General features: G+C 44.8%; 72 protein-coding genes (1 of these 72 only partly in view). 19 read left to right on the plus strand and 53 right to left on the minus strand.

What is annotated here, in order from left to right; all coding sequences use genetic code 11:
* Positions 1–9: 9 nt before the first annotated feature.
* On the plus strand, positions 10–96 hold the full coding sequence (locus OA79_RS18620) for a hypothetical protein (RefSeq protein ID WP_442919194.1): 87 nt from the start codon (positions 10–12) through the stop codon (positions 94–96).
* A 79-nt stretch (positions 97–175) separates the two neighbouring features.
* On the opposite strand, the gene OA79_RS14970 is transcribed toward OA79_RS18620, so the two are convergent.
* From OA79_RS14970 to OA79_RS15015, 10 genes are all read right to left on the minus strand, one after another.
* Positions 176–586, minus strand: a complete 411-nt coding sequence (locus OA79_RS14970; RefSeq protein ID WP_063334046.1) for a putative adhesin — start codon at positions 584–586, stop codon at positions 176–178.
* Positions 587–985: 399 nt separating this feature from the next.
* Positions 986–1816 (minus strand): contractile injection system protein, VgrG/Pvc8 family, encoded by an 831-nt coding sequence (locus tag OA79_RS14975; protein ID WP_231908885.1) that lies wholly within the window; start codon positions 1814–1816, stop codon positions 986–988.
* Positions 1817–1848: 32 nt separating this feature from the next.
* Entirely contained in the window at positions 1849–2058 is a 210-nt protein-coding gene (locus OA79_RS14980) for a tail protein X (protein WP_063334047.1), read from the minus strand.
* Positions 2042–2434: a phage tail protein gene (locus tag OA79_RS14985; RefSeq protein ID WP_024022801.1), complete on the minus strand. Its 393-nt coding sequence runs from the start codon at positions 2432–2434 to the stop codon at positions 2042–2044. The genes OA79_RS14980 and OA79_RS14985 overlap by 17 nt, the downstream gene beginning before the upstream one ends.
* A gap of 197 nt (positions 2435–2631) precedes the next feature.
* Positions 2632–3534 carry a hypothetical protein gene (locus tag OA79_RS14990; protein ID WP_063334048.1) on the minus strand — a complete coding sequence of 301 codons (903 nt, stop codon included), beginning with the start codon at positions 3532–3534 and terminating at the stop codon, positions 2632–2634.
* Between the two features lie 494 nt (positions 3535–4028).
* Entirely contained in the window at positions 4029–4199 is a 171-nt protein-coding gene (locus OA79_RS18575; protein WP_331709330.1) for a hypothetical protein, read from the minus strand.
* A gap of 342 nt (positions 4200–4541) precedes the next feature.
* Positions 4542–4991, minus strand: a complete 450-nt coding sequence (locus tag OA79_RS15000) for a pyridoxamine 5'-phosphate oxidase family protein (RefSeq protein ID WP_063334050.1) — start codon at positions 4989–4991, stop codon at positions 4542–4544.
* Between the two features lie 95 nt (positions 4992–5086).
* A complete protein-coding gene (locus OA79_RS15005) occupies positions 5087–5380 on the minus strand; it encodes a hypothetical protein (protein ID WP_063334051.1) in 294 nt (97 codons plus the stop codon).
* Positions 5381–5610: 230 nt separating this feature from the next.
* Positions 5611–5979 carry a hypothetical protein gene (locus tag OA79_RS15010; protein ID WP_063334052.1) on the minus strand — a complete coding sequence of 123 codons (369 nt, stop codon included), beginning with the start codon at positions 5977–5979 and terminating at the stop codon, positions 5611–5613.
* Between the two features lie 109 nt (positions 5980–6088).
* Positions 6089–6691: a Rha family transcriptional regulator gene (locus OA79_RS15015; RefSeq protein ID WP_063334053.1), complete on the minus strand. Its 603-nt coding sequence runs from the start codon at positions 6689–6691 to the stop codon at positions 6089–6091.
* Positions 6692–7018: 327 nt separating this feature from the next.
* Here OA79_RS15015 and OA79_RS15020 point away from each other — a divergent pair, with 327 nt between their 5' ends.
* Positions 7019–9262 (plus strand): restriction endonuclease, encoded by a 2244-nt coding sequence (locus tag OA79_RS15020; RefSeq protein WP_063334054.1) that lies wholly within the window; start codon positions 7019–7021, stop codon positions 9260–9262.
* A gap of 168 nt (positions 9263–9430) precedes the next feature.
* Here the strand turns inward: OA79_RS15020 and OA79_RS15025 are convergent, their stop codons facing one another.
* The 4 genes from OA79_RS15025 to OA79_RS18270 all read right to left on the minus strand — a co-directional run bounded on the left by OA79_RS15025 (position 9431) and on the right by OA79_RS18270 (position 13817).
* The gene (locus tag OA79_RS15025) at positions 9431–9979 is read right to left on the minus strand and encodes a hypothetical protein (protein WP_063334055.1); all 549 of its coding nucleotides are present in this window, start codon (positions 9977–9979) and stop codon (positions 9431–9433) included.
* On the minus strand, positions 9976–10185 hold the full coding sequence (locus tag OA79_RS15030) for a hypothetical protein (RefSeq protein ID WP_063334056.1): 210 nt from the start codon (positions 10183–10185) through the stop codon (positions 9976–9978). Before OA79_RS15030 ends, OA79_RS15025 begins: the two co-directional genes overlap by 4 nt.
* 222 nt (positions 10186–10407) lie before the next feature.
* Positions 10408–13374, minus strand: coding sequence for a phage tail tape measure protein (locus tag OA79_RS15035; protein WP_063334057.1), 2967 nt, complete (start codon positions 13372–13374; stop codon positions 10408–10410).
* Positions 13375–13505: 131 nt separating this feature from the next.
* On the minus strand, positions 13506–13817 hold the full coding sequence (locus OA79_RS18270; protein ID WP_156486282.1) for a phage tail assembly protein: 312 nt from the start codon (positions 13815–13817) through the stop codon (positions 13506–13508).
* 18 nt (positions 13818–13835) lie between these two features.
* On the opposite strand from OA79_RS18270, the gene OA79_RS18275 reads away from it, so the two are divergent.
* Complete coding sequence (locus OA79_RS18275; RefSeq protein WP_156486283.1) at positions 13836–14108, plus strand: hypothetical protein; 273 nt, start codon at positions 13836–13838, stop codon at positions 14106–14108.
* A gap of 42 nt (positions 14109–14150) precedes the next feature.
* Here the strand turns inward: OA79_RS18275 and OA79_RS15045 are convergent, their stop codons facing one another.
* Both OA79_RS15045 and OA79_RS15050 read right to left on the minus strand, forming a co-directional pair.
* Positions 14151–14657 (minus strand): phage major tail tube protein, encoded by a 507-nt coding sequence (locus tag OA79_RS15045; protein ID WP_063334059.1) that lies wholly within the window; start codon positions 14655–14657, stop codon positions 14151–14153.
* Between the two features lies 1 nt (position 14658).
* On the minus strand, positions 14659–15828 hold the full coding sequence (locus OA79_RS15050) for a hypothetical protein (protein WP_063334060.1): 1170 nt from the start codon (positions 15826–15828) through the stop codon (positions 14659–14661).
* Between OA79_RS15050 and OA79_RS18280 the strand changes: the two genes are divergently transcribed.
* Positions 15813–16049, plus strand: a complete 237-nt coding sequence (locus OA79_RS18280) for a hypothetical protein (protein WP_156486284.1) — start codon at positions 15813–15815, stop codon at positions 16047–16049. The genes OA79_RS15050 and OA79_RS18280 overlap by 16 nt on opposite strands.
* A 50-nt stretch (positions 16050–16099) precedes the next feature.
* Here the strand turns inward: OA79_RS18280 and OA79_RS15060 are convergent, their stop codons facing one another.
* The 20 genes from OA79_RS15060 to OA79_RS15155 all read right to left on the minus strand — a co-directional run bounded on the left by OA79_RS15060 (position 16100) and on the right by OA79_RS15155 (position 29626).
* Positions 16100–16387 carry a hypothetical protein gene (locus OA79_RS15060; protein WP_063334062.1) on the minus strand — a complete coding sequence of 96 codons (288 nt, stop codon included), beginning with the start codon at positions 16385–16387 and terminating at the stop codon, positions 16100–16102.
* Between the two features lie 10 nt (positions 16388–16397).
* Complete coding sequence (locus OA79_RS15065) at positions 16398–16976, minus strand: hypothetical protein (protein ID WP_063334063.1); 579 nt, start codon at positions 16974–16976, stop codon at positions 16398–16400.
* Positions 16969–17520 (minus strand): hypothetical protein, encoded by a 552-nt coding sequence (locus OA79_RS15070; protein WP_063334064.1) that lies wholly within the window; start codon positions 17518–17520, stop codon positions 16969–16971. The genes OA79_RS15065 and OA79_RS15070 overlap by 8 nt, the downstream gene beginning before the upstream one ends.
* 10 nt (positions 17521–17530) lie before the next feature.
* On the minus strand, positions 17531–18295 hold the full coding sequence (locus OA79_RS15075; RefSeq protein ID WP_063334065.1) for a phage tail protein I: 765 nt from the start codon (positions 18293–18295) through the stop codon (positions 17531–17533).
* Complete coding sequence (locus tag OA79_RS15080) at positions 18255–19256, minus strand: baseplate J/gp47 family protein (protein ID WP_063334066.1); 1002 nt, start codon at positions 19254–19256, stop codon at positions 18255–18257. The genes OA79_RS15075 and OA79_RS15080 overlap by 41 nt, the downstream gene beginning before the upstream one ends.
* Positions 19228–19587, minus strand: coding sequence for a hypothetical protein (locus OA79_RS15085; RefSeq protein WP_063334067.1), 360 nt, complete (start codon positions 19585–19587; stop codon positions 19228–19230). The genes OA79_RS15080 and OA79_RS15085 overlap by 29 nt, the downstream gene beginning before the upstream one ends.
* Positions 19588–19606: 19 nt before the next feature.
* Positions 19607–19804 (minus strand): hypothetical protein, encoded by a 198-nt coding sequence (locus OA79_RS15090; RefSeq protein ID WP_063334068.1) that lies wholly within the window; start codon positions 19802–19804, stop codon positions 19607–19609.
* Between the two features lie 15 nt (positions 19805–19819).
* On the minus strand, positions 19820–20485 hold the full coding sequence (locus OA79_RS15095) for a phage baseplate assembly protein V (RefSeq protein WP_197465404.1): 666 nt from the start codon (positions 20483–20485) through the stop codon (positions 19820–19822).
* Positions 20485–21006, minus strand: a complete 522-nt coding sequence (locus OA79_RS15100) for a hypothetical protein (protein ID WP_082825496.1) — start codon at positions 21004–21006, stop codon at positions 20485–20487. The genes OA79_RS15095 and OA79_RS15100 overlap by 1 nt, the downstream gene beginning before the upstream one ends.
* On the minus strand, positions 21007–21576 hold the full coding sequence (locus OA79_RS15105) for a hypothetical protein (RefSeq protein ID WP_063334070.1): 570 nt from the start codon (positions 21574–21576) through the stop codon (positions 21007–21009).
* A 1-nt stretch (position 21577) separates the two neighbouring features.
* The gene (locus OA79_RS15110) at positions 21578–21931 is read right to left on the minus strand and encodes a hypothetical protein (RefSeq protein WP_063334071.1); all 354 of its coding nucleotides are present in this window, start codon (positions 21929–21931) and stop codon (positions 21578–21580) included.
* Positions 21932–21975: 44 nt separating this feature from the next.
* Positions 21976–22965, minus strand: a complete 990-nt coding sequence (locus tag OA79_RS15115; protein ID WP_063334072.1) for a major capsid protein — start codon at positions 22963–22965, stop codon at positions 21976–21978.
* Complete coding sequence (locus OA79_RS15120) at positions 22965–23300, minus strand: hypothetical protein (RefSeq protein WP_063334073.1); 336 nt, start codon at positions 23298–23300, stop codon at positions 22965–22967. Before OA79_RS15120 ends, OA79_RS15115 begins: the two co-directional genes overlap by 1 nt.
* Positions 23300–24409 (minus strand): S49 family peptidase, encoded by a 1110-nt coding sequence (locus tag OA79_RS15125; protein WP_063334074.1) that lies wholly within the window; start codon positions 24407–24409, stop codon positions 23300–23302. The genes OA79_RS15120 and OA79_RS15125 overlap by 1 nt, the downstream gene beginning before the upstream one ends.
* Positions 24357–25712 (minus strand): phage portal protein, encoded by a 1356-nt coding sequence (locus tag OA79_RS15130; protein WP_063334075.1) that lies wholly within the window; start codon positions 25710–25712, stop codon positions 24357–24359. The genes OA79_RS15125 and OA79_RS15130 overlap by 53 nt, the downstream gene beginning before the upstream one ends.
* On the minus strand, positions 25709–25942 hold the full coding sequence (gene gpW / locus OA79_RS15135) for a gpW family head-tail joining protein (protein WP_063334076.1): 234 nt from the start codon (positions 25940–25942) through the stop codon (positions 25709–25711). Before gpW ends, OA79_RS15130 begins: the two co-directional genes overlap by 4 nt.
* Complete coding sequence (locus OA79_RS15140) at positions 25942–27702, minus strand: terminase gpA endonuclease subunit (protein WP_063334077.1); 1761 nt, start codon at positions 27700–27702, stop codon at positions 25942–25944. The genes gpW and OA79_RS15140 overlap by 1 nt, the downstream gene beginning before the upstream one ends.
* A 55-nt stretch (positions 27703–27757) precedes the next feature.
* Positions 27758–28345, minus strand: a complete 588-nt coding sequence (locus OA79_RS18285) for a hypothetical protein (protein WP_063334078.1) — start codon at positions 28343–28345, stop codon at positions 27758–27760.
* Between the two features lie 487 nt (positions 28346–28832).
* Entirely contained in the window at positions 28833–29336 is a 504-nt protein-coding gene (locus OA79_RS15150; protein ID WP_063334079.1) for a hypothetical protein, read from the minus strand.
* The gene (locus tag OA79_RS15155) at positions 29333–29626 is read right to left on the minus strand and encodes a phage holin family protein (protein WP_113874580.1); all 294 of its coding nucleotides are present in this window, start codon (positions 29624–29626) and stop codon (positions 29333–29335) included. Before OA79_RS15155 ends, OA79_RS15150 begins: the two co-directional genes overlap by 4 nt.
* A 469-nt stretch (positions 29627–30095) precedes the next feature.
* Here OA79_RS15155 and OA79_RS15160 point away from each other — a divergent pair, with 469 nt between their 5' ends.
* Positions 30096–30767 (plus strand): hypothetical protein, encoded by a 672-nt coding sequence (locus tag OA79_RS15160; protein WP_063334081.1) that lies wholly within the window; start codon positions 30096–30098, stop codon positions 30765–30767.
* Between the two features lie 105 nt (positions 30768–30872).
* Here OA79_RS15160 and OA79_RS15165 read toward each other — a convergent pair whose 3' ends face one another.
* The gene (locus tag OA79_RS15165) at positions 30873–31436 is read right to left on the minus strand and encodes a KilA-N domain-containing protein (protein ID WP_063334082.1); all 564 of its coding nucleotides are present in this window, start codon (positions 31434–31436) and stop codon (positions 30873–30875) included.
* Between the two features lie 470 nt (positions 31437–31906).
* Between OA79_RS15165 and OA79_RS15170 the strand changes: the two genes are divergently transcribed.
* The 3 genes from OA79_RS15170 to OA79_RS15180 are packed head-to-tail and all read left to right on the plus strand — an operon-like array spanning position 31907 to position 34253.
* A complete protein-coding gene (locus tag OA79_RS15170; protein ID WP_063334083.1) occupies positions 31907–32467 on the plus strand; it encodes a hypothetical protein in 561 nt (186 codons plus the stop codon).
* A gap of 11 nt (positions 32468–32478) precedes the next feature.
* A complete protein-coding gene (locus OA79_RS15175) occupies positions 32479–33309 on the plus strand; it encodes an ATP-binding protein (RefSeq protein WP_063334084.1) in 831 nt (276 codons plus the stop codon).
* Entirely contained in the window at positions 33309–34253 is a 945-nt protein-coding gene (locus OA79_RS15180) for a hypothetical protein (protein ID WP_063334085.1), read from the plus strand. The genes OA79_RS15175 and OA79_RS15180 overlap by 1 nt, the downstream gene beginning before the upstream one ends.
* Here the strand turns inward: OA79_RS15180 and OA79_RS15185 are convergent.
* Positions 34246–35220, minus strand: a complete 975-nt coding sequence (locus tag OA79_RS15185) for a site-specific integrase (RefSeq protein ID WP_063334086.1) — start codon at positions 35218–35220, stop codon at positions 34246–34248. The two genes, OA79_RS15180 and OA79_RS15185, sit on opposite strands and share 8 nt — an antisense overlap.
* Positions 35221–35395: 175 nt before the next feature.
* A complete protein-coding gene (locus OA79_RS15190) occupies positions 35396–35926 on the minus strand; it encodes a hypothetical protein (RefSeq protein ID WP_063334087.1) in 531 nt (176 codons plus the stop codon).
* A 100-nt stretch (positions 35927–36026) separates the two neighbouring features.
* On the opposite strand from OA79_RS15190, the gene OA79_RS15195 reads away from it, so the two are divergent.
* Complete coding sequence (locus tag OA79_RS15195; protein WP_063334088.1) at positions 36027–36290, plus strand: hypothetical protein; 264 nt, start codon at positions 36027–36029, stop codon at positions 36288–36290.
* A gap of 7 nt (positions 36291–36297) precedes the next feature.
* On the opposite strand, the gene OA79_RS15200 is transcribed toward OA79_RS15195, so the two are convergent.
* The 6 genes from OA79_RS15200 to OA79_RS15225 are packed head-to-tail and all read right to left on the minus strand — an operon-like array spanning position 36298 to position 39155.
* Positions 36298–36606, minus strand: a complete 309-nt coding sequence (locus tag OA79_RS15200) for a hypothetical protein (RefSeq protein ID WP_063334089.1) — start codon at positions 36604–36606, stop codon at positions 36298–36300.
* 16 nt (positions 36607–36622) lie between these two features.
* A complete protein-coding gene (locus OA79_RS15205; RefSeq protein WP_063334090.1) occupies positions 36623–36871 on the minus strand; it encodes a hypothetical protein in 249 nt (82 codons plus the stop codon).
* A complete protein-coding gene (locus OA79_RS15210) occupies positions 36868–37221 on the minus strand; it encodes a hypothetical protein (RefSeq protein ID WP_063334091.1) in 354 nt (117 codons plus the stop codon). The genes OA79_RS15205 and OA79_RS15210 overlap by 4 nt, the downstream gene beginning before the upstream one ends.
* Before the next feature lie 9 nt (positions 37222–37230).
* Positions 37231–38028, minus strand: coding sequence for a helix-turn-helix domain-containing protein (locus OA79_RS15215; RefSeq protein WP_063334092.1), 798 nt, complete (start codon positions 38026–38028; stop codon positions 37231–37233).
* Complete coding sequence (locus tag OA79_RS15220; protein ID WP_063334093.1) at positions 38025–38711, minus strand: DUF2786 domain-containing protein; 687 nt, start codon at positions 38709–38711, stop codon at positions 38025–38027. Before OA79_RS15220 ends, OA79_RS15215 begins: the two co-directional genes overlap by 4 nt.
* A gap of 3 nt (positions 38712–38714) precedes the next feature.
* Positions 38715–39155, minus strand: coding sequence for a phage regulatory CII family protein (locus OA79_RS15225; protein ID WP_063334094.1), 441 nt, complete (start codon positions 39153–39155; stop codon positions 38715–38717).
* Positions 39156–39253: 98 nt separating this feature from the next.
* Here OA79_RS15225 and OA79_RS15230 point away from each other — a divergent pair, with 98 nt between their 5' ends.
* Positions 39254–39553 carry a hypothetical protein gene (locus OA79_RS15230; RefSeq protein ID WP_063334095.1) on the plus strand — a complete coding sequence of 100 codons (300 nt, stop codon included), beginning with the start codon at positions 39254–39256 and terminating at the stop codon, positions 39551–39553.
* Here OA79_RS15230 and OA79_RS15235 read toward each other — a convergent pair.
* Both OA79_RS15235 and OA79_RS15240 read right to left on the minus strand, forming a co-directional pair.
* On the minus strand, positions 39550–39828 hold the full coding sequence (locus tag OA79_RS15235) for a hypothetical protein (RefSeq protein WP_063334096.1): 279 nt from the start codon (positions 39826–39828) through the stop codon (positions 39550–39552). The two genes, OA79_RS15230 and OA79_RS15235, sit on opposite strands and share 4 nt — an antisense overlap.
* A 47-nt stretch (positions 39829–39875) precedes the next feature.
* Entirely contained in the window at positions 39876–40061 is a 186-nt protein-coding gene (locus tag OA79_RS15240; RefSeq protein WP_063334097.1) for a Cro/CI family transcriptional regulator, read from the minus strand.
* 106 nt (positions 40062–40167) lie between these two features.
* Here OA79_RS15240 and OA79_RS15245 point away from each other — a divergent pair, with 106 nt between their 5' ends.
* Entirely contained in the window at positions 40168–40812 is a 645-nt protein-coding gene (locus tag OA79_RS15245; RefSeq protein ID WP_063334098.1) for a LexA family protein, read from the plus strand.
* Here the strand turns inward: OA79_RS15245 and OA79_RS15250 are convergent.
* On the minus strand, positions 40809–41357 hold the full coding sequence (locus OA79_RS15250) for a DUF4411 family protein (RefSeq protein ID WP_063334099.1): 549 nt from the start codon (positions 41355–41357) through the stop codon (positions 40809–40811). The genes OA79_RS15245 and OA79_RS15250 overlap by 4 nt on opposite strands.
* A complete protein-coding gene (locus tag OA79_RS15255) occupies positions 41357–42484 on the minus strand; it encodes an XRE family transcriptional regulator (protein ID WP_063334100.1) in 1128 nt (375 codons plus the stop codon). Before OA79_RS15255 ends, OA79_RS15250 begins: the two co-directional genes overlap by 1 nt.
* Before the next feature lie 308 nt (positions 42485–42792).
* Between OA79_RS15255 and csrA the strand changes: the two genes are divergently transcribed.
* Genes csrA through OA79_RS15275 form a run of 4 tightly spaced genes read left to right on the plus strand, consistent with a single transcriptional unit; the run spans position 42793 to position 44432 of the window.
* Positions 42793–43101 (plus strand): carbon storage regulator CsrA, encoded by a 309-nt coding sequence (gene csrA / locus OA79_RS15260; RefSeq protein WP_082825499.1) that lies wholly within the window; start codon positions 42793–42795, stop codon positions 43099–43101.
* Positions 43102–43155: 54 nt separating this feature from the next.
* Positions 43156–43620, plus strand: a complete 465-nt coding sequence (locus tag OA79_RS15265) for a hypothetical protein (protein WP_063334101.1) — start codon at positions 43156–43158, stop codon at positions 43618–43620.
* Positions 43621–43632: 12 nt separating this feature from the next.
* Positions 43633–44058 (plus strand): hypothetical protein, encoded by a 426-nt coding sequence (locus OA79_RS18290; RefSeq protein WP_063334102.1) that lies wholly within the window; start codon positions 43633–43635, stop codon positions 44056–44058.
* A gap of 11 nt (positions 44059–44069) precedes the next feature.
* The gene (locus OA79_RS15275) at positions 44070–44432 is read left to right on the plus strand and encodes a pyocin activator PrtN family protein (protein WP_063334103.1); all 363 of its coding nucleotides are present in this window, start codon (positions 44070–44072) and stop codon (positions 44430–44432) included.
* Here OA79_RS15275 and OA79_RS15280 read toward each other — a convergent pair.
* Positions 44419–45561, minus strand: coding sequence for a site-specific integrase (locus OA79_RS15280; RefSeq protein WP_063334104.1), 1143 nt, complete (start codon positions 45559–45561; stop codon positions 44419–44421). The genes OA79_RS15275 and OA79_RS15280 overlap by 14 nt on opposite strands.
* A gap of 173 nt (positions 45562–45734) precedes the next feature.
* On the opposite strand from OA79_RS15280, the gene dusA reads away from it, so the two are divergent.
* The 4 genes from dusA (at position 45735) to OA79_RS15300 (ending at position 49617) form a co-directional block, all read left to right on the plus strand.
* Positions 45735–46772, plus strand: coding sequence for a tRNA dihydrouridine(20/20a) synthase DusA (gene dusA, locus OA79_RS15285; RefSeq protein ID WP_063334105.1), 1038 nt, complete (start codon positions 45735–45737; stop codon positions 46770–46772).
* A gap of 5 nt (positions 46773–46777) precedes the next feature.
* Positions 46778–47728, plus strand: a complete 951-nt coding sequence (gene tal, locus OA79_RS15290; RefSeq protein WP_063334106.1) for a transaldolase — start codon at positions 46778–46780, stop codon at positions 47726–47728.
* 104 nt (positions 47729–47832) lie between these two features.
* Positions 47833–48348 carry a sugar O-acetyltransferase gene (locus OA79_RS15295; RefSeq protein WP_082825501.1) on the plus strand — a complete coding sequence of 172 codons (516 nt, stop codon included), beginning with the start codon at positions 47833–47835 and terminating at the stop codon, positions 48346–48348.
* A gap of 168 nt (positions 48349–48516) precedes the next feature.
* The gene (locus OA79_RS15300; RefSeq protein WP_063334107.1) at positions 48517–49617 is read left to right on the plus strand and encodes a PQQ-dependent sugar dehydrogenase; all 1101 of its coding nucleotides are present in this window, start codon (positions 48517–48519) and stop codon (positions 49615–49617) included.
* 15 nt (positions 49618–49632) lie between these two features.
* Here the strand turns inward: OA79_RS15300 and OA79_RS15305 are convergent, their stop codons facing one another.
* The 3 genes in view from OA79_RS15305 to hrpA are tightly spaced (at most 58 nt apart) and all read right to left on the minus strand, a layout consistent with a single transcriptional unit that may run on beyond the window.
* Positions 49633–50664, minus strand: a complete 1032-nt coding sequence (locus OA79_RS15305; RefSeq protein ID WP_063334108.1) for a GGDEF domain-containing protein — start codon at positions 50662–50664, stop codon at positions 49633–49635.
* Positions 50665–50679: 15 nt separating this feature from the next.
* Complete coding sequence (locus OA79_RS15310; RefSeq protein ID WP_063334109.1) at positions 50680–51528, minus strand: MlaA family lipoprotein; 849 nt, start codon at positions 51526–51528, stop codon at positions 50680–50682.
* Positions 51529–51586: 58 nt separating this feature from the next.
* Positions 51587–53634 carry the 3' portion of an ATP-dependent RNA helicase HrpA gene (hrpA, locus tag OA79_RS15315; protein ID WP_197465405.1) on the minus strand. It continues 1825 nt past the right edge of the window, so only the last 2048 of its 3873 coding nucleotides appear in the window; its start codon lies off the right edge, out of view — the gene reads right to left on this strand; the stop codon is at positions 51587–51589.

A 53634-nucleotide genomic window follows, 5' to 3' on the forward strand; every position in this document is an offset into this window, starting at 1 on the left:
TTTGAATACATTGAAGTATTTTATAACCGAAAGCGGCGTCATGCATTTTTAGATTACGTAGCGCCAGTTGATTATGAGGCTCAGTATGCCTCTTAATTATTTTATCCGTTTTATTGTGGCAACCTCACAGCGTAGCTTTTTGTCGTCCGAATTTATGTATTGTTAGGCATAAAATTCAACTCATAGATTGACATGTAACCCAATATATAACTCCTGGCTCAGGCAATAAATCAAACATCGCATCTAACGTCAGTGGATTGTCACTGGTGTAATAAGAAAGATCAATTATTGGATTATCCGTGGTACCTGCGCCCACTTTAAATACACCAGAGTTTCGTCCTAATTCAGGATAATACCAGCAAGAATAATTATATGCCTTTTCACCAGATGGAACTGATCTGACAATTTTTCCTTGCACTGACTTTTCGTCTCCTGCTAGTAAATGGTTGTAAATTGGCCACGCAGCTTGGTTAGATATAATTTCTCCATCATTAACAAAGAAATTTACAGATAAGTGTTCTGGGAGCCATACCTCATGAGTTGGCGTTTCCCAACGTCCACCATGACCTGAAACGATATAGTTCATATTTTGCCTCCTTAAATTAAAGATTTGTTTTTCAACGCCTCAAGAAGAAACGACGCTTGCGACTTCCTGATGTAGTTATTTGTTAGACAATAATTGCGCTTTATATCTGGGAAGTGCAAAAGATCACTTCCACTGGCTTTATATTAGTAATTCGGCTTTTCTGAGACTTGGCAAAGTAAACGACTTTTTCTGTGTTTCTTAGGAAAGTGACAATAATAATTAGGGTCAAGAGTTAAATTAAACTCAAACCACCTCACTCGCCACCACGGTACACCGATACCCTGCTTTGCTGTCGCCGCGTGCGGTGACTTTGTCTATGCTCCAGTTGCCTTTCATTTCCGGTGGGAAGGTGTCGTTTAGGGTGAGGATGCCTTCTACAACGAGTTGGGTTGCCCATACCTAGTCAATAAGAGCTTCGAGTGTGACGCTGGAGCCTTGGCGTTGGCTTTTGATGAGGTCGTCTTGGCAGGCTTGTTGGGCGCTGGTTGGGTTGTCGTAGCTTTGGCGTAGTTTCTTATATAGTGCGGTGCCGACTTGTACCGTGTGTTCTTCCCCTGTGTTGTGGTTTGTCCAGTTGGCTTTGACGCCGGTGATGGCGCTGCGGCTGGGTCGGTCGAGTTGGCAGTTGATGAAGTGACCTTGGCTCGGTGTGTTCTGGCTGGGTACGCCGACGACGACGGGCGGGATGGCTTGCCCTGTGATGGTGTTCACTTGGCCCCGTTTGGCGAGGACGTACAGGTCGTTGACGGGTTTGGCGATGGCGTCCCGTTCCCGTGCGATGCGGGTTAAGAAGGCGCTGTCGGTTTCGTCGGTTTGGTCCATGTGCTCGAGGAGGACGCTTTCAAACTCTTTGGCCACCCGTGGGCTGAATCCATGGGGCGTGACGACTTGGCGGAACAGGTCGGCAAGGGTGACGTTTTCGAAGGTGCGTGTGCGGCGCTCTTTAAAGCCGGTGGTGTCGTCTACCTGAAACGGCGCGGCGGTGGCCACTATGGTGACGCTGGGCGGAAACAGTGTCGGCACGATGCGGGTGATTTTGAACTGGCCTTTGTCGATCAGGTTGTCGCCGTAGCCTTCTTGCCACGTGAGCACCGCGCCCTCTTTCGGCAAGCCTGTTTGCCCTGTGGTGTCGATGTGCAAGGTGAGTTGGTCACTTTGTGTGCCTGCGGCGTCGATGCGCTCCCACGAGGTCAGGCGATTATTGATGATGCGCTCGCCAGCTCCGCTCACGCGGGCTCGTGGTAGATAGTTGGATGGTTTGTTTAGTCCCATATGTTGGTTACCGTCTCGGCTGATTTTTCTGGCAAGGTGGGGATTTGGATCACAACGCCAGCGGGAAGCACTGGCCCGTAGGCTTCTAAACCGGGGTTGTGTTCGAACAAGGCTTCTTCCGCTTCGTCGTCGTTGCGTTTTAGGGCGATCCACAGAATGTTGGATATGGTGTCGCCGTCGCGGCTACGGATGGTTGTCATTGGCGTACTCTTCTAGCTCTAGGGTGAACGCGAGGACGAAGGCGGTGCCGTCGTCGATGATCTTGTCTTGCTTCTCTTGCAAGCGTTTGATGGTCCATTGGCCTAGGTTGTTACCGTAGCCATCGGCCAGCACCAAGGGCGCGCGCTGGTTTTGTAAGGCGCGTAAGGCGTTGAGATTCGCCATGCCATCGCCTTGAAACCACGTGCCTGTGACCGTGATGTTTTCCAACTGTTGGCCCGTGTTTTGGCTCATGGGCTTTTGACCGTAACGCGCCACCGCGACCCAACCGCCGTCGCTAGTGCGCTGCAAACCCTCGTATGGCGTGCCTTCGCTGAGCGAAAACACAAAACCACCGAGCGACATCATCTGACGCATGATTACTCCTTAGATAAAAATGGAAGGACAGAAACGAAAAAGCCCATCAGGGATGGGCTTGGGGGTGTTTGGTTAGGTTTGGTTAAATTTAGAGGTTTAGGGGTGTTGCTTGTCTGAGCCCGAATTTACAAATACTTGAAATCAACAGCGCCGACCCCTTGAGTCTGTTGATTAACTTGATACATGATGTTCTATCACTATTCACCCGTATGTTGCGCATCGTCACTCTTAGCTTCCGCTTCGCTACTTTCTTTGAGATTATTTAAAGACTTTTCTATTCTTGAAGCACTTTCTAAAATGGCTAAATTGAGCAACTTCAGATTTTCGCTTGTCGTTTGATCAAGTATTTTTATTCTTGCTTCAATTACCTCGGAAGATTTGGCTATTTCTCGTGCGCTATCCGCGATATTTGAATAAACACTTAACACTTCTCGGTGTTTCTCAACAGTTTGGTTGCTATCGATAGAGTCCTTAGACCAAGTAATGATCAAAATAATAAATCCACTGAGCCCAACAGTTACTGTGTACTTAGCTAATTCACTTAAAAACACTGCCACTCTGCGCTTTTGTACAGTTTTATTTACGACACACGTCTTAAAATTGCGAAGGTAAGATACCAATATTTTTTGAAATAAGCTTGGTCGCCCATCCAAACAAGTGGACTCCATATAAGCCTGAAACATTCTCCAATGCCACTTTGTTTTATGCGCAAGTTTAGCTGGGTTCTTAACCATACCTAAAAGAATACAGTCTTCTGGGTGATTAAAGTTAGCTGAACCTGCTGGAGCTAAGTAGCATAACACTTGCCCATCATCCGTTCGTTGATACGATAAAGTTGCTCCGTACGCTGTTTCCAATTTCTCGGTCATTTGGTAGTCGGGTCTCATTTCTATGATTGAATCAAACGGTCGATTGCCATAGAATACATCAACATTTTTTTTACTAAGACCTCCATACCTTCCACCCGGACTGATACAGAGCGAATACAAGCCATTCAGACGCTTACTCTTAACAGTAGAGTTCCCGTAGGCCAAGAATAACTCTTTTGAACCTTTGGAAAAATTGTCAAAGGCTGTATATCGGTTTCTACGATCAGTCATTTAATCCTCATAAGCATCTAACGTCATTCAAAGTATAAACTGCTTAAGCTTCATTACTCATTAAAAACCAAAAGCCCACAATCGTGGGCTTTTAAAGCATATTTTGATGTTAATGTGCTTATTCCAATCCCAAAGATTTATTTCACTTTAAGACTAGGACATACTTGTTTTCTGTCGAGTTAAATTCAAACTCAGCAGTAATGTTGTGTAAACTTTTAAGTTCATTTCTAAGCTCATTAAATCGCAATCCTTCGCTATAATCATTAGCCAAATGAGGTTGTTCGCTCCATAAGTCTTGGATTTTATACAATTCTTGAATAAGTTCGTTTTCAGTCACTTTTTAATCCCTAGCAAATATCTCGTCTAGTATTTCACTATATTAAGATGGCCAATTTCATCTAACCCAAACTAAACTTATCCCTTTACTCAAATAAAAACAACAACTAAAGCCCACTTTCGCAGGCTTGCTTTTGTTGACTGAAAAGGCTTACCACTTAGAAGTCGACAAAGTTACGTTGGGCGTAGTCTTTGACGCGGGTGATGTTGTCGTTTACCCAGTCTGGTGTTTGCAGTCGTGCTATTTGCTGTTGGTACATACGGACGGCTTGAATTAGGTCGATGAGTTCTTTTGATGGAACGACGACGGGGTCGCTTTGTATCTGCATGGATTTGACGATGTTGTTGAGCAGTTGCCTTCCTTGGAGGGAATGGCTGTCTGTTTCCGCTAGTGCTAGGTTGTCTGTGGTTGTTTTTGCTCGTGGACCTGTTTGGAGTAGATGAAAACTAGATGCTATTTTTCATCTGACCCCAAATATCACGAAGGTGCGTTGTGTGGCTTTTTTGAGTGTGTCGATGCTGCCGTTGACCCTGTGTGCTTGCCTAAATTAAAAGGCTAGTTGGGCGATTTGTTGCTGGAGTCAGACGGCGGGGAATTAGCAGGAAAATCAGCGCCACCCTTGATATGACTGGGTTTGAAAGGTGGTTGTCTGTTATAAGCTAGCGCTTTGTTATACACCGTAGGCACGCTTAGCGTTTTTCACTTGGCCTTCTTCTGTAGTGCCGGGTACTAAGTAGTACCCAGGTGCAATAATTTGTTTTGTACTCAAAACCTCCACCACGATAATGCCCTTAACTGGAAAGGATTCGCCCGCAAGAGACTGAACCAATTCCAATTGTTCGCTGTAAGCAGCACTCTCTGCAGGAATATACTTCGCATGACCTTTAAGTTTAAATCCTTTTTGCTTGAATACATGCACAAAGCTGACACAAACAGCTACGTTAGTTTCGATGTTTTTTACGCTTACAGGTGAAGCGATATTAGCTATAACAACTTGAGAGTCACCAAAATGTGTGAATATCTCCTTCGGTGAGCAATTTGGTGAACCTTCATCGTCAACGGTTGCTAGCCAACAAAGAATACTTTCATCAATCGACTTTTTTACTTCTTCAGTAAGCATCAAATATTAATCCTTTTTGTGTATAACGCCCACATAAAAGGCGGAGCGTCAGCGACGTCCAGCGCAACGTAGTGGAGCGATTTTTAATGCGCTTGTTATGAGTTGATTGCTGCATACTTTTGTAAGACCTCCAAAATATCTTGATACATCTTTTCGTCCACGATGTACTCGCCACCGTCCATCCCTTTTGGCAATAACTCAGGATACTCGGCCCATAGGGGCTGTAATACTTCAATGTATATTTCTCCCATAATCTTTCCTGTTTTCTGGGCATACACTCTGAACTCTTCTTTATCAAGAGTGTCTTGGAGATTCCGTAGGTGATTATCTACAACACAGCTTGCCATTTGCATGGCCAGTGTTGTTTTTTCAGCGATTTCCCTATTCATAAATTTTACTCATAACAGTTTAATAGCGCGCATGGGCGTTTAAAGGTTCATTGATACTAAAAGACTTTCTCGTTTCCTACCAGCCAAAACAACTAAAGCCCACTTTCGTGGGCTTTTTACTGCTTGAAGAGTTACCGCCTAGAAGTCTACAAAGTTGCGTTGGGCGTAGTCTTTGACGCGGGTGATGTTGTCGTTTACCCAGTCTGGTGTTTGCATTCAACTAACTTTAATCACAATTGTCTATTTTCCCATGCTAAAGCAAATTCTTCGGGTGTCGGAGGAATAATGTCAAACCAATCTGTATTAAACACCTTCTCTCTCTCTCGATGTAAATCACCAACTGTAACAAATCCAGGTCCAGGTAAACCTGTTTCCGAGTTAACGACCAACACAGTCAATGGAGCTAATCCATTCTGACTACAATAATGAAGAATATGACCGAGCTGCCTATCTAAAGTGCCAGATCCTTTGTATCCAAGAATATCTGCAACTTCTAAATACGTTGTGATTTTTCGCTCAAATGCAAAACCAATCAAAATTTGCCAAATTTGTAACGCTCGATTTTCAAGGCTTACATTCTTAGAGAAATATTTAACCATGATGTCCTCTTTAAAATTTTCCATTAGTTTATTAATACTAAATTGTTCTTATGGCCACAGCTAGAAAAACAGCAACTAAAGCCCACATTGGGCTTTAGTTGCTTGCTGCTTAGAAGTCGACAAAGTTGCGTTGGGCGTAGTCTTTGACGCGGGTGATGTTGTCGTTTACCCAGTCGGGGGTGCGGAGCTGGGCGATTTGGGTTTGGTACATGCGGATGGCTTGGATTAGGTCGGTGACTTCACTCGCGGGCAGAACGACTGGGTTGCTGGTTAGTTTCATGGACGACACTATGTTGTTGAGCAGTTGGTACTTGTCCGTTTCTGCGACCGCGTTGTTGTCGGTGGTGGCAGGAAGGTGCTTTTGCTCGTGGAGCTGTTTTTCCATTTGGTTGAAAGCGTTGATGTAGGCTTCTTTGAATTGGGCGGCTTTGCTGCCGGTGAAGCCCATGGCCAAGAAGACGAAGCCGTCGCGGGTGATGCGATACGCTCGATCTTGGCGAGTTGCGCCCTTGCCTACTTCCACATCAATTATCATCTCCTCAAAATTGAGGGTATGAAAATCTGCACTGCATTCAAGGCTTTCTATTTTGCGCAAAAGGTTGTCATGGCGCTTGTGAAAGCACTTGGCAATGTCAGTTGAAGTCGTGGTGATTTGATCGTTGGTGATTTGTACAACGGGTGCGTCAATGCTTGAGATAATATCCATAGCCATGTTTGGCCTCCTGTGTATGAAGTTGACCACCTCGTGAGGTTCGAATCTCAGTAAGGTGGTGGGTCTGAATCAGGTTCGAACTACCGCCACAGGAACGGCCAACCCGAAGGTTGCCCAACAAAGACCCACCATAACAGGCAAATCTCGGCCACAAAAAAACACGCTCTGCGTGTTTTAGGCCGCTGTGAAAACGGGGTTCGAATCCCGGCACTGGATTTTGCCAGTGCAAGGAGAATGTTAGATCAAGATTCGGGTGGGGTCAATTGCAACATTACCAAAAACCGATATATTGAGTTAACATATAATAATTTATAAGGAGATAACTTAATGACTTATGACTTTAGTCAGCTTACTGGAAATGAATTTGAATCTCTATGCAATGACTTGATATCTAAAAGAGAAGATATTTTTATTGAGAGATTTAAAGATGGAAAGGACGGTGGAATAGATGGTCGATTCCATGAAGCAGATAAAAGTACTGTAATAATACAATCAAAACACTACTTGAAATCAGGCTTTAAACCACTCGTTAATAAACTAAAAAATGATGAACTAAAAAAACTAAAAAAACTTAACCCTTCACGATATATAGTTTCAACCTCAGTCCCTCTCAATCCACCACAGAAGGATGAAATAAAACGAGAGCTAGAGCCATATATCAAATCTACAAAAGACATTCTTGGGGCAACAGAATTAAATTCCTTGCTCTTACAGTACCCGGAAATAGAAGAAAACACATATAAACTTTGGATAAATAGCACCCAAGTATTAAAAACAATATTTAATTCGAAACAAAACCAAAACAACCAATTAAAAATAAATAATTTTCTATCGAAATCAAAACTCTATGTAAGAACAAAAAATCATGAAGATGCCAAAGAAAAGCTAAATAATTTAAACACTGTAGTTATAAACGGAAGCCCAGGGATTGGAAAAACAACTCTAGCGCAACAGTTAGCATTAGATTACATTGCAGAAGGATATTCTTTTTGCGTAATTGAAGACGATATCAGTGATTTATATAAACAACTAAATACATCAGAAAAGCAAATTTTTTATTTTGATGACTTTCTTGGCGATGTTATTTTCAATTTAAACAATAGTGGAAACAGAACACTAAAGTGTATAAATGAATTGAAAGAAGCAAAAAACACTAAATTTATCCTTACAACTCGAACCAACATTTTAAATCAAGCAAAATCAAGTCTACCTAGTTACAAGTCAACAAACACTGAATCATATCAGTTTGAAATCCCAATACATTCATTAAGCAGAATAGATAAAGCAAAAATTCTTTATAATCACATTTGGTATAGTAATTTAAAAAAACCGAAAATTGAAAAGATCTATGAAAATAAGAACTATAAAAAAATAGTAGATCATCGAAACTTCAATCCAAGGTTAATTGAATTTATTACAGATGAATATAAAACAAGAGATTTTTTGTCAGATGATTTTTGGACTTATATTACAGATACACTCAACAATCCTAGCGAAATATGGGATCACGTAATTCAACATCAACTTACAAAAATTGAAAGGGAGCTAGTGATTTATATTTCTTTGTTCACATCGAGACATATAAGTGAAAATGATTTAGAAAACTTTCATTACCTCTCAGCTCATGAAGATCCCACATTTAACGATTTAATAAAAAGTTTGACTGGATCCATTATTAATAGAGAACTAACCGAACAAAGAAAGATTAAAAATAAAAAAATTATTTTTTACCCTGCATCACACTACACATTATTCGACCCATCTATAAAAGATTATATTTTCAAAAAATACTCTTCTGAGCCATCACTTATATCAAGACTAGCTTTAATTAAAAAATCTCCTAATGATATTGAAATAGCATTAAATGGAATGTACAGAAAAACAGCATCCCATGAAAATGAAAAACATAAAATTCAATTTATAGAAAGCATTTATTCCAATTTAGAAATTGAAAATGAAAATGAAAACTCTTTTAATTGCTATATCCTTAATAAAATTAAAGAGATGAACAAAACGGGACTTTATAATGATATAAATTTATCACTTTTCAAAATAGCATTAAAAACAAAATTGAAAAATCTAGACATACATCAAATAAAGACCATAAATTTAAATCTAAAAACTATAAGTATAGACTCTTTTAATCCTAACGAATCTGATGATTTTGAAAAATTGATTTTAAATCACAACAATAACATTGAAGACCTTAAAGAAATATCAAAGTTAATTAATCATTTAGAACCAAATGGAGGTGAACTATCAGGTTTTTTAGAGGATGAGTTCTCCACTTTATTATTTTCAGAAATCGAACTAATAGCAGACCAAGAAGGTATCGAAATATATAAAGATGAATATGGCGAATATGATACATCAGAGCTTGAACAGTTAATAGATGAACAATTAAGTGACCTAAAATCAAAAAACAATTTACGGAATTATGAGTTTATTGACGATTCAATTTTAGATCGATTTGTAGACGATGATCAATATAATGATGCAAAAAACAGCCTTTCTAATGATTTTGAGGATAATGATGATTCTGAGATTGATAGTATATTCGAAAGAGAGTAATTAAAGGCGCCTTACTTGAAAAAAAGACACTCTTATGGAGTGTCCTATTAATATCATTATCATTTCATGCTATTTGGAATCAGATAAAAAACCAATCTATTTTCATCTGATCCCAAACTTATATTTGATTACCCAAAATAACAGATACAAAAAAACCGCTACTGCGGGTTATTCTTCAGTGTCTTCTTTAATTTTGCCTTTATCAGGCTTGCTCGCATTAGGGTCAAACGCCCTATTTTTTTGTCCTAACAAAAAGGCAATAGCGAGAGCAACTAGTACAGTACTTAGACCAATAGGGACTGCTATATGACCTTTGTCAGCAAGATAAACAATTGCCAATAAAACCAGTAAAACTACAGTTATTGCTGCATTTCTATTCCACTTAGATTCATTGTACTCATTCTCCTGCGCTTTGGTGATGATTCTTTCTTCCCGCTCTGCATTTTCACGCATCATTTCAAAGGTTTCTTTGGTGAAGCCTTCATAAACCCTTTCATAGTGCTCTAAATGAGCAGGCGGGGGAAATGGACCTGAATGCTGTTCTGATCGAACTGCCATCATCACCTTACGGCGTTCTTCAGGATTTTCACGAACAATCCTTTCTACATCTGGAATATCTTCCATGACAACAGATAAAGGCTCGCTTTCTTTAAGTTTTTCAATCTCTTGATCAACAATTTGGCGATCTTCTTGGGCTTCTTCCTGCCTATCACTCATTGGGCTGGAATACCTTTTTTAACATTCTTAAGATAAGCGCGACCATCTACAAACTCGGCTTGTTTCTTAAACGCCAAATTAAAGTCGGAGGAAAATCTTTCAGTGGCTCTACGATGGATTTCACCTTTTTTAGGCACCAATGCCATATAATCTGTCCGAGGAAAAAAGTTTAAAACACTCCCCATTCCTCTTAAGAAATTACTCATATCACGTACTCCATAGTCAATTTAATATGCACTAGATAGTGCGAATAAACTGGCAAAACTTTGGGTAACTAGCTACATAATAGACAAAAACGATGGAGCTAGTTATCTACACACTATGTGTATTTCGCACTAAAGTGACGGAGTCGTCAACATATAAATTAACATAATTAAGTGCATTTCTTATTTTTTGAAACATCTAACAACCTACGTATGAAACCTTCCCTAACTCCCCCGCTTATCCGTCAAGCTCCCATCCGCCCTTGTGACGACGTCCATATTGCCCATCATGCCATGTGCAAATTCGGCTTTGAGTCTTGCTATCACTTGGTCGCTGACTTGTTGGTCGTAGGCTGGGTTGCCTGTTGGCGTTAAGTGGAGCACTGGCGCGAAGGTCATGCTTTTGTTGTTGTTTTGTAGCTGTTGGCTTTGCTTGGCGACGGCGTCTGGTGCGGGTTGGTCGGTTTTGTCGTCTGAGAACCATGTGCCAATTTTGCTGCCGATCCACTCGCCTAAAGAACCGCCACCCATACCGCCCGCGATGGAGCCAACGAGGCCACCAATGGCGGTGCCGATCACGGGGACAACGGAGCCAATGGCCGCGCCTGCTAGGCCACCTGCGGCGGCTCCGCCCATGCCGCCGAGCATGTCCCCTGCGGTGGCGCCTATTTCGGTGCAGGTGCCGCCAGACATGGCCGAAGCGAGGCTGACGCCTTGCATGGCCATGTCGAGTGGTCGGAAGAATCGCCCTGCGCCTTTTAAGCCACTGAGTTTTCCTAACTTGCCCAACCTGCCAAAGCGGCCACCTGCGTTGGCGCGTTTAGTTGGGCTGTTGCGGTCTGCTATTTGGTTTTCGTAGGCGCGTAGGCCTGCGAGTCGGTTGCTTGTTCGGCTGTTTCCTAGTGTGTTTCCTCTTTTAGTTGTTCTTGCGCCTGCCCTTCTTGCTACTCTTCCGCCATAGCCCGCGCCTGCGCCGAGGCTGTTGAGTTTGCGGTTTAGGCGATCCAGTGAGCGGGATGCTCGGTTGGCGCTTTGGGTGGTTTGGTCTGTGCTTAGGTTGAGTTTGGTTTTGCCAAGGTTGAGTCGGTCACGCCCGTTGCCCAAGGTGAGTTTGGCGAGTTTGAAGGCGATGGCACCGGCTTTTACGACGGCGATGGCCGCGGCGACGCCAAGCAAGCTGCTGGTGAGTTGCGGGTTGGCTTCGGCAAAGTTGGCCACGCTGTCCACCACGGACATGAGCGGCGGCAAGACGGCATCGAGCACGGGCAAGAGTCGGTCGCCCAGTACGATGGTCATGCGGTCGAATTTGGCACCGAGCATGGCGAGTTTGTGGCCACGGGTGGCGGCGCGGTTGGCGTATTCGTCGTTGACGCTGTTGGTGCGATCGGCTTGGTTGGCGACTTTGGCAAAGGCGGCGACGAGGCCGTTTTTATCGTCGTCCAGTGTGGTGACGAGTTTGGCAACGGCGCCTTTTACTTCTTCCCCAAAGAGCTGCGAAATCACTGCGCCTCGGTCTGTGGCGTTGACGTCTTGCAAGCCTCGCATGACTTCCACAAGGGTACCTTGGGCGTCTTGCTGCATCATGTCCGCTAGTTCTTCAGCATTGAAGCCGATGCGCCCCATGGCATCTTGCTGGGCGGCGGTGGCGGCGTAGCCTGATGTGAGTCGTCCGGTGATGTTTTTCAGGGCGGTGGCCGCGACCTCTTGAGTCGCACCACCTGCAATGAGGCTGGCAGACAAAGCGGCGGTTTGGTTGTAATTTAAGCCTGCGCCCATGGCGGTGGAGCCTTGGCGTACCATGACGGCGGCAATGTCTTTTGCCTTGGCGTTCATGTTGTTGCTGAGGTAGTTGGTGCTGTCGGCTAGGTCTAGGGCGTGCTTTTGGGTGAGGCCCATGGCGGCGCGCCATGTGGCGAGTGTGCTGCCGGCTTCTTCGGCGGATACGTCCCACGCGACGCTCATTTTGGTGGCGGATTCGGCAAATTGTAAGAGTTGGTCTTTTTCGATGCCGGATTGGCCTGCGGCGGTGACGATGTCGGCGATGCCTTTTTGTTCTACGCCTAGCCGCCCTGCCAGTTTCATCATTTCTGTGCGGTATTGGGCTTCTTCTTTTTGGTCGGTGAAGTTGACGACTTTTTTGACGTCGGCAAAGGTGTTTTCGTAATCGACGGCGCGTTTGCCTGCCATGATGAGTGGCGCGGCTTTTAGGGTGAGGCCAACGGCTTGGCCGATGAGTTCGCTTTTTTGGGCGTTTCTGTCTGCTATGCGCCCTTTTAGGGTTTGGATTTTTTGCAGTTTGGCTTTTTGGCGGTCCAGTGCCTGGCTGGCTTGGTCGGTTTGTTTGGCGAGTTTGAGTTCTTGTGCGCCAAGTGAATTCATTTTTATGCCAGCGCTGCTCATGTCGCGCTTGAGGCCGCCTAGTTCTTTGGCTTGTTTGCCGTAGGCGTTGGTAAGCTGGGTGCTTTTGAGTTGGGCGTTTTTGAGCTGGGCTTGTTCTTGTTTGTAGGCTTTTTCGGCGGCTTTTTTGGCTTGGGTGAGTTGTTGTACCTTGGCGGTGGCGGCTTTGACTTGTTGTGAGTGCGCACCGTAGGCGGCGGCCGCTTTTTGGGCGTTTTGTTGGGCGTTGGCCAGTTCGATCGCTTGTTGTTTTGCGGCGGCGGCTTTTGCGCTGGTAAGTTGTTTTACTTTGGCGGTGGCGACTTTGGCTTGCTTGGACTCGGCACCGTAGGCTTTGGCAGCGTTTAGGGCTTGTTTTTGGGCGTTGGCCAGTTCGGCCGAGCGTTGTTTTGTGGCGGCACTTTGGGCTTGGGTGAGTTCTTTTACGTGTTGTTTGGCTTGGGCTAGCTGTTGTGATTGTGCGCCTTGGGCTTCGGCCAGTTTTATGACGTTGCGCTCGGCTTGGGCTAGGTCTTTGGTGTGTTGTGCCAGTGCGGCTTTGGCGTTGGTTTGGTTTTGTTTGAGTTGGTTGGTTTGTTGGGCGGCTTGTTTCATGGCCGCGCGGGTTTGGTCTAGGCCTGCGGTGAGTTTTTTGAAGCGGGTGATGAGGCTTTGTTGGTCGCTTAGGCCTTTTAGGTGTTGGTCGGTTTGGGTGATTTGGTGTTCTAGCTTCCCTGCTGTTTGGATGATGTTTTTGGCGGGTTTGGTGAATTTGTCGACGGCGGAGAGTGCGATGGAGATTTTGGAGTCAGCCACGGTTTACCTCTTTTGTATTCCTAGTTTGGCGGCGGCTAGGTGGTAGCGGCGCATGGCTTCGTCGATGCGCCAGTTTAAGATTTCAGACGGTGGTACGTGGTAAACCAGCGGGATGACGTCGGTTAGGGTTTCTATGTCTTTGGGTGAAAGTAAGCCGCCGGTTGTTGCAAAAAATCGATGAGTCGCTCTTGCAGTTGGTTCCAGTCTGGCAGGCTGAGGCGTTCTAGTTCGCTTTGGCTGAAGCCTGTGCAGCTTGAGCTGATGAAGATGGTGCGCTCCCATTCGTTGGTGTGGGTGTCCATTAGGTCGGTGGTGGCAACGGTGGGCGGTTTGAGGGTGTATTGGGTTTTCTGTTGGCCGCTGTCGCTTTGGATGGGGATGAGTAAGGTTGGCGCGGTGTTGTCGAACTCGCCTTCTATGAGCTGGCTGGCGGTGTTGTTCATGAGTTCTAGGACGTGGTTTTGGATGCTGGTGTAGTCTGGGGTGACGAGGCTTTTGATTTCTTTGTCGCTGAGGCTGGTGCTGGCGCTGATGCAGGCACGGATGAGTTGGGTGTCGTTGTCTTTGTGCTGTTGGGACAGTTCGCGGTGCTGGCCCATGGTGAGGGTTTGGCAATGCACGCGGGTGATGGGTTCGTCTTTGTCGCTTTTGGTTGGCCAAACGAGTGTGTGGGTTGGTGGTTGGAACATAGGGTTTCTCTTTTTTGTGTTGGGGGTTGCCACCTAGTGGTTTAGGTGGCGCTGTGGTTTGGGATGATCGGTTTTGCTAACGAAGGCTTATGGTAAGCCGACGTTGCGGCGGTGGGCGGCCAGTAGGTCACCGTTGCCAAGGTTGAGGATTTGGGCGTTACGGTCGATTTCGTAGATGGTTTTGCCCGCTTCGGTTTTTTTGTAGGCGCTGACGGTCATTTCGATTTCGTGGTCTGGCAGTTCGCCCATTTTGCTGGCGGCTTCGGTGACGCCGGTGATTTCCCCTGTGATGCTGTATTTGATGGCGAAGTGGTTGCCGTCTTCATCTTGGTGGGATTCGTTGACGTTGACCTGGCACATTTCGCCATCGGCTAAGCCGAAGGCTGACAGCAGGGCTTGGTTGGCGCCTTTGATTTTGTATTTGGCGGTCATTTTTTCGAGGCCGACCATGATTTCACCGGGAATGAAGGAGCCTCCACGGGTTTCTTGCATGGTTTTTTTGACTTCGGGTGGGGTAAATTCGTCCAGTTCTTTGATGAGCGGTTCACCGTTGATGATGGCCATGCGGCTGATGCGGGTGCGTTGTCCTGCCATGTTAGAGAACTCCTTCTAGGAATGATTCGACGATGCCTACGTCTTCGATTAGGTGGTACACCATGTGTTCGTTTGGCGCGTAGCCGTGGTATTTGATGGCGATGTGCCATTCACCGTTGGTGTAGTTTTCGACGTTGTTGAGGGTTGGGTGCAGGTAAACTTGTGCGCCCATTATGGTTTCGTCGGCCTGTAGGGATTTGAGCCAGAAGTTGAGCTTTTCAATTTCTTGGTTCATGAAGGATTCGCTGAGGTTACGAGCCATGGCGCGCTGGGCGGTTTTGGCCAGTTTGCGAATGATGGCGTATTCGAGCCCGACTTGTGATACGAAGCGACCCATGACACAGCGGTTGCCTATGAGTGAGAAGCCTCCCAGTGAGGTGCGGGCAAAGTAGGATAAGCCAAAGCGGTTCATTAGGTCGCCGTTGGTGGCTTTGTCCATGATGTTGTAGTCGATGGTGCGCGCGGTTCCGTCGATCAGTACGCCCATGCCGCCTTTTGCTGGACTTTCCCATGGGTTGACGCGTGCAAAGCATGTGAGGGCGATGGCAGCACCTGAGAAGTAGACGTTGCCTTTGGCGGCTTGGCTGTAGACGGAGACGAACGGGTCGACTAGATAGAATGCGTCGTAGCCTGTGCCTTCGCCCCCTAGGCTTTTGGAGTATTCGACGGCTTGGTTGTCGTTGGTGTTTGGGCCGTCTCCCACTGGGATGGCAAAGAGGCGTTTGCCCATGGCGGCCATTGCATCGGCAACGGGTTTGGTGTTGAACCCTGGTGCGGCAATGTGAGTGGGGACTTCCATGCAGTCGGCTAGGGCTTGGATGCCGGTTCGCTGGCCTGTTGCTGGGTCAATTTTGCCGAGGATGTTGTTGGTGGTGTCGGCGGTGTCGTTGCCTTCTTCTACGATAATTGCGTAGATGGGAACGGAGACGATGCGCAGGAGTTCGTAGCAGGTACGCCACAGTGTGCCGCGTTCGTCGCCTGTTGTGTCGAGTTTGGCCGCGGCGGCCATGTTGGCAATGCGGATGGGGGTGTTTTTGGCGTAACTTTCATGGGCGTCGGGGGCGGTACCCACGATGCCAATGACAACACCGCCTAATGGCCCCATTGGCGGTGGCGCTGAGTGGGTTTGTACGCTGATGCCGTTGTGTACGAAGGATGCGATTTCTGGCATTAGGCCTCTCCTTTGGTTTTGGTGGCGCTTTTGTTGGCATCGACCGTTGGGGCGATTTTGCCGCTAAGCATGAGGAAATCGGCTTCGCTGGGAAGCAGCTCGACGCTGTCACCCACTTGGTGCCAATGATGGGTATTTGGGCAGCGGTACGGGGCTTTTACTTGGTATGTTTGCCGCGTGGTGGCGGGCTTTTTGGTGGTCATGGCTTTCTCCAGACGTAAAAAAACCGCTTGCGCGGCTGGGTGTTTGATTCTTTAAATTGGGGAAATGACTATTCCGTTGGTAAGGGATAGCGCGCTTTGATTTCAGCTACTTTGTCACGCCACGCTTGCTCGGCTTCGTCCGTTTGGTCGTATTGCCACTCCATGTAGAGCGGGTCGGCTTCAGACTTATATACATTTTTTCGAGACTCTAAAATAGCAATCTTTTCGTATTTTTTCTGATTCTCCATAAAATCAAAATGACAATAACGCTGATAAGGTGTGAACAATACCTTTTTTGAATCAATTTCCTCATAAAGCTCTTGGCCATCGTCATTTGGATGTTTATTCATACTCATAAAAATCTCCTTAGATTAAGATATCAGATGCAACAGCTACACCTACAGCAGACATAAGAACAAAATTTACATACACGCCTACATTAATTTCATTAGTTTCAGGCGCCTTAACCGATAACTCACATCGCCCCGTATTTAAATGCTCTCCCCCTGGATCGGATGACCTTACCACTGAAAGATTAATATAACGGCTTGACGTATTACCAAGATCACTTTCTGTCAGACCATAACCTGAAAAAGATACATATTTGGCTACAGCGCCATTTGAACCATGATTTAAATGAAATGCTAAAATTCCATTTGCTGATATATATGGAGATAAATTAGTCATCAATACTTTACTTTCACCTGGAGAAAGACTGAAAGATGCCTGTGTTGTCTTTCCGATTAACCTATTTTTTACGCTCACACTACTAAAAATAGGGTTTTGATCAGTTAAATACTTATCAAACTCGATTTTGCTTTTTACCAGTTCGTCATCAATCGCCTTCATTTTTCCAGCAACTTCTTCAGACAAAGCATTGCTTGCAGCTGTTTGCTCTTGAGAAGCCCGCTTAACAAGCTGTAATTCTTCGATAATATCAGACATTAACTTCCTCCCAATTACGTATTTTTTCACTCAACTGCATTTGCGTATGAGCTTGTTTAGTTTGAATTACTTGGCTACGTACAAACGCAACCGTATCCATCATCATTTCTATATCGATGAGTATGTTTAGGTTTTCCGTTCCTACCACTACGGTGACGGTGTCACTTGGCAAAGCGCTTAGGTCTAAAGTAATCGGTTGGATGCAATGACCATCTTTGGCTTTGTAGTTAAGCGTGGTATTGGGTGCAGAAATCACACCTAATAAAGTGCCTGTCTCTAACCAAAAACCCAGTTCTCGGATTGGGTATTCCTGCGGGCCGCTGAACTTTGCGACGGCTTGTAATTGTCCTGCACCGGTGTCTTTGTATTCACCGAACTCAACACGCTGAATTTCATTCACCAAAGTAGTCTGATCAGGGTTTGGAGAATAGGCTCGATCACCCGCTGAGACCCATTTCAAACGGGCTTCTATACCTTTTCCTTTTGCACTAATGCATTCATTTAACCCTTTTCGGGTAATGACTAAACTAAGGCTGTCACTCATTTTATGTACCTTAAATAATGGCTTTGGCATTCACTTGTGAAATGGTAAAGCTGTATTGGCTTGCTGATGCGGTTATGCCCAGCTGACCATAACTTTTGATCACGGGAATGATGGCGTGAAGGTTAAGGGGTTGAATGGTTATCGCTGGCGAGATGGCGGCGGCGATGGATAACGACACTTTCGCTTTCGGCATTGGCCAAATAGCACCACTTGCCTCTGTTTCTTTTACATTGATTGATGGTGCTCGCGCTCCGGCCAACCCTATGCTTGTTTCCACTCCGAACATCAATGACAGCTCAATGGTGTCACGTTCTGATTTGGTGTCTTCTATGTAGGCCATGAGCTTTTTCGCATTGGCGACATTGACGGGTTTGTTACCCTTTTCCCATGCAACAATGTCTAAACGATACGGCTCTGTTTTTGGTACTTGTTGGTACCAAGATTTTATCTCACTCAAAAACTCAAACGATTCTAAAGCCAACGCTAAGCCAGCTTTCGTTCCGCTAAGCTGGCGAACTTTCCAAGCATTCCCTGCTAAGTTCCGCTTCACTTGCTCTGTATCTTCGGTGTCCCAGATCGGCACTTGTTTTTCAGCCGCAAGGGTAGAAATTGCCTCGTTTCGTGTTTGTTGTGCATCCAACAATTCTGGGTATGGATGGTCAATCGAGTACAGGGCTTCACTTAGGGCAAGTTCTAATGCCCGTTCTAGTGGGCTGCGGTTATCCGGTAAAACGCTATAGGTTTTCAGTGTTGACGGTAATTTGGACTGACTCAAGGTATGGCGCCTCGTTGAATTGGCAACGCAAGGGTTGAGTGGGTTGCAGTATGTCGCCTCGATGAGCGCCGGTTGTTTTCAGTAGCACGCTGTACAACATAGACAGCTCGATGCTGCCACCGAGTCTGTGTTGCTGTTCGGCATAATCTCGCACAGCTTTCTCAGCGGCGACTTTTACCATATCGGCATCAGGACCCGTTCGGATATAAAGCACGGCTTCACATGACCATGTTTTGATGGTTGGTGCTTTAACTTTGAGCAAATCGGTTTCTTGGGCTATGTCGTCCCGCTGCATGTATTGTTGTGTTGCCGCAATTAATGCCTCTGCAGGGACACCCTTATTTGCATGAGCCAAGATGAAGCAGTCCACTTCCCCTGGTGCAACACGTCGCGCTTGGGCGTCTTTGGTTTGCCCTGCCATTTCGTGCGGTTCGAATTCGTATGTCACGACAACTTTACTTTGGGTTGGACTTTCAACGGTGACTTTAGGACGTCCGCCCAATGTCATGGCATTGAATCGATATCCTGATCGTGTACCGGTTGTTGCTAACGCATAGGCGGCTAAATAATAACGGGTGAGTAAGGCTTCGTTGCTTTCAACTTTTGGCGGCACTGGGGGAAACGCGTTCGGGTCGCCTTCGTCTAGTATTTGCCGCTCTACTCCTAGTTGACTGGCAATGAGGTCCACCATGTCGTCATCTGTGGCGTACATGCCAAACATTTGTAATGCCTGAGCATTCATTTGTCGAAAATGGCTTTGCAGTATCACTGTGAAAGCTTCGGTGAGCTTAGTCATGAGCTCCGCTTGGTTTTCAAAGGTTTCCGCTACGGCTTCTACATCGTCTGGCGAATTGGTGTTTAAGTAATCCAGCACATTGTTTTTAATGGTCTGAAATAAGTTATCGAAACTGGGGGTTTTGATGATCTCAGGTTTAGGCAGTGGATTCTGATGTGGAAACATCCAGTGGTACCTCAAATTCTATTTTTTTACCCTTCCACTGCCCTTCAAAGTAAAGAGCAAGGCCATTTGTTAAACGCCTAGCAACGCAGCGTGAAGGTACGAAATCCGTTAAGCCATTTTCGGGTTCGTAAAAGGCTTCGATAGCAGCAGATTGAAGACGAATTAAGGTACTGTCTGTCATATTCGCGCCTAAGTATTGCCTAACATCACTGCCAAAGTTGGCCCGTTTGACTCGACCCGCTTTTGGCGTGGTCATCACCTGTGTGATGCGGCTAACGAGCTGTTCAAAGTCTTGTAATGTCCGCCCTGTTTTACGATCAATGCCTATCATTCGCCTACCTTTTTTACTTTTAAGTGACTTTATAGGTACCTGCAGAAGAACCGCTTACCACAGCCACATCAGCATTTTGGGTGATGTGATTCACAATGCCTTCGGCAAATGCCAACCACCATTCGTGACCGGCTGCATTATTTGCCAATGGGTCAAATCCCTTTGCCTTCATGGCCGCTTCAATATCTAACGCTAGTTGCTCTGGATTTAATGCCATCTAGGTTATCTCCTATCACTTAGCCGCGGTGACGGTGGATGAACAGTCTGCATGCGGTAATCCGGTGATCATGCATTTGTGCGCACCAGTAACGACGCCTGTACCGCCATTTAATTTGATGTTTGACGCATCCACTGTGGTATCACCGGAAGATGTCAGTGCGGTTTTGCCCTTAACGTCGACCGTTGCATTTTGCTCCACGGCGACCACGGCTGAGCCACCGACATTGATACTAAGGTCTCCGACCGATTTAATGGTCATTTGGTGCTTTTGAGTGTGATATGACACGAGTGAACCATCGGGATAACAACGCACAATTTCATTCGCGTCCTGACTTGGGGCTGGGAACTTGTCACTGAATAAACCTATCAATGCAACGGTTTGGGTGCCGTTGTGGCCAGCTCCGTAATTCAGCAATACGGCTTGTTCCCCAAGTGATGGGCAGCGGTAATCTGTGGTCGCGCCTGCTGCAGTAGAAAACCACCGAATGAAAGGACTTGTCAACGCACCATGTTGCACGCGAATTAGGGTATTAGACTCATGTATTTCACAGACAAAGCCCAAACGAACCATACTTTGGAGACGTCTTCTTAGGTCTTCTGTTTCTTCGCTTAGCTCTTCGATTCTATCGAGATAAGGGGTCAACATGTCCCGAACCATGGCTTCAATCAGTTGACGCATTAAAGGCTCCGGCATTCGTCTTGGTCGTTTTCATTGGTTGGGTTGGTCGCTATTCGAATGCCGTTTTTAACGATTTCAGGTTGCCAAGTGGATGCTCCGAGGTAGAGCTTTTGCTCCCAATTCACGACCCATGAATCAAAGCCGCCTTGAGTTTCTTTGCGAAAGTTACCTGGGTAGGCTTCAATGTTGAATGGTTTTTCCACGACGGAACCCATTAGCCAAATACCCTTTTCATGAACAAACTGAGATACCGCGATGGCAAACTCTTGTAACTCCATTTGTAGGTTGTCGACTTCTTGCCCCAGCACACAATGAATGGCAAATTGCGCTACAACGGGGTAACGGCCATCGCCTACATCGGGCGCTTTTGGCAGCTCTTCGATGTTCAATAAACAGGCTGGCGCCAGTTCGGACATCTTTTCGTCTGGGTCGTAGCTTTCTATGGTGACTTTAGGAAAGCGACTTTTTAGCGCATCCGTAATGGCTTGATGTACATCGCTTAAATTGATACTGGTTGCCACTCATTGCCCCTCAATGTTCATTGCAAAGTGTATTTCTTGCTTGAGTATCTGTTTGAATCGCGCCTCGGCTCTGGCGTGATAACGCTCAATGATGGGTTGTGCGATCTTATCTATTTCCATGGAGACTGCCTCAATCGGCAATTCTGTCCATTGGCCATCTTGTCGTTTCGTTCGTTTGCCACCAGCGGCATATTTTCTTTTAAATATGCCGGTGTGACCTGACTTCATTGTGGCGATGAAGGCGCCAATAAAATGATGTTTGCCCACTCTGACACCAAGGTCGGTTTGTTTCGCTTTACCAAGTGAATAAACGGAAATGGGTGATAAGCCAAACCAAACATTCACCGTTCGCTCACCGTTTTTTAGATAAAAGGTTTTGTAGTAACGTGCCGCTAAAACCCGTTGCGGTACTGATAGCGCCACACCCAGCTCACGCTTGGTATGGGTTTCTAACCAACGAGCCGTTTTCTTGAGCGTGCGTGTGACCGCTTTCTGTAACTGACGAACAGATAGCTCGAGCTGCTCTTCTAATTCTGCTATTTCGCTTCCTAGATGGATTTCTAAAATCATGTCAGCGCCAGTTGTGGTCTTTTTGTTGGGTCACTTTAAGGAGTAATACCGTTTCAAATTCCCCTTTGTGGAAAGGCAGTACTAGATAATCCACACCATCTATCTGCAGCGTGTCACCTTCTTCACACACACATTGGGTTGGTCTAACGCAAAACGTGGCAATCACGGTGTCTAGGTAAATTTGACTCGCTTGCTTTGCCTTTGAATGGGTGTGTATTTCTTTTTCGATAAAAGAGAACGTCCCTGTCAGTGTGCCGGTTTGCCCGGCTTTAGAGAGCCATGTCGCCTGTATACCAAACAACTCATCAATGTCACTTTTTAAGGCGTCTAAGTCAGCATGGTGCCTGAGATTCATAAACGCCTCATGTGATTTTGATTAAGTATTTGGAAGGAGAAAGGCTAGTTCGAAGAGAAGATTTCCGCTAACAAGGAAGGATCGCGAGCGATCGGCAAGTAAATCGCACGAGAGCGAATTTCCAAGCCTTCGTCGTGGTCTAACTCTTTGGTAGTGATGTGACATTCACGGGCTTTGGCTGAGCTGGCATGCAGCACATCCGCAGGTGCTCGTAGCATTCCAAATAAGCCTTTGATGCCTACCGGGAAAGATGCGCCTTTGGTGACCACTTCATCGGCTTCGTCCGCAATGAATTTGATACCACAAATATTGATTTCACTCGGGTCATCCGCAAAAGCCACCACACGTTTGGCGTGGATTTCTTCGCTGTAAAATTCCTTGATGCTGTTGTGAGTCAGAATTCGCTCAATCATTTCCTGACCAATGCGACACTCGACACCTTGCAGCGTTAAGTGACCATGCTTTTTGGCATTATCAACCGTTTGCTTACGAAGGGCTTTTAGCAATGCGGGAACATCCGTGCCTGTATTCCCTAGCTTCAAATCCAACTTGCGCTCTTCTACACCCAGCACTTTGTGAAGATCCACCAGCACTTTGTTTTTCTTGTTTTTAACCTTGCCCTTTAATGCAGAATAAGCGGTAAAAGCAGCCGTGTAGCGATGGTTGTCTTTGTGCTTGCCCATGTGACTTTTGACCAGCGCCGCTAACTCTTGTGCTTTGATTTTTTTATCACGCAAAGAAGCAATGCGAGTCAAATCACTTGGCACAATACGCGTATCAAACGGGTAACGAATCAAATGTACTGGTACCGCACTTTCGGCATCGTGTTCGTCGATGTTAGGGTTTTGGCCGATTTCACCTGGCATCAAGACTTGAAGTTGTTGGCCAGACTTCACAATCATGACATTACGATGCTCTACATTTTCCACCGTGAACATTTCCAGCACGGCGGCATCAATGTGAACGGAAGCATTAAAGCCCGCGGTTAAAGCGACTTGTGAAAATGCCTCGTGATCGAATAATTCTTTTTCCATTACTGTGACCCTTTTTTGATAACGATGAATGCTTTTTCAAGCTGTTCGGTGATCAATGCCTTCACTGGCTCGGTCACCCCTTCTGGCCACGCGATGTAGAGCGTATTGAATACGCAATTGGCCCAGTACACTTTGCCGCCGCCCGCATGAATACCGTAGGCGTCACTGCCGTCGTAGTTTTCATCTGATACGGACAAGGCTTCACCTTCTTTGGTCACGATGGCCCACTGTGGTTGGGAAGCTGCTGCATCGATTTGCTTAATGCACATTTCCCCTTGTTCATGAGCCCAAAGAAGAATCAGCGACTCGGAGACTTTGTTGTGAATCTCTTGCATTACGCTTCCTCAATCAGTTGTAGCATGTCGTAGTCTTCATCCTTGGATGACTCCAACCCGCTGGTTAATGAAATGTCTTCATCCTTTTTCGCGGCGGCTTCCTTTAGCGCTTTTGCTGCCGCTTCTTCACTGGCGTTGTCTTGAATAAGCTGCCCTGCCATTTCTGGTACTCCGGCGGCTTGGGCAAGCTGGTTAATTTTCTGGGTCAGCTCTTTATGCGAGCTTTCCTGTGTTTGCAGCGAGGTTTGTAGCGCTTGGATCTGTTCCTTCATATCGGCTGTTTCAGCGTCATGAGTGGCTTGGATCTCGGCGACAATTCGCTTGTGTTTTGCGTCTGTCATCATGGCGTGGATCTCTTCCTCTGTTTTGATGTCGTCAATTAAACCGTGAGCCAACAGGTCACGAGCGGTAAAGGATTTCGCTTGAAGGGCCTGCACCTGAGCCGCTTCGATACCTCGGTTTTGTGCCACCAATTGAAAGAAGGCATCGCCTAATTGGTTAACCATGGTTTGGTGTCGCGCTCGCTCTTCGTCACTCAATGCCAAATGCGGTGAACCGTCGGCTTTGGCTTCGCCTGTGGTGAAATAGGTAATGGTCTCTTTGTCGTTATGGATTTCACGACGGCCAAAGATCACACCAATGGAACCGGCCATACTGTGAGGGCTGGCATAGAGTTCAGTACAGGCACTGGCTAAGGCATAATTGGCCGAGTAAGAGCCACCATTGATGAAACCAATCACCGGCTTAATCGCGCCAATGTCTTTAATCAAGTTCGCCAGATCAAAACAGCCGGATGCTTCCCCACCGGGGCCGTCGAATTCCACAAAGATGCTCTTCACCCCATCATCGTGAGCAAGGGCATTGAAGCTTTGCCGCAAGTCACGGTAAGACAGGATTTGATTGCAGTTCGCGTCTAGTCCATTAAAGCGGTGCGAGGTGGGGCCAAAGATCGACAAGTGACAAAAGGTGTCTGCTCGTCCACTTGTATCGCCGCCCAGAAATAAGCTTGGGTTCTGGTAGAACTGATTAAGTAATTCAAAATTCGCTTGATGAGCGTCAATCGTCATCATCATCGGAGCGTTCGTCATCAATTGCAGTAGATGGCGCATCGTGTATTCCTCTTGTTTGTTTGGCGTCTTGACTGCGTTTCACCCCATCGAGGTGTTTGTCCAGTGTCTTACCACGGCTATTGGAGATTTCTTCCAGCGATGTGATGTCGTTCTGAACTTCGAGCACGAGCGCTTTGGCCGCTTTAAGTGGGTCGATTTCTTCCCATTCTGGCCAAATCCATGTTGGGTTCAGGTAGGTGTATGGATTCTCAAAGTAGTTGGGTAAGCCGTCTGTGTTGACGAGGTGATAAGCGTCAATAAACCAGCCAAGCACACGGTTAAAAGCAGGGCCAAGCATGATGTCCCTTAGCTGACCAATCAGCCTACGGTGGTTGATCATGCCCGCGCGAATACTGGAATAGTTCACCTGAGTTAGATCACCTGTCAGCATTTCGTAGGTAATACCCAGTAAACCGGCGATCATACGCAGCACTTGATTGTTGTGTTCTTGATAATTACCCGCGATTTCCGCTGGCGATGCGGTCTTAACCTCTTTCACGCCATTTAGGAACGTCACGCCACCAGCATGATGAACCAATTTACTTGGTGACTTCTGGCTGTTTGGGCCTGTCGCTGTTTGGCTCACTTCGGCTTCTTTGAGAGCAAAGACCTGTTGCCCTACGCGTTTCATTCGAGATTTGATTTCAACCGTTTGGTTGTCTTGGTATTGCTTGGCAAAGTCGGCCCCTGGGGAAATCCAAGGTTGGGCGGTACTTTGTGACACATGCACTACATCTCGCAGGTGGATGACATCTTCTGCTGGCAGCCAGTTCACCGAGTCTTCATCAAAGTCTGGATGGTCTCTTGGCAGTTTGTAAAAAGCGTACTTTTTGATTTTGCCGTTCTTGGCGTACATGATGCCGCCACGAACGTAACTATTAGACCCTGTTAGCTCCAAATCGATTGCCAAACTCAGCGGACTTACCACTTGGATTTGCAAAGGAATTGGGTGCAAGGTACGTCGACGAACAAGAAAAGCACTGCCGTCTAGTAACATGGTCATCACGGCTAACGCTTGAACGCCCGCTAAGTTGGTGTTGTCGTAGAAGTCACAATACAGCTCCCATTCTTGAAAGCTTTTGATGAAGGCTTCGCTGAATAACTCAGGATCAAATACGGGTTTGGCGCCACCACCAATACAGCTGGCACGAAACCGAGACGCGCCCACTCGCAGCAATGGGTTGTTTCGAATGAGGTGATGGCTGGCGGTGATCTCTTTTAAAAGATGACTTTCGCTTTTTTCGTTATCATGCAATTCAGCCCCTTTGAATAAGGGGGATTTGGCAACACTGGAATAACTCAAAATAGCACCTCAACATCAACGCTTTCCATCAGCGGCGTGGTTTGCAAATCGCTGATCATTTGACGCTCTAAAGCACGTAACTCTGACAAGCTCACTTCCGTGTACTGCATGGCCGTTCGACCACCTTGTGGGTTGGTGTACTCCACTCTCACTTTGCGCTTGCCTTGCACTAGGTCGGTGATGGCTTGCTGAACGATTTTGAGATTGTCTTCAGTTGAGTAAATCGGCATTAGTAATCTCCATAATCTGACGTTTCGTAGTAATCGCCATAATCGTTCTCTATCACGTCATCCGTGAGTTTGTGGGCATTCGGATCTATTAGGCCAAGTGGGTCTTGTGGGGATGCATGTTTGATTTCTGGGCGCAGGAAGTCCCACAACCACAACACGTACACGAGTAAATCCCATGGTTCGTTACGCTTTTGGTCTGGCTTTTTGTCCCACTTCACATTGCTGCCACTGCCTTTCAGTTCTTCAGCGGTAAGCATTTGGAAGTAGTTCAGGTCAAATACATCACTCACGGGAAAGTGAATGTAGTTTTTACCGGGGGCTTCGTTATTCAGTCGCTCTGCGGCGCGGTTCTTGAGCTGATGCACGTTAAGGCTGCGGTACTCACATTTCACCTCGGGGTGCACTTTAAAACTGAGCGTGAATTCTGGCTTGAACTTGGTTTTGGCATTCACTTCACCACGAATGGCGAAGATCCAACCTTGATACGGCGCGCAAAACTCCAGCATGGCTTTCCATGCGTGGCCATTACAGTCCATGGCCGCCGCAAACACACCAATGGATTGCCCATCGGATAAGGTAAATTCGGTTTCCAATTCATGGATGAGGCTTTGTTGCGTACTTGTGTCTTCAGGATCGCCATGAACTTTGCCATAGTGGATGGCCCACATTTCACCACGGTCACCAATCGCCCAAAAGTGGTAATCAAACCGGTTCTTTTGGGTATCAATGGTGGCCAGTACGCAGCGCGTTTGCTCAGGCAGGCTTTCCATTGGCGAGTAGTATTCTCGTCGTTGGTATAAGGTCTCAAAATTATTGAGTTTATGAATTCGCGCGGCATCGGAATATTCGACACCGACCTTCGTGTTCATGAAGGTCTGCATCTTTCGTGGGTCTTTTTTCGCCTTATCGTATTCAGCGGCAATCGATGGCAACGAGGTATTGGGGTTGTCGTTGTAGGCTGACCAAATATGAAAACCTGCGTCTATTTTGCCGCGTTCGTTGGTGTCCCCTGGTTCACCACATTTACAGCACAGTGCGCTGCCTGTTTCGTCCCATTGTTCTGGTACCTGATGAACACCGCAGCATTCAAACTCTCGCGTGGCACGCCATTCGCCCGCTTCCACCATATTGAACTTATGGTGCTCTTCTATCTTGCCGCTGCAATGGATGCAAACGAAATGAGCGCCTTTGTAATTCTTAGGTGAGTATCGAAAGTGCTCTAACTTTAAGCGCTGCTTAAAACCGCAATGTGGGCAAGGGACATACAAGTAACGCTGATCGGTTTGCAGAAACTCGCGGGTAATCTTACAGGTACCGGCTTCTTTCGGTGTGGAGCCAAGTACAATCTTACGCTGGCCTTCACTTTCGGTTCGAGTGATCGCCAAATCAATTGGGTCACCCTCTTTGTCTACGTTATCTGTCCAACCCGATATCTCATCCATGAAAAGATACTTGATGGTCACCATCCTAAAACTACTGGCAGACGTGGCCCAGACAATGGACAAATCACCACCAAAAAAGCTCTTCTCAGTAGTGGTGTTTTTGCCGTACAACTTTGATATCACGGGTAAGCAGTGATTGAACACCTTACCTATTTCTTTCGTTGCAAACTTTTCGGCATCACCCTGAGTATTCTGAACAATCATGATGTTGCTAGGGTCATTGGAGACCAGCCATGCCACCGACGTATTGATAAAAATGGCATAACCAACCCGAGCACTCTTGGATAAAACGATCTTTTCGATGTAAGGCGATTCCATTGCCAAGAGCCAAGCCTTTTGAAACGACTTAGGCGGGTATATCTGAGCATCGGAATTATAGTTTTCCTTGCTCCACGGGATTAGCGGTTTCTTCTTCGGCGGGGACGTAATGCTTAGAATATTTTTCGAGAATGTTCTCGATAAGCGACGGTAATTCATCATTTCCAAGCTCATTTAAACTGTCAAAAGCGCCCTCAATAACTTGCTCAATCGATTTCACCTCTTTGGGAGATAGCTTTAAGCGTTTTTGTAACTGGTTGGGTACGTCTAAAAGCTTCCTTCTGAACATCGAAAGTGGGCCATTTACCAACTCTAACAAGGCGTCATAAGGCACTAATTCACCGCTTTCACGGCCATTTTGTAGATGGAGTTTTATGGCCGCCTGCTTTTCCTTCTCTTTTTTCCAATCATCAAGGGTTTTGGGCTGTTTACTGTTTCTACTGGTTCCCCCCGTTTTCCTCCCATTATTCGCTCTCAACTGTCGGAGACTTTCGGACAGATAATTCACATAAGCATGCACCGATTTTTCGATATCAATTTTGCCTGAATCATCATAAACAATGGCATAGCCTTCTTTTTCATGATTGCGAATCGTCTTCACATTCACATCTAAAGCAGCGGCAAGCTGTGCTTTCGTAGCCATGAGGGTTTATCCTCTATTCATATGAGTTATGGTCAAATGGGAATGGGTAATAGAAGCCATATTTTAAAAAATTTCTCTGAGTCCGCGCGTCTATGACTCGCAGAAAAAAGGGCCCTATGTAGAGTACCTTTTACATATAAATCAACAACTTACAGCATAATCAAAAAACTAACCAAATGATCAAAAATAGCCTCAAAAACAGCATATTTGCACATTTAATGCACAAACAAAGGGTGAGCTATTTTGTTAGCGTTTTGTGGTTTTTTGGATGAAATGAAAAACGCTCAAATTTAGACAAAAATCACGATTCGTTGAGAGCTTTTTTTACTTCAGCAACGAGCTTATCATCGAGAGTATTCGTGCTCTTTTTTGTCAGGAATTCGGCCACATGTAAGAACACCGAAATTAACACCTTTTCAGTCACCAATTTCGTGAGCATTGTCTTCAAAATCGCCAATAAAATCGTCGTCATTTTGCTTCTCCAGATTTAATCTAACCCATATAACTCAGATGGGAAGTTATTGATAAACTCTTCAACCGTTCCAGCACCCAAATGAGTGTTGTAATGATCTTTCCAATATTCCCCCAAAGCCGCTATATCATTGGCCTGAGGCATAGACTGAGGTTTACGCCAGTAGTGAACTCGACACATAGCCACGGCGTATTTCATGTTGCTAATCAGCTCAAGCGGGTCAGGTACTCCACTCACCTCATACACATCATCCGCTTCACCAGACAACAAACCGCGTAAATCACTGATAAGCGCTTGTTTGTAATGAATAAAGTGCACCCACAGATCATGATGCGTCGCAGGCTCCATTTGGATAATGCCCAACGCTGGGCCCTTTCCTAGCTGTTTCAGATAGACTGCACGCGATTCCTGCGTGATCGTTCCCATAACCAACTGATCAGCCGCCAGGCTGTACATGCCAAGGTTTGAAAGTGTGGGAATCACAACAAACTCACGCAATTGCTCTAGGTTTAAACTCATGACAAACCTCGCTTAAATCGATCGATGAATAGCTTTATTGCCTCGTCTCCCATCAAGCCTGCAACACCTGCCATAAACCCAGTAAGTGGCCCGCCCATATTGAGAGAAGTACACAAAAAATAGGTCAACATCCCAAGGAAGCCGCCAGTAAACACAGCGATAAGCATATGAATTAATGAGAATTTCTTTGCTTTGTACTGAAAGTCACGAAGATATTTCACAGCACCACCTAGCACTCCGACCACCACGAAAACTGCAGTTTGTATAAGCTCATCGGGCAGGAATTTCATAAAGTGCATCCAGTCCAGAAACGAAAAAGCCCCGCACATTGCGAGGCCCAGAAATGACAAAGCCCCGCAACAAGCGAGGCTCTTAATTGTGTTGCCGCCACACACAAGAATGACAGCTTGAATAAACTGTAACGGCTAATTCCTAGGCTCGCAAGCCTCACGCGCGTATTTATCGAATGTCGTTCTCTTCTTATGAAAGCGACATTTTATGGTTAAAGCCTTGTATTTGTTGGGCTAGAGCAAAGCGGTTTAACCACTCAATGGCGGCATGTTGGCGGTAAATCACAACTCTTTTTTAAGGAAAACGTTTCATTCAGGCACAAAAAAACCACCCGAAGGTGGAGCAAAAATCTATCAACAATATGAATGCACCTATTTTCAATCACAAAAATCGTACAAAAAACAATCGATCAGATCTATTTTATTGGTTATATTTTGATCTACATTAATAATAGGAGCATAAATAATCATGGAAAATTCAAATAGTACTACCAAGTTCCAAGTATACAATATTAATGGCATTGCCTTATGCGATGCTGAAGGCAACAACCTTAGCCCATTTAAAGACAGAGACTACAAAGTGGAAGGCGTTGTGGGCAACGGTGCCATATATGAAGTTAGCAAAGAGGGTTTGCTAACAAATCTACTGGCGACTGTAAGTTCAGATGGCACATTTCATATCAATGAAACACGAAATAATAGTGAAAGTCTTATGTGCCGAATTGTCTCATCAGGCTATACATCTATAGACTTCTTAGCCTCTCCGAAGATTGAAGCGATAAAAGTCAAACTATGGAAACTACACTCACCGCTCTATAACGCACATCAGCCTGATGTAGACTTCATTTGGTGGAAGCGACCTGTAGGCCAAGTCGGTAGAGAAATAATTTTTCGATCTGATGGAATCATGGCATTAAAGAATAATACTAATGAATGGGAGTTCTCAAGGTATAGAACTACTTATAACGATAATAGTAGAGGTTTTTCTATTTCATCAAAAAGTTTTACATTTGATAACTCTAGTAACTGGGCACAGGATTCTACTAATCCTACATACAATGTCGATGTAAACAAAAACCTTATAGAAACCCCACAAGGTTCCTCAGTACCAATGCCAGTTACTTTATATCAATATAATTAAATCTAACCCCATTGATAATAGAACGTTTTATTAATTTACAATAACGTAAAGCTTGACCGAAAAAAACTTAAACCAAGGGGCTTTCGCCCCTTGTTGCTCCCTGCTCTAACCCTCCCCGAAGTGTCTTCCTGTGGCGTTTTTGACGCGTTCGATGGTTTGGTCGACCCATGCGGGGTTGGTTTGGATTTTGGCGAGTTGTTGTTGGTAGTTTCGGATGGTTTGAATCATGTTCATGATGTCGGTGGCGGAGACGACGGCGATGCTTTCGGTGATGCCTAGGGATTTGGCGACGTCGTTAATGAGTTTGAGTTTTTCATCGTCTTGGATGGGGTTGGGTAGGCTTTGTTGCACCGGTTCGGGTTCTGGCGGTTGTTCTGTTTGGGCTTGATCGAAGGCGCGGATGACTTCTAAGTTAAACTTGGGGCTGATCCACATGGCGTAAGCGTAAACCAGTTCTTTGCAGACATAGGTTCCAACGCCCTGTTTTGCTTTAATAGCCGGAATTCCGGCTATTTCAATTTCAGCTAACAGCTCTTTTGTTTGTTGGTTGTTTAAAAAGTAATTTGGACGATGCTTATTTTCGGCACCAGCCGCTTTATGAAGATCATTAAGGGAATACAATCCGTCGAGTGTGCGGATGTCTTTTGAAGCAATCATTAAGTGAGCCATCTATGGCCTCCTTTGGGTCATCATGACCACCTAAACTAAGGTCTCAATCTCAATAGAGGTGGTGGGTCAAATAACAGGTTGAGACTACCGCCCAAAGGCACGGCCTAGCCGAAGCTAGCCTGAAACCGACCCACCATATAGGCGAATCTCAGCCACAAAAAAACACGCGGAGCGTGTTCTAGGCCGCTTTGGTAAACGGGGTCTCAATCCCGACACTGGATTTTGCCAGTGCAGGGAAATAGTAGATCAGAAAGGATGAGAGGTCAACTGGTTACAAAACGCAACATAAAAAGTAAAGATAGCGTAAACACTTAGGCTTGAAGTTTCTAAAAAATTTCAGTATAAGAGTTAATTAAGGGAGTTAATAACCAGTGTTTTAAAGAATTATCACAAGATGAAAAAACATTTCAAGAAACACTATCCTTATTATAAATAAAAATTTATTACTATATAGAATTAAGGGATATTATATGGGTACTTTAATGTGGTATATTAATAATATAATTATTATATTCTCCATAATATTTATATTAATTTTTGTATCCCGAATAATAATTTCAGCCCCAAACAATACAGAAAAACTAGTAAGAGCATTATCAGCAGGACTAGCAGTATTTATATATACAATAGCTTCTAAGTCAGGCATAGCAATTCCTGATTTGATTTTTCAATCTATCGACATATCTGGAGGGTTCTTATTTAAAACTATTAATCTTTTTCTTCCCGGATTTGTTAGCTCTATTATAGTATACTTTTTTTTAAGAGCAGTCACCAAAGAGAATAGCAACGACAAATCACTATATTTATTAATATTCTTAAGCGTATTATTAACAGTATCACTTATTGATTTACAGGTTTATTCATGGAATATCAACTCTAAAAACTCAATTTTTATATTAAATGGCAGTTTCATAACAGGAATAGTTATTAGCATTATCTTTAATTCAAAATATCTAGCCAGTCTATCTATTAGTAAAAACAACACAACCCCTTTCAAAAAAGATCAAAAAAAATGGAAGGATGAATATTAAAGGAATAAAAAATGTTAAATAAATTAAAAAATAAATTTAAAGAATTTGAAAAAGAACTTAAAGTGGAAAAAAAACTTAAAGTGGAAAAAGAAAATAGAAATAAAGAGAGAAAAATATTCATATTTGGAGCACCTCACTCAGGAAAATCAACATTTACTTCTGAGTTAATAAACTATATAGACTTACATGAAGATTTTATTTTAAGAAGGGATCCCATTAATAATAAAAATGGAGTCATACAAATTTCAGAATGGTGCGACAATCATGAGTGTGGTAAATTCCCATTACAAACACAGAGCGATACGATTATAAAAATTAACATTGAATTTTCAGAAAAAAATATTAAAGGATTGAATCGTATTGTTCTATATGAAATATCAGGTGAAAAAACCATGCTATTTGATCCTATTCATGATGATAGTGTAATGAGTGGGAGTGAAAATACAGCCAACGAAATAATAGAGCTCAAAAATTTTCTTGAAAAATCAGACTGTGTTATGATTTTCGCTTCATCAAAACCTGATTCGACTGAAGAAAAAAATAGAATTCTAAACTTCTTAGAATTAGTAGATAGAACATATCCAAAAAAACCGATTTGCCTTATCCTAACTAAGTTTGATTTAATAAGAGGCGATTATAGAAACCCATCAAAAGCATTAAAAGACCTTTATTACTCTACTGCAGAAATTCTATTTTCAAAAGACAACAGTATGGTATTTGATTTCTCTGTTGGTGTTGTAGGTGTCAGAAAAATATCAGAAGATGAATCAGAAAATTATATATCAAAAAATCAATCAGAAGATTATTTAAAGGAAATTTTTGATTATATGAGGACTATATAATGAATTTTGATATTGAGATATCTACTGATGTTAGTGGTGTATATAAAACAGCGAGTGGAGAAAAAAAAATTGCATCATATGGCAAACCTATAAATGAAAAACCAATTGAAATCCAATCAAAACCATCAGTTTTCATTAGAAAATTAAAAAATGAAAATAGTTCAGTAATTGGCATTAACCTTTACAGTACAGTAATATCAAACGACTCCTGCTTTATATTTAGACAAACTACTGATGGTATAACTCTACCAGGTCATAATGGAAAAGCATGCTCTACAATTACTCTTAAATTCCCATCTATTAGATCAAATTACAAAGAATGGATGTATATCCTAGAGAAAACGATTATAAAAGAAATAAATTTCAATGAATTAACTAATATTTTTTTTAAAAATAAAAAAAATACTCCTGATTTTTTCTTCACTGAAAACAAAGAAAACAAAGAAAACAAAGAAAACAAAGAAAACAAAGACTTTCTTTACAAATCAAAAAACAGCAACTTGTACTTGTATATTGGCAGTAACATTAAAGACATAATAATTAATACTTTTGATGAATACTTCAATAAAAAAAGTAAAAAACCTTTTATTTTTCATAGTTACCATAAATCAAAATATACTGAGAACATCATAAAGGAATTTTATATGATCGAACACTATCACCCAGTAAAAACAAATAGAAACAAAACAGATAATGAAGAAAGAAATAGAATAATACAAGACTTATCAATAGTACAAGAGTCAATAAAAACTCACTTAAATATAGTCGATACATTCCGTCCATTTTCCGACAATAAATCGACGTTACTCCATCACTTAACCAGAAGTAAGGAAATTGAAAAATCTCACTCAGATATTCTAACTCTCTCATTAAGGTCAATAGAAAAATTACAAATTCTACAGTCACGTTATTTGAAAGAACTATTTCCCAATGATATTAATTGATTGTCGTTCTATTACCCCACTCCCCTAGCGCTTTGCGCATCTGTTCTCTGGAATGGCTGTGCATGTAGCGTTTGTCCAGTCCGTCCCGTTCGTGGTTGAGTAGCATTTCCCCTATTACCCAGTCGATGCCCATGTCTTGCCAGCTGTCGCGGGCGAGTTTGCGTATGTCGTGGCTGGTGAACTTGATGCCGACGTCGTCGCTGAGGCTTTGGTACCAACGCTCTATGGTGCGCGTGGTAATGGGCTTGATGCCTTTGACGCTGAATATGTAGGTGCCACGCTTTGGCAGGCTGTTGATGAGGTCCATGGCGTGTTGAGTAATGGGCAAGCGGTGCTCGGTGCCGTTTTTGGTGTTCTCTGCGGGTAGGTACCATTCCAACATGTTGGACGAAAAGTGCTTCCATTCGGCAAGGCTGGTTTCGCCTTCTCGGGTGGCGTGGAGCAGCTGGGTCATGAAGAAGACGCGGCGTTGTTTTGGTTGCTGGTTAATGGCGGCGAGTAACACGGGGAGATCGTGGGGTTTGAGTCGTCCTGGTTGGCTGTCGGGCTGGGAGGTGGTGAAGCTGCTGAGGGTGATGTTTTTGGTGGAGTTGCTGGCAATGAGGCCGAGTTCGTAGGCGCGTGTAAAGGCGGTTTTCAGGGTGCCAAGCACGCCTTTTATGGTCGACAGGGCGTAGTCGCTTTGCATGGGCATGTAGAGCTGCTTGTACAGTAAGGGCTTGTCGATGTGGTTGAGCCGCACTTGGTCGAGCTGGCTGAGTAGATGGTTGCCTATGTAGCTGGACGCGGTGGACACGTAATCCGCCGAGTAGGTTTTGTCGGTGTCGATGTGCTGCATGTACCACATTAAGACTTCGCCGCCGGTTTGGAAGGCGGACACGGTGAGGCTGGCTTCCCGATCGGCCAAGGCGTTGGCCCGTATGGCGGGGAGCTCGGCAAAGAGGGTTTTGGCGGTGACGGCGGCCATTTGGCGAGTTTGGTACGCTGGCGCTTTTTGCCTTTGTAGACGACGTCGTAAAAGGTGCCTCCGGTTCGCGCGGCGTTGATGTGGAATTCCACGCGGCGCGAATCGTAGAGGTAGCGCTTGTCGGTTTTCAGAGCGGCTTTGATGGTGGTGTCGGTTATCTTGGTGGCGCGCTTGGTCATGCAATGGCCTTGGTGCTTTGCTTGTCCCTTACTAGGCTAACCAGCTCTTTTTCTAGCCGCTTAATAAAGCGTTTTCGCCCTTCTGCCACGTTGTTGGCAAAGGTCTTTTCGCTCATGCTTTTGTGTGCTGGGCCAAGGCGCAGCTCGGCAGCAAAGACGGGCAAGCTTGCCGCGATACGAGCGTTGCTTAGCGGTTTGCCTTGTGTGGTTTTGCGCCCTTCGGCCAGTACCGCAGCAAATAAGCAAAGCTTTTGCATGCGGGATAAGTCTGCAAATAGCCAAGCAAAGCCTTTGTCTTTGGCTGACAGCATGCGAATTTGCCGCATCATGGCGGCATTGCTTTCCCCGCCACCTTGGAAGCTTGGTACCACGCCTGTTTGTAATGATTCACAAATTCGCCCTGTGTTGCCTACGCCTGTCCAACCGGCATCGGCTGAACTGGCAGTCAGGTAGGTGATTTGGTCGTTGATGATCCGCCATCCTAGCGCGCCCAGTGTGTTTGATTTGTCCCGGTCTAGCCAGCGCATGTTTTTTTGCTTCCTATATAAAACGTGGTTTGTGGGTTTGGATGTTGTTTAAATGTTTTGCTATGTTAGTAAGCTCACTTCATAACAAAGGACGTTATTTATGAGATCAGCAACCGAGTCCCGCAAAATGCAACTCCGTCATGAAGCTCAAGCAGAAAAACACTTCCAAATAGAAGCTTTCGGCGATGAAATCGCAAAACGTGAAAAATACAAAGCACACAAAGGCTTAGACGCCATTCACTTCTACTTAGTCCAGAAATACCAGTGGACTCCCGCCACGGTTCGTCATCTTTCTTTCGACGACTTAGAATTCTTGTTGAAAGAAGAGAAACATGGCTGGGAGTTCATATTCGAAGAGGATTAACGGCAACCTATTCCTGAGTGTCTTCTTTTTTCCAGAAACGGCGCTGGGTTCGCCATAGGTAAGCCTTGAGCCGTTGATGCTCTATTTTTTCGATTTCTTCTGCCGTAATCTCTAAATTAGGGTGCTTGATCTTTTCCTTTTCAAGCTCCCTTTCCAGCTTTTCAACTTTGTTCATTAAACTTCCCTGCTCCATTCTTGCGTGTATCGCTGCGGCTCGAAGATGCATCCGATCTGCCACGCCAAAGCGATCCCATAACCACTTTACAAATCGCTGGCTTGGTGTGTTTTCCCAATGTTTGTATTTCTGCTTTTTCATTATTGGCTCCTGTTTCTCAAACCCCCACAGACCGTGGGTAAGCGTTTTTCATAATCTCTGTAATTCGAATGGGGTTGGTGATTTGCTCCCATTCTTGAAACTCAACATTCACTAACTCCCATAACCCTTCATCATTCACTTTCAGGAAGGCGTAAGCTCCCTTAAAAAAGTAAATGTAATTACAGTCTCGCGGTGCATCACTCCAGCTCGCAGTCACCTCAGAGCCATCGTCAAAGTGATAGCGAATTAGGTTCTCAGTGCTCATGTCACACCTCTTAATAAATCTTTCAACTGACAAACTTTTTCACGGCCGACCACTCGGCGGTGCAGTAATTCTTGCTCTGTCAGCTTTTCACCAAAGCTGGGCGCTTCGATGACAACACGCTTGAAACGCTCACCTCGTTGCCATGCCTTGCACACGTCTTGGTAGATTTTGGTGAAGGCTCGTTTGCCAGCCCCAGTGTCGCGTCGACGCAGTTTTGAGAAACCGACTCGTCGCCCTGCTTCGAACACCACCGCGTGGCTTGGTTGCCAGTGTGCTAGGTCGTGTGAGTTGCTTGCGGCTTCAAAATACGTCGCTTCTGCGGTTGGGAATTCATCAAACAAATCGTACATGGCTCGCTCCTACCAGTTGGTATCGTGGATATTCGACAAGCTTTCGCTCACTTGCTGTTTGGCCGAGTGCAGCGGCGGTGCCGGTCGCCCTGTGGCGAACTTCATGGAATTGCGCATCCACGTTCGCCATGCGGCCACCCAATCCGCCATGGTTGAGCCCTTGGCTCGGTGATGGTCCAAGAAATTATTGGTCTCAGTTCGCCAGTCGGTGGTGATTTGGTTTTCGGTTAGCCAATCGAGCATTCGCTGGTCAACGAGAAATTCATCAGGAACGCCAGAAGCCCGTTTTGATTTTTTGCGTTTGGGCGGAACGACCAAAATATCTTTTGAATCTATTTGTGATTCTATTGAAGAATCTATTAGTGAATTGTAGGAATCTCTTTCAGGGTTAGAGGAAAGAGATTCAGGGTTAGCGGAACCATTTTCAGGGTTAGCGGAACCATTTTCAGGGCTAGAATCGCCTTTGGAATCTCTTTCCATGTCCGTTTCTAAGGGTGAATTAGATTCAGGGTTAGGTATTTCAGCCAATCTATAACGATTCACCTTGCCGTATTTCTTCCCATCAAAGTCCGTTGAGTGGATACCACCACCTTGGGAAATGACTTCGACATAACCAAGTTCAATAAGCTTCTTCATTGAATTGGTCACTGTGCGCTCCGTCATGCCACCCAACTTGGCTAAGTGCGCCTTGCTGGGGTAGCACTCGCTTTTCTCATTGGCGTAGTTTGCCAGCAAGATCAACACCATCTTGGTTGTACAAGGGAGGTCAACCTTGTAAATGGTGTCTGATAGATGCTTAAGGCTCATGCTATGCCCCCAAGCCTTAATTGCTGTTCTTGCTGATTCGTTGTCGCCTGATTTAACAGCGCTTCGTCACCAGTCGCCCAACCCAATCTTTTGCAAGCATCAGCCTCTTGACGATTATCTATTTTAGTTTTACGAGCTTTCACATCAGTCATGCCTTTGGTGTACTTGTCGTGATGACTGTCTACTTCTTTAGGTGCCTTCCGACGACCAAAAACATTCACTAACTTTCGGGAGGCCGACATTACCCAGCCAGTACAAAACTGATCTTGCTGTTTTGCGTTCGCTCGAAATTTTTTCTTGAAGTCCGCTCTCGCTTTTTCGAGTTGCTGATGCAAGACATCAAATGAGTAAGCGGCTAATTGCGTGTCTGTTTCTAAGCCAATAAAAGTCGGTATACAAAACCACTGGTATCGATCTCGCTTCACTTTGCAGTCATAGTTAATGACGCAATAGGTTCCAGAAATGGCCATGATGGCCGTTAACAAATTCGATTCGTATTCCTTTATATTTTTACGGGGAATGGATCGAACTGAAACCTCAGTGATAGCAAGTTCATCTTCATTGATACTATGCTTTTTCATCAAAGCCATTGCCTGACGCTTGGCCGTTTCTGCCTCATGCGGGTTATCACTTTGAGACAACGCCAACAGCTTACGAATTTTGTCTTGATGCCGCTTATCCATAACCTACCCCTTTATCTGCTTCTTACTGTGCTCAAGCACGGCTTCACGAAGATCCATTAACGCCTCGATGGCTTCGGTGATTTCACGCTGGCATTGCTCTTGTTCGCGCATGGTCAGCTTGCCGTCTTCCATGGATTTATGAATCATCGCCAATACATCGCCGTGTTCTTTACCGGCTTTCAGCACAGATTCCAGAATGCCCAGCGGTGCGGCTTGCTTCGCCTTGATGCTTAGCTCCATGCCCATGGCGCGGTAGATGGCGTGATTACCGGTAATGAGTTGCAAGGCAACAGACTCCCGCAAAGTCAGCTTGTGGGTCTCTGATTGTGGGTTGGCCTTATTAATCAGAACCTGATGCCCTACTCCCATCAACGGCGCAATAGCTTTCGCGCCCATCCCAGAGTTATGGACTGTGTCGTATATCGCTTGGTCAATGTGATCCATTGTTTTCTCCTGAAATAACTAAACGTACTCTTAACTTGAAGCCACGTTTTTAATGTTCTAAATTCGGTATTCCATTACTCAGAAAGCAAGGAAAGCGCATGAATATTGTGATTCTCAAAGAAATCGGTGAGAGCCTTCACGTTAGTAAAAGACTCCCAAACATTTCTGGCCCAGTGCCCCGCTTCTTAGAAGTTCTTAACATTCCAGAAGAGCAACTAGACCTAAAGGCTCCAGATGGATTTATTGTTGTCTCTGTTACCTACGAAATTGAGAACAACGTATTAATCCCCACCGTCGACTGTCTTCCCTTCCTCGGTGAAGAATCCATTCCTGACCTAATTAGAAAATTCAGATGCTATATCTTGGAAAAAGCACCTGAGAAAGACGAGGAGGATTAGCTCCCCCCATCAGACAGGGGCGGCGTTTCTTTAAAACCCCTGTCTTCATTAAAAAATTCAGGCGTAATGGTGAGGTTTGTTATATCTTTCAGGACGGCCTCAACCATTACTTTCGTTTCATATATTTGCTGGCTTACTTGAGTACCTTGTAATCCGGAGCTTTGAAGCTTTAATCCTGCGGTATGACAAGAATCTCTTAAATGATCCAAAGCCCGAACTACACGTACAGCGCTGGGGCAAATAATGACGCGGCGTATCTCTTGTTGTTCACTCATTGTTTTCTCCTGATTCATTCAAACGTGTTCTGGTTGAAAATCGTTCGCTAAGCTGATTTGACATAAAGCGCTGGGTCGTACTTCAACGCGCCATTGGTTAGCTTCTCAATTCGGAGGGCTTGTTTCTCGGGAATCACATCGCCCCATTGAGAAACAGAGCTTTGTGAAATTTTTAAAAACTCAGCAATCCTTGTCCCGCTACCAAAGTGATCAATCAATCGTTTTTTGAGCATGTTTCGTTCAATCCGGAATTTAAGTTTTCCTAAGTTTAATGTCTTAGGAAAACTTAAGTCAAGATAACTTAAGATTACTTACATAGATTTATTTAGGATTCCTTAAATGAAAACATTAGGATTACGAATACGCGAAAAGCGTAATGAGCAGAACATCACTCAATTGCAGCTATCAAAATTAGTTGGAGTTTCTCATGTCACGGTCTCCCAATGGGAAAGCGACACAACCGCGCCGAATGGGGAAAATCTATATAAGCTTGCTCAGACACTAAAAACACAAGCCAACTGGTTGATATCAGGAATTAATTCTCAACATGAAAGTAATGTGATCGCTCCGCCTATTCAGCAGAAGATGAAAAAGTTACCTGTTATAAGCCATGTACAAGCAGGCGCTTGGACAGAAGCTATAGATTACAGAGCCCTAGGTGACGAAATTCAATGGGAAGAAGCCCCATCTTCAGTAGAGGAAAATGCTTTTTGGCTTAAAGTCATTGGCGATAGCATGACGGCTCAAAATGGTGTTAGCGTCCCTGAAGGTAGTTTGATATTGGTAAATCCCAACATACCTGCAGAGAATGGAAGTTTAGTCGTGGCTAAGCTGGATGGTACCGATGAAGTCACCTTCAAAAAACTAATGATTGATGCTGGCCAAAAATATCTAAAGCCACTAAATCAAAGCTATAATGCAATTGCGATCAATGGCAACTGCCGAATTATAGGTGTAGTTACCGAGTCGAAGTACAAGTTTTAAACGGCAAGGTTGAATTGAGGTTTTAGAGTTCTAAGCAGTGTAAAGCAGTCCGTATGTTTGATACCAAAATTGTCGCATACATTCGGCACCTTCACTTTTGTAGAATTATCAGGAACTCTTTTCTCATGAGTAACAATACAAACCTCATCCCCCTGAGAAGTTAAAGCCATTGCCTTTGCTATGATCCATGGATCTGCACAATTTAAAAAGCTATCTCTGCTTGCTACATTCAAATGAGGTTGAGACATTAAATAGTCGACAATTTGAATGAAGCATTCCTGAGTCTGATCATCACTAGTGTCCTGAAAGTGATGATCACGAGCTTTAACCCAGACACTTAACTTATCTTCTTCTTTCTGTTTCTCGCCTGGTTTAGCTTTGGCAGGTTTAGGTTGTTTCAGTTCATCCTGAATTTCCTTGATTGATACTAAGCGGCTTTCTATTACAGATTGATCAAGGAATGCCCAAAAACCTGAGCAAAAATACATATCATAATATGAGCCTTGCGCTTGTATATATATGTTCGCGTCTAGCATATACAACATTAGATACCTAAATCCTTGGCTAAGTTCTTAACATTCAATGGTTTGGTTCCAAGTAAATGCCCTGCATCTCTAAGAAGCATACGACCACTAAGTGCCTCTGAAACAACAGCACTAGCAAAACTCTTACTTAAACGTGAAATTTTAGTACGATAGTACGATGGGCCAGAGCTATCAGAACTCTTCTCATAATCGACAACATACTTGCGAATTTCTTGACTATATTCATCTTGAGTAATTAGACCAAGAGTTAATGCTCTACGAGCAATTACCCATCGACTCACATGAAAGTGATTGGCTATTGCTGCAACATCTAAACGCCAATGCTCGTGCTCCCAAATGTCTAACAACTCATTAGCTGGAACTAAAAACTCCGCAGCAACCGCGTTGCACTTAACTTCTTCTTTACGATGATTATTTGGAGATATATCAGATAAGCCGCTTTGACCTATCCAAATATGAGCAAGTTCATGTATCAGAGTAAACAATTGTGCCGTTTTTGCATCGGCGCTATTGATGAAAACCACTGGACTTATCTCATCATAAATAGCAAAACCTCGAAACTCACTAACGTGCAGAGGTTTACTAGCCCCCCCCAAATCACGCTCCTTCATAACAAGCACACCAAGGCTCTCAATATGATTTCTTACCGTGCGCTCATAATCGTCCCATTTACCAGTACGTCTGGTGGGAAGTTCTAAGCGAGCCCTCATATCTTTAACAATGTCATCGACTGGGCTATCTGCCGTAAATTTAGTTTTGAAACTTTTTTCGTGATAGAGATTTTCTAAGCGATATTCTTTATACCAGTCTTGCCTTTCCATCACTGTTCGAATGATAGCAATCAGTGAAGCACTAGGCTTTTGAACGCCTTTGCCGTCAATTGTACGTAAATCTGGAATTGGAAGTTCTTCTTGCGGCGTAGTTTTAGCAAAGAATAGACCAAAAGATACAAGCGTACAGTCAGCTAGATTTCTAGCCTGCTTCATAGTTGGAGAATCTTCACCACTCTCCCAAGAAGCCACTTGTTCTTCTTTAACGTTCAATCGTTTTGAAAGCTCAGACGCAGTCATTCCTGCACGCTCACGCGCCCAAGTTATATTGGCTGGGTTTATATGTGCTTTGCTCATATCGAATCGACCTAGAAAAACAATGTTTTAAGTGTAGCTAAGAATACAAAAGAGGATATGTCTGCCTGCTCCTTGGCATCTTGATTGTAGATTAAAACTTAACCTTGTACTGATTGGCAACAAATAAAGGCGATCAAATTAAATTTAAGCAAAATATTTTTCGGGAAACCAAAAGAAATTTAAGTTTTCCTAAATTTTGCTTGACATAAAACTTAAGTTTTACTAAATTTTGCTTGACATAAAACTTAAGTTTTACTAAGTTACAACTTAAGCAAACTTAAATAATCAAACCAAAAGGATAGGAAATTATGTTAATTCTGACTCGACGCATTGGCGAAACCATCATGATTGGCGATGAAATCGAAGTAACGATTTCAGGCATCAAAGGCAATCTAATCCGCATTCGTACCGCTACCCCCGCCCTACTCACGCAAACTCGCAAGGTTGGACAAGCCATCAACATTGGCGACAACATCAGCGTGGAAATTCTGAGCGTAAAAGGCATGCAAGTTCGCCTTGGCATTACCGCTCCGCGCAATATTGCCGTTCATCGCGAGGAAATCTACCTCAAAATCAAAGCAGAACTACCTGGCTCTGCCATAAGCTTGGCGCACTAAAAAAATAGGCATGGATGCATTATTTAAAGGCGATTAGCCACACAAGGAGATACCATGAATACCAATCAATTTAACTGGCAAGAAGACCTTGTTGCCGGCCATGATGAAAACAGTACCCCCATCACCGTTCGTCAGCTTATAGACGCCATAAACGGGTATGAAAGCCTGCACGCTATTGCCTCTATGTCAGACAGCATGCGGGATAACCTAGCTCGAGCCGCTGCAGAAAACTATCGAGTAAAGCAGCACAACGAAAGCCTGCAGCGCACCGTCAACCAACTTGAGCAGCAGCTCAACTCTGCCAATGCTCGCATTAGCCAACTTCTAAATGAACACGCAGAATTTGATAACAGCAAAGCCCTAAACATTTTGGCCCAATATGCTGACCCAACATACTGGCGCAACCCCTACAACCAACATGGCGAGCTAAACACCCAACAAAGAAGCGTCTTCGCCAAAGGTTATCACGGCTATGAACTGGCCATGTCCGTCATCAAGACAACGCAACAGGTTGCGTAAAAGGGGGATGACATGAGTTTTGCAGTATTTGGTGTTTCAAAAGAACTAGCAGAAAGACAAGCAAAAACACGCCTTGCGAAAATTGAAAAGGCGGGAGAAAAAGCAGCACAAGAAATGGTCTCAAAATGGAAGTTCGACAGACAATTAAGCAAAGTCGATATTGCAGTAAAAATTCTTGCCAATATTGGTGAGATTCCAGAAGAGCCCTATCAAAATGCATTGAATGAACTCGTCAGCCAATACATGACAACCCTAACACCAAAGCAGATATCCCCGCTTTATGGTGACCCAAAGCGCTGCAATGAGTTCTCCACAATCGCTCGTAAATTTGGCGCCAGTCAAATTGGCTACAAACAATGTGTACGACAAGAAGACCCAAAGCATGCGGGAAAATTCAAAAGCACGTGGATAGATGTTCCACAACGTCTATTAAACTAGGGAGTATTGATATGAGTTCAAAAACACTTTTTTTACTCATGGCTGAATTTGAAGGACGAGCGGCTGTAAAACTTGAAGAAGCATTGCACTACACCAACTTCAAAACACTGCATGAGGCCAATAAAGCGGCCAATTGTGGGGAGCTTCCCATTCCAGCCTTTCGAATGAGCAAGTCACAGAAGAGCCCCTACATCATTCATCTGGAAGATTTGGCCGAGGCATTGGACACAGCGCGCGAAGAAGCCAAACAACGCGCCTTGCTGCTAAGTGGCAAGGCTCCAATCTCAGAGCGAACAACTAAAAAGCAAAGCCTAATAAAAGAAGGGCCACTGAGACGTGGCCGACGCACTCAACGAGAGGCTATATCGGCTTAATTAAGCCGGCCTCTCCGAGGTTTCTTGCGGGTTCAAAGTCGGCGTATTTATCAAACGCTCCCACTTTATTTAGATGCGTGTATCGCGCCAAATTATTCCACGAGCGATGTCCTGACACCATGCTCACTTGCGGTATGGCATAACCCAGCTCAAACAAGTGACTCACACCTTCGTGGCGCAGATCATGGAAGGTCAAATCTTCAATATTCGCAGCCACGCAAGACCGACGAAAACCCGAACCAATAGTTGATTCAGCGTACGGAAATACTCTAGGCTCTCCATCTTGCCTTGGTTGGCGTTTAATAATCTCGATCGCTCTATTGGGAAGATGCAACAACATATCGTTGCCCTTCTTTTTACGAGGGTGCTTCATGTCTTTGATCAACACCACACCTTCTGCAAAATCAATATCGTTCCATTCGATACGACAAATTTCACCCAGTCGACGAGTTGAAAAGATAGCGAATAATACAACATCGGCCAGTGGGGTTTTAAATACCGAGCTTCTGGACTTCCCATTCCTTTCTCGGTGGACATAATCACAAATACCGATTAACTCATCGAGTGATGGCCGACGCGCTCTAGCGGTTGAACGATCGATAATGCCCATCCGATTACCCAGCTCTAATGCGTCGTCTATCTCTTGTAAGTCGATAGCAACTGACCACGCCACCCTGGCATACTTTGCCAACACACGAATATAACTGATGTCTTGATTCACTGTAGCAGGTTTGGCGCCATCTTCATGGTACCGCTTACGAAGATACGCCATTAAATCGGCCGAGGTCATTTCAGACAAAAAGACCTCTTTTAACAGTGGCTCTTTGCTCATTAGCATCATCGTACTGCGTTTGGTTTTGCCAAGTGGGCTTGGTGCGTCTTCATGTTCAGACACATAACGCGCCATACCCTCAGCAACCGAAAGCTGAACCAACGACTTGCCACTTTCTAACTTGCGCTTAACTTCAGCTTCACGATTAGCCGCCCATAACTTAGCATTTTTAGAAGCTGATTTTCCTTCAAAACTCGATGCCTCACTAAAAACAACCTTGCCTCCACGAGAAATTCGAATTTGAGCAACGTGAACAATACTTCCATTTTTTTTAGTTCTAGTTTTAAAAGTTGCCATATTAATTTAGAAACCTGTAATTTTATGACATAATCAAACGCACTAAATGGTAACGAAGAATAATGTCTGGTATGAAACTAATAACAACGCAAAATGCTACAAAAAAAAATGTAGCAACCTTGTAGCATTATATTACCTAAAAGCCCAAATAACGACCCAAATTGACCCTATAAATGCTAAACGAAACCACAGACATTTTAAGCTCTAAGCCAGTAAAATCAGGCGATACAGTCGATAGACGCTTTTCCGTCGCACCCATGATGGATTGGACTACGTCTGATTATCGGGTGTTTGCGCGTACCTTGACGAAGAACACCTTGCTTTATACTGAGATGGTGACATCGGGGGCTTTATTAAAAGGCAATAATCCAGAACGTTTTTTACGTTATGACGATTGTGAACACCCTATTGCATTGCAATTAGGCGGTTCCAACGCTAAAGATTTAGGTCAATGCGCAGCCATGGCGGAAAAGTTTGGCTATGACGAGGTCAATTTGAATGTCGGTTGCCCGAGTGACCGCGTGCAAAACAGTTTGATTGGCGCTTGTTTGATGGCGCATCCTGATAAAGTTAAAGATGCCATGAAAGCCATGCAGGACGCTTGCAGCATCCCGGTGACCATTAAGCATCGTATTGGCTTGGATGAACAACAAGATTATAGTGTGGTGCGTGATTTTGTGGGCGACGTGACCACCACAGGGGTTAAGACCTTTATTGTGCATGCACGTAATGCCATTTTACAGGGTTTGAGCCCAAAAGAGAATCGTGAGATTCCGCCCCTTAAGTACCATTTTGTACATCAGCTAAAAGAAGATTTCCCTGACCTTGAAATCATCATTAACGGTGGCATTAAAACCATAGAAGAGTGCCAAACGCAGCTACTAAAAGTAGATGGTGTGATGATTGGCCGCGAGGCGTATCACAATCCTTGGTTATTAAGCCAAGTCGACCATGCCATCTATGGCAATGCGCCATTGGTCACAAATAGATATCAAGCATTGGAAGCATTTGTGCCTTATGTAGAGGAAAAACTCGCACAAGGGGAACGGCTGCTTCATTTAACGCGTCATATTCTTGGCATTTTTCAAGGTGAACCTGGCGGCAAACAATTCCGTCGCTATCTTTCCGAAAATGGTCATAAAGCCGACGCAAACGTTAACGTATTATTAGAGGCCATTGATTTGGTCAAACATCATCAACACAAAGGATAAGAGCAATGAGCAACAAGTTATCTCAGTTAAAAGAGTTCACGACCATTGTAGCCGATACTGGTGACATCACGGCAATCAAAGACTTTTTGCCAGAAGATGCGACCACTAACCCATCTCTAATGCTAAAAGCCGCTCAAATTCCTGAATACGCCCCTTTTCTAGAGCAGGCGGTTGCTTGGGCGAAGACTCAGAGCGATGATAAAGCACAACAAATTCTAGACGCCGGCGACAAACTTGCGGTTATCGTTGGTACAGAAATCTTAAAATACGTTCCTGGCCGTATTTCTACGGAAGTCGATGCACGTTTGTCTTTTGATAAAGACGCGACGCTTGCCAAAGCACGTAAGTTGATCGCTTTGTACGAAGAAGCTGGCGTGTCTCGTGACCGTGTTTTAATCAAAGCGGCGTCAACTTGGGAAGGCATTAAAGCGGCAGAAGAGCTAGAAAAAGAAGGCATCAACTGTAACCTAACACTGCTTTTCTCTTTTGCTCAAGCACAAGCCTGTGCTGAAGCCGGTGTTTACCTAATTTCACCTTTCGTCGGTCGTATTCTAGATTGGTACAAAAAATCAACGGGGCAAGACTACACAGCCGAAACGGATCCAGGCGTTGTGTCTGTGACGGAAATCTACAACTACTACAAACAACACGGTTACAAGACAGTTGTAATGGGCGCAAGCTTCCGTAACATCGGTGAAATCGAGCAACTGGCTGGCTGCGACCGTTTGACCATCAGCCCAGCGTTGTTAGAAGAACTGAAGAAAGACGAAGGCGTATTAGAGCGCAAATTGGTTCCAACTACCGACGTGAAAGCTGCACCAGCTGCGATTTCGGAAGCGGATTTCCGTTGGGCAATGAACGAAGACGCTATGGCGACTGAGAAGTTGTCTGAAGGCATCCGTAACTTCGCGGTTGACCAACGTAAGTTGGAAGACACTTTGGCTTCTATGCTATAAGACGCGTTGTCGTTCAGTAGTGCTATTCTAAAAACGCGGCCTAGGTCGCGTTTTTTATGTCTGTTCAACGAGTAACACAGGATAAAACCAGTTAAGATTTAGGCATGATGACAGAATTTGAAAAAATGATTAACGGCGAACACTTCAATAGCCTAGACTTAGCTCTTCGCCTAAAGCGCGAAGCCGCCCGTCTTGCCTGCGCTAAATACAACGCACATCCTAGTAAAGGCAATCTCAGACACATTACTCGCCTCTTTGCACAGTCTGAACAAGTCATCATAGAACCCGGCTTTCAATGTGATTATGGTAGCCAGATTTATTTGGGCAAAGGCGTGTACATTAACTTTCAGTGCGTGTTTCTTGATAGCGCCCCCATCCATATTGGTGACCAAGTGTTAATCGGACCAGCCGCGCACCTGTATACCGTTGACCACCCTCGTGAGGCCGCGGCAAGAGTCGCTGGCGAATGCTTTGCTCGTCCTATTCATATCGGCAATCGCGTGTGGGTCGGCGGCGGTGCCAAGATCCTACCCGGCATCCGCATAGGAGATGACGCCATCATTGCGGCCAATGCGGTCGTCACTCGCAATGTAGCACAAGGTGAACGTTATTTTGGCTAATTAGCCGCAATTATGACCAAATTGTCACGCTTTCATTCGATAATGGACGAGGGTCTGAACACTTCATCAAACTAGGTAAGCAATCAGCAATACTAAAGGAAATGCCTTTCCTAGTGCGGTTTCTTTGACTATTTTCTATATACTGATCGAAAATTTTCAGGGGGTCAAATGCAATATTGGATCATGCTTTTTATTAGCTTATTATCGCTCAACGGGTACGCCAACGACGTGTCCCGCGATGATCGGCACCTTAATGTCACGCAAGTTGCCGAATTTGACGGCATACCTTGGGGCATTAGTCTGCTTGATGACCAATTTGCCATCATTACTGTCAAACAAGGTGAGGCCTATAAGGTCAACCTAAACACGGGTCAAAAGCAGGCTCTCAGCAACCTTCCTAAAGTCGATAACCGTGGTCAGGGGGGCTTATTAGATGTCGCCAAATCCCCCAATTACGCGCAAGATGGTTGGTTATATTTTACCTATGCAAAACCGACTGAAGCAGGCTCAGTCACCACCTTAGCAAGAGCTCAGTTAGACAATAACCGCTTGATCAATTGGCAAGATTTATTGGTCAGCCGCTCTGCTAGCGCCACCAGCAAGCACTATGGTGGTCGCATTACCTTTGATGATCAGCAACATGTGTTTTTTAGCATTGGCGATCGCGGTGTTCGCGAAAATGCCCAAGATCTCCGCAATCATGCGGGCAGCATCATTCGCTTAAATCTGGATGGTAAGGTTCCAGCAGATAATCCATTTGTTTCTCATGCCAACATACGTAATGAAATCTGGAGTTATGGCCATCGTAATCCACAAGGCTTGTTTTATGATAATAATACCCAGACCCTTTGGTCGAATGAGCATGGTCCACGCGGTGGGGATGAAATCAACTTGATTCGCCCTGGCGCGAATTACGGCTGGCCGATTGTCTCTTATGGCAAAGAGTACTGGGGTCCTATCAGCGTTGGTGAAGGCACGGAAAAAGACGGCATTAACAGCCCGATAAAGGTGTACATTCCTTCCATCGCGCCCAGCAGTTTAATCCGATATCAAGGGCTGTTATTTTCCAACTGGAATGGTGATTTTTTGTCAACGGCACTTGCCTTGAGACACTTAAATAAAATTCACGTTGAAAAAGACGGTTCCACTAAGGAAACCCGTTATCTTGAAGACTTGAACGAACGTTTGCGCTCCATCGCTCAAGACACTCAAGGCATTCTGTATTTAGGAACCGACTCTTGGAAACTATTAAAAGTTACCCTTCAGTGAAAAACACGCTGACGTTTACAGAGTGTTAGTCACCACGTTATTTCGCCCTGCTTCTTTGGCCTGATATAAACATTTATCAGCCAAAGAATACAGGCGCTGAAACGTCTCTGTGGTTTGATTCGAGGTAACCACCCCAATGCTGATGGTATAATGTATTGTATGCCCCTGAAAGACAAAAGGGGTCTCGTGAACGTATTGACAAAAAGCCTCAGACCAAGACTGACAAGTAAGGCGTGGTAGCCAGACGCAGAACTCTTCGCCGCCTAACCGATACAAACTGCGATCTGTCTCACTAAAGGAACGCAGTCGTTCAGCAAAATCCACCAACAAGGCATCGCCAACATCGTGACCGTAGGTATCGTTTACGTCTTTGAAGTGATCCACATCGATCAAAACAAATCCCAAGCCGCCAGCTGAGCTGAGCTTACGTTGCAATGCGGCGTTAAATTTCGTATCAATGTTTCTTCGGTTTAATAATCCAGTTAAAGGGTCTGTGGAAGCAATTTTTCTCAGCGCTTCCAGTATGCGTTTAATCACCATTTCGGCGCCGTGGCTCAAGCCCCAAATAAAAGCATAAGCAAGCACTAAATTGATCAGAATGCCGCGCATGTAGCTTTCGTATTCGCCATCAAAACGATTAATAATGATAGCCGAAACCATCACGAGACATACGGCACTGAGGGATACAGCAATGCGCCGTCCTAGCATCAAGTAAGACGCAACAGGAAAGATCAGCACCCATACCTGTCGCCCCGAAAACAAGGGTGAAAAGGCGATGGAGGCGATAATGCCGCTAAAAAGAAAGGCGACATAGAAAAGTACCGACCATTTAAAGAGACGCCAGTGTCTGGGCATAAACCAAACACCAATGGTAAAGGCCAATAACACCATTTCCAATAACGCCAGTATGGTTTGACCAACGAACAAATTGAGCACGATCAGAATGGTGCTGGCCGCACCAATAACACACAAAAATCCTTTTAATATCACTTCTCGAAAGTGGTCGTCATTGAACCAAAAATTGATCGAAGTAGGTTTTCGGTTCATATCGGTCGTTCCTCATTACTCCGACCAGCTACTCCCTGCATTGTCCTCTTGCCAACTAGAATCCTCGTCTCCCCAATTAGAATCGTCTTCGTCACCCCAGCTAGAATCGTCTTCGTCTCCCCAACTAGAGTCGTCCTCATTTTCCCAACTGCCATCCGCCTGTGTAGAGCGATCAGATTGCGGCTTTTGAGGAATATTGCCATCATAAATTTCATAAGTACGGTTCTGTAAATACACATCTCGAATAAAACTGTATCGATCCCCAAAGACCATTGATTCAACATTGAGTAATCGCGCCCGGGTTTCCACTACATCCAACGCTAACAAGCCAAGTCTTTCATCAGAATTCACCGACAAATAACTGATGCCATCGTCATAGGTCATATCAAACACCCTACCCGTTCCATCTCGCACGGTGGATGGACCGAAGAAAGGTAAAACAAGATAAGGGCCCGACGACACCCCCCAATAGGCGAGGGTTTGACCAAAATCTTCATCGTATTTTTTTAACCCCATTTCACTGGCAACATCAAAAATACCAAACCAGCCGGCCGTACTATTGATAATAAAACGCCAAGTAGACGACGCCGTCTGGTCCCATTTACCTTGTAACAGGTTATTGGAGATGTTGCCGATTTCGCCTAAATTGGAAAAGAAGTTACTCACGCCTTTTTGCACTGGCGATGGCGTTACCGCTTTATAGCCTTTTGCTAAAGGCTTGAGCACCGCACCATCCACGGCGTCATTAAAGGAAAACATCGCCCGGTTGAACCCTTCCCACGGGTCTTCCTCAGTCGCCGCCCAAACAGATTGAGCCAACATCATGGCTAAGCCAAACAACAAGACATTGATACGGTTAAACATTATTTTTATCCCTGTAAATGGAAATCTAGACTAGGTTTCACATTCTAGCCAATTTTTATTACACCAATTTTTTGACGTTTTGCCATTGTTTCGCAAGGCGTTTTGCTGAAATAGGTTCTAAGGTTCCTACCGACTGTGCAAACAAAGAAATCCGATACTCTTCTAACATCCAGCGATACTTCACCAATTCAGGATCGTATAGCGCTTTCTCATCATGAGCTTGTTTCTGCTTATGGTAGGTTTGCCACAGTCCTTCTAACTCAGACACGAACTGGTTCTCTTTGTTCAAATGGTTTTGAAAGCGTTCCAAACGCACTTCAATGCCTTTGAAATACCTTGGCAATTGCCCCAACCAGAACAAAGGCGTGTTACCAATAAAACCAGGATAAATAAGTTGCCTTAATTGGAACTGAATATCGCCATAGATTCGTGACCATGGCAAAGGAATACTGCCCTTCATGCGTTTCGCGACACCTTGATAAGAGGACAACACACGATGCAACTGTGTGGCCATCTCATTTGCCATTGAAATCAAGTTGCTCTTATTCGTCGTAACACAGTGTTCAAAATCGTGTTTTGTGCGAGGTAAAGAACGACCATCTAAAAAGACTTTGTCTAAAATGGCGCTGAGCAAATCGTCCAATAGGGCTTCTTTCGGTCCCAAAGGCGAGAAGATCAACATGGACTCTCTTAGATGCGGTAAGTTCTTTTTCAGGTAGCGCACGTCTTTACTCAACGTCAATTTAAGTAAGGTAATCACCCCTTTTCGGTGTGCTTCAGTGGCCGTACTTTGGTCATCAAACATTTTCAATGAAACGGTTTCACCTTGAGAGACTAGCGCCGGAAACGCCGTGACGTTAATCCCGGCTTGCTTAATCTCTTGGCGCTCAGGAATACCTTGCTCCGGCCATTCAGTCAGATCATCCGCTTCATGTGCTTTGGTACCAAACTTAGCAAAACTTTCTTCCACCAGGTCACTGAATTGACTCTGTAATTCGGCCAAGTCTTTACCGCTGCCTAGCACTTTGCCACGCTCATCCACCACTTCTAATCGCAATGTTAGATGAGACTCCAGCTTTTCCGCATTCCACTCATTCAATGGAATATCAATCAAGGTTTCACGCTTAATCTGCAAGCTTAATTGCTCAAGTAAATCGCCTTTCTCTTTCGATAAATTAGGGTAAATGCGGTCAACAAACTGCGGAATCGGCACAAAGCGACGACGTAACGCTTTTGGCAGCGCACGAATGAGCGCCTCACAACGTTCTTTAATGTAGCCAGGCACAGCCCAACCTAAATCTTCAATGCTTAGCTGGCGCAATAACCCCACCGGCACTTTCAAGGTGGCACCATCGGTTGCTTTACCCGGTTCAAACTTATAATCGATGGGTAGCGCCACACCGTTCAAGCCAAATGTGTCAGGGAAAGCGACCTCGTCCATTACCACTTCTTGATTGATTAGATCTTCTTTCGTCATCATTAAGACATCAGGATGTGTTTTAACAAAGTGTTCTAAGCTTTTCAGATTGCGAACCGTGTCGGGTAAACGCTGGTCATAGAAGTTAAATACCGCTTCGTCGTCCACTAAGATATCGCGCTTACGTAATTTTGCCTCTTGTGTTTCTAGGTCATCAATCAGGGCTTTATTGTGTCGATAAAAAGCCTGTTTGGAGCGCAACTCACGTTCCACCAACCCAGTGCGAATGAAAATTTCACGGGCTTCTTCAGGATTGACATGACCATAATCCATGCGTCGTTTTGGTACGATGATCAAACCATACAAGGACACCTGCTCATTGGCCATGACTCGCCCTTGATTGGCCTCAAAATGAGGGTCAAGGTACTGACGCTTCACAAACGGCGCGGCGTATTCTTCAATCCAACCAGGGTCAATACGCGCCACCACACGAGCATACAGCTTACTGGTTTCCACCAACTCTGCTGCCATGACCCATTGCGGTGGTTTTTTAAATAACATAGAGCCAGGAAAGATGGACAACTTACGCGAACGACAACCGAGCATTTCTTTGCTGTCGTCCATTTTATTCGCTACCTGAGTAAACAGACCCGCGAGTAAGGAGCGATGGATGGCTTCATAATTGCGAG

This window comes from Marinomonas sp. TW1 (genome assembly GCF_001625355.1).
Taxonomy (GTDB): Bacteria; Pseudomonadota; Gammaproteobacteria; order Pseudomonadales; family Marinomonadaceae; genus Marinomonas.

Excerpts from the sequence above, each read along its gene's own strand:
- OA79_RS18285 (WP_063334078.1), bottom strand. The coding sequence starts at position 28,345 with ATGGCTACGAAAGCACAGCTTGCCGCTGCTTTAGATGTGAATGTGAAG.
- OA79_RS15005 (WP_063334051.1), bottom strand. The coding sequence starts at position 5,380 with ATGAATAGGGAAATCGCTGAAAAAACAACACTGGCCATGCAAATGGCA.
- OA79_RS15215 (WP_063334092.1), bottom strand. The coding sequence starts at position 38,028 with ATGAGCCTTAAGCATCTATCAGACACCATTTACAAGGTTGACCTCCCT.
- OA79_RS15225 (WP_063334094.1), bottom strand. The coding sequence starts at position 39,155 with ATGGATCACATTGACCAAGCGATATACGACACAGTCCATAACTCTGGG.
- OA79_RS15050 (WP_063334060.1), bottom strand. The coding sequence starts at position 15,828 with ATGCCAGAAATCGCATCCTTCGTACACAACGGCATCAGCGTACAAACC.
- OA79_RS15095 (WP_197465404.1), bottom strand. The coding sequence starts at position 20,485 with ATGCGTCAACTGATTGAAGCCATGGTTCGGGACATGTTGACCCCTTAT.
- OA79_RS15220 (WP_063334093.1), bottom strand. The coding sequence starts at position 38,711 with ATGGATAAGCGGCATCAAGACAAAATTCGTAAGCTGTTGGCGTTGTCT.
- OA79_RS15060 (WP_063334062.1), bottom strand. The coding sequence starts at position 16,387 with ATGAGTATGAATAAACATCCAAATGACGATGGCCAAGAGCTTTATGAG.
- OA79_RS15240 (WP_063334097.1), bottom strand. The coding sequence starts at position 40,061 with ATGCTCAAAAAACGATTGATTGATCACTTTGGTAGCGGGACAAGGATT.
- OA79_RS14970 (WP_063334046.1), bottom strand. The coding sequence starts at position 586 with ATGAACTATATCGTTTCAGGTCATGGTGGACGTTGGGAAACGCCAACT.
- OA79_RS15280 (WP_063334104.1), bottom strand. The coding sequence starts at position 45,561 with ATGGCAACTTTTAAAACTAGAACTAAAAAAAATGGAAGTATTGTTCAC.
- OA79_RS15010 (WP_063334052.1), bottom strand. The coding sequence starts at position 5,979 with ATGGTTAAATATTTCTCTAAGAATGTAAGCCTTGAAAATCGAGCGTTA.
- tal (WP_063334106.1), top strand. The coding sequence starts at position 46,778 with ATGAGCAACAAGTTATCTCAGTTAAAAGAGTTCACGACCATTGTAGCC.
- OA79_RS15170 (WP_063334083.1), top strand. The coding sequence starts at position 31,907 with ATGGGTACTTTAATGTGGTATATTAATAATATAATTATTATATTCTCC.
- OA79_RS14985 (WP_024022801.1), bottom strand. The coding sequence starts at position 2,434 with ATGCGTCAGATGATGTCGCTCGGTGGTTTTGTGTTTTCGCTCAGCGAA.
- OA79_RS15165 (WP_063334082.1), bottom strand. The coding sequence starts at position 31,436 with ATGGCTCACTTAATGATTGCTTCAAAAGACATCCGCACACTCGACGGA.
- OA79_RS15030 (WP_063334056.1), bottom strand. The coding sequence starts at position 10,185 with ATGAGTAATTTCTTAAGAGGAATGGGGAGTGTTTTAAACTTTTTTCCT.
- OA79_RS15235 (WP_063334096.1), bottom strand. The coding sequence starts at position 39,828 with ATGAGTGAACAACAAGAGATACGCCGCGTCATTATTTGCCCCAGCGCT.
- OA79_RS18575 (WP_331709330.1), bottom strand. The coding sequence starts at position 4,199 with ATGCAGATACAAAGCGACCCCGTCGTCGTTCCATCAAAAGAACTCATC.
- OA79_RS15230 (WP_063334095.1), top strand. The coding sequence starts at position 39,254 with ATGAATATTGTGATTCTCAAAGAAATCGGTGAGAGCCTTCACGTTAGT.
- OA79_RS15185 (WP_063334086.1), bottom strand. The coding sequence starts at position 35,220 with ATGGCCGCCGTCACCGCCAAAACCCTCTTTGCCGAGCTCCCCGCCATA.
- OA79_RS15250 (WP_063334099.1), bottom strand. The coding sequence starts at position 41,357 with ATGTTGTATATGCTAGACGCGAACATATATATACAAGCGCAAGGCTCA.
- OA79_RS15190 (WP_063334087.1), bottom strand. The coding sequence starts at position 35,926 with ATGCGCTGGCTAGACCGGGACAAATCAAACACACTGGGCGCGCTAGGA.
- OA79_RS15085 (WP_063334067.1), bottom strand. The coding sequence starts at position 19,587 with ATGATAGGCATTGATCGTAAAACAGGGCGGACATTACAAGACTTTGAA.
- csrA (WP_082825499.1), top strand. The coding sequence starts at position 42,793 with ATGTTAATTCTGACTCGACGCATTGGCGAAACCATCATGATTGGCGAT.
- OA79_RS15065 (WP_063334063.1), bottom strand. The coding sequence starts at position 16,976 with ATGTCTGATATTATCGAAGAATTACAGCTTGTTAAGCGGGCTTCTCAA.
- OA79_RS15045 (WP_063334059.1), bottom strand. The coding sequence starts at position 14,657 with ATGGCAGGACAACGCACCCGCATCAGCCGCATGGCCATCATCAACGGT.
- dusA (WP_063334105.1), top strand. The coding sequence starts at position 45,735 with ATGCTAAACGAAACCACAGACATTTTAAGCTCTAAGCCAGTAAAATCA.
- OA79_RS15125 (WP_063334074.1), bottom strand. The coding sequence starts at position 24,409 with ATGCGCCATCTACTGCAATTGATGACGAACGCTCCGATGATGATGACG.
- OA79_RS15105 (WP_063334070.1), bottom strand. The coding sequence starts at position 21,576 with ATGATTTTAGAAATCCATCTAGGAAGCGAAATAGCAGAATTAGAAGAG.
- OA79_RS15000 (WP_063334050.1), bottom strand. The coding sequence starts at position 4,991 with ATGCTTACTGAAGAAGTAAAAAAGTCGATTGATGAAAGTATTCTTTGT.
- OA79_RS15195 (WP_063334088.1), top strand. The coding sequence starts at position 36,027 with ATGAGATCAGCAACCGAGTCCCGCAAAATGCAACTCCGTCATGAAGCT.
- OA79_RS15210 (WP_063334091.1), bottom strand. The coding sequence starts at position 37,221 with ATGTACGATTTGTTTGATGAATTCCCAACCGCAGAAGCGACGTATTTT.
- OA79_RS14990 (WP_063334048.1), bottom strand. The coding sequence starts at position 3,534 with ATGACTGATCGTAGAAACCGATATACAGCCTTTGACAATTTTTCCAAA.
- OA79_RS15025 (WP_063334055.1), bottom strand. The coding sequence starts at position 9,979 with ATGAGTGATAGGCAGGAAGAAGCCCAAGAAGATCGCCAAATTGTTGAT.
- OA79_RS15115 (WP_063334072.1), bottom strand. The coding sequence starts at position 22,965 with ATGGAAAAAGAATTATTCGATCACGAGGCATTTTCACAAGTCGCTTTA.
- OA79_RS18290 (WP_063334102.1), top strand. The coding sequence starts at position 43,633 with ATGAGTTTTGCAGTATTTGGTGTTTCAAAAGAACTAGCAGAAAGACAA.
- OA79_RS15150 (WP_063334079.1), bottom strand. The coding sequence starts at position 29,336 with ATGAGTTTAAACCTAGAGCAATTGCGTGAGTTTGTTGTGATTCCCACA.
- OA79_RS15120 (WP_063334073.1), bottom strand. The coding sequence starts at position 23,300 with ATGCAAGAGATTCACAACAAAGTCTCCGAGTCGCTGATTCTTCTTTGG.
- OA79_RS15020 (WP_063334054.1), top strand. The coding sequence starts at position 7,019 with ATGACTTATGACTTTAGTCAGCTTACTGGAAATGAATTTGAATCTCTA.
- OA79_RS15205 (WP_063334090.1), bottom strand. The coding sequence starts at position 36,871 with ATGAGCACTGAGAACCTAATTCGCTATCACTTTGACGATGGCTCTGAG.
- OA79_RS15310 (WP_063334109.1), bottom strand. The coding sequence starts at position 51,528 with ATGTTTAACCGTATCAATGTCTTGTTGTTTGGCTTAGCCATGATGTTG.
- OA79_RS18270 (WP_156486282.1), bottom strand. The coding sequence starts at position 13,817 with ATGAACAACACCGCCAGCCAGCTCATAGAAGGCGAGTTCGACAACACC.
- OA79_RS15275 (WP_063334103.1), top strand. The coding sequence starts at position 44,070 with ATGAGTTCAAAAACACTTTTTTTACTCATGGCTGAATTTGAAGGACGA.
- OA79_RS15090 (WP_063334068.1), bottom strand. The coding sequence starts at position 19,804 with ATGGCATTAAATCCAGAGCAACTAGCGTTAGATATTGAAGCGGCCATG.
- OA79_RS18280 (WP_156486284.1), top strand. The coding sequence starts at position 15,813 with ATGCGATTTCTGGCATTAGGCCTCTCCTTTGGTTTTGGTGGCGCTTTT.
- gpW (WP_063334076.1), bottom strand. The coding sequence starts at position 25,942 with ATGCCGATTTACTCAACTGAAGACAATCTCAAAATCGTTCAGCAAGCC.
- OA79_RS14980 (WP_063334047.1), bottom strand. The coding sequence starts at position 2,058 with ATGACAACCATCCGTAGCCGCGACGGCGACACCATATCCAACATTCTG.
- OA79_RS15080 (WP_063334066.1), bottom strand. The coding sequence starts at position 19,256 with ATGTTTCCACATCAGAATCCACTGCCTAAACCTGAGATCATCAAAACC.
- OA79_RS15300 (WP_063334107.1), top strand. The coding sequence starts at position 48,517 with ATGCAATATTGGATCATGCTTTTTATTAGCTTATTATCGCTCAACGGG.
- OA79_RS15295 (WP_082825501.1), top strand. The coding sequence starts at position 47,833 with ATGATGACAGAATTTGAAAAAATGATTAACGGCGAACACTTCAATAGC.
- OA79_RS15155 (WP_113874580.1), bottom strand. The coding sequence starts at position 29,626 with ATGAAATTCCTGCCCGATGAGCTTATACAAACTGCAGTTTTCGTGGTG.
- OA79_RS15160 (WP_063334081.1), top strand. The coding sequence starts at position 30,096 with ATGGAAAATTCAAATAGTACTACCAAGTTCCAAGTATACAATATTAAT.
- OA79_RS15200 (WP_063334089.1), bottom strand. The coding sequence starts at position 36,606 with ATGAAAAAGCAGAAATACAAACATTGGGAAAACACACCAAGCCAGCGA.
- OA79_RS15110 (WP_063334071.1), bottom strand. The coding sequence starts at position 21,931 with ATGAATCTCAGGCACCATGCTGACTTAGACGCCTTAAAAAGTGACATT.
- OA79_RS15015 (WP_063334053.1), bottom strand. The coding sequence starts at position 6,691 with ATGGCTATGGATATTATCTCAAGCATTGACGCACCCGTTGTACAAATC.
- OA79_RS15305 (WP_063334108.1), bottom strand. The coding sequence starts at position 50,664 with ATGAACCGAAAACCTACTTCGATCAATTTTTGGTTCAATGACGACCAC.
- OA79_RS15255 (WP_063334100.1), bottom strand. The coding sequence starts at position 42,484 with ATGAGCAAAGCACATATAAACCCAGCCAATATAACTTGGGCGCGTGAG.
- OA79_RS15070 (WP_063334064.1), bottom strand. The coding sequence starts at position 17,520 with ATGAGTGACAGCCTTAGTTTAGTCATTACCCGAAAAGGGTTAAATGAA.
- OA79_RS15180 (WP_063334085.1), top strand. The coding sequence starts at position 33,309 with ATGAATTTTGATATTGAGATATCTACTGATGTTAGTGGTGTATATAAA.
- OA79_RS15265 (WP_063334101.1), top strand. The coding sequence starts at position 43,156 with ATGAATACCAATCAATTTAACTGGCAAGAAGACCTTGTTGCCGGCCAT.
- OA79_RS15245 (WP_063334098.1), top strand. The coding sequence starts at position 40,168 with ATGAAAACATTAGGATTACGAATACGCGAAAAGCGTAATGAGCAGAAC.
- OA79_RS15175 (WP_063334084.1), top strand. The coding sequence starts at position 32,479 with ATGTTAAATAAATTAAAAAATAAATTTAAAGAATTTGAAAAAGAACTT.
- OA79_RS15140 (WP_063334077.1), bottom strand. The coding sequence starts at position 27,702 with ATGGAATCGCCTTACATCGAAAAGATCGTTTTATCCAAGAGTGCTCGG.